The following is a 56733-nucleotide window of genomic DNA, read 5'->3' as shown; positions in this document are numbered from 1 at the left end:
ACACCGAGATGATCCCCAACGGCGGCGTCGCGGTCTCGAAGTCGCTCCCGGCCGACCTCACGAAGCAGCTCACCAAGCTCATGGCGGGCTACGCGGACTCCTCCGACGCGGCGAAGCAGGTCATGTTCGACCTCGTCGGCCTCTCTGGCTGGACCGACAAGACCGCACCGGACGAGATCACCCGCTACGGCGAGATCCTCGACCAGTTCTCGAACTGACCCGCTCCAACCGATCGACCCTCTCCAGGAATCCGGTGCATGAACACTGATCAGCATCGCGCGGAGGCCCGAGCCCAGCTCGCGGCCTCCGCGTCGTGGTCCATCCGTCTCGACGACGTCTCGGTCACCTACCCGAACGGCACGAAGGCGCTCCGCAACGTCTCACTCGACATAGCCGCCGGGGAGATGGTCTCCGTCGTTGGGCTCTCCGGCTCCGGCAAGTCGACGCTCATCCGCACGATCAACGGCCTCGTGCCGGCGACGAGCGGGACCGTCGCCGTCGGGCCGCACACCGTCACCGGTCTGCGCGGCAGGCAGCTCCGTCGGCTGCGCGGGCGCGTCGGCATGATCTTCCAGGGCTTCAACCTGGCCGACCGGACGAGCGTGTACCGCAACGTGCTCGTGGGCCGGTTCGCCAGCACCCCGACGTACCGGAACCTCCTCGGCCTGACCACCGCCACCGACCGGGAGCTCGCTCTGCGCTCACTCCAGTCGGTCGGCATGCTCGACAAGGTCTGGACCCGCGCGGCGCAACTCTCCGGTGGGCAGAAGCAGCGGGTCGCGATCGCCCGCGCCCTGACGCAGCAGCCGAGCGTCATGCTCGCCGACGAGCCCGTCGCGAGCCTCGACCCGCCGACCGCGCACACGGTGATGAACGACCTGCGCCGGGTGAACACCGAGACGGGCCTCACGGTGCTCGTGAACATCCACCTCATGGACCTCGCTCGCACCTACACGACCCGCATGATCGGGCTCCGCGACGGCGAACTCGTCTACGACGGCTCCGCAGCCGACGCGACCGAGGCGGACTTCGAACGGATCTACGGTCGCCCCATCCAGCCCGACGATCGGCTCGACCGATGACGGCGACCAGCACCGACCGGAAGCTGCCGCCTGGGACCGACTGGCAGCTGCCGCCCAGGCCGAGCACCCGGCTGCGGACCGCGCTCATCATCGGGGCCGTGGCCGCCTTCACGATCGCCACCTGCCTCCCGGCGATCGGCGGCGTACAGCTCGACTTCGGCGCGCTCATCTCCCACTGGGACAACGGCTCCGGTCTGCTCCTCCAGCTCTTCCAACCCGACTTCGCCTTCCTGCCACGGACGGTGCAACCGATGCTCGAGACGCTGCAGATGGCGCTCGTGGGTGCGGTGGCCGCTGCGCTGCTGTCCGTTCCGCTGACGCTGTGGGCGGCGGCCCCGACGAACCCGAACGGCCTGTCGCGTCGCATCCTGCGCGCGATCGTCAACGTCGTCCGAGCGGTGCCCGACCTCGTCTACGCGACCATCCTCGTCGCCATGGTCGGCGTCGGTGCGCTGCCCGGCCTCCTGACGCTCTTCCTCTTCGACCTCGGCATCATCGTCAAACTCGTCTCCGAGGCGATCGACTCCGCCGACCACCCGTACATCGAGGCCGGCAAGGCCGCCGGTGGGACGCAGACGCAGATCAACCGCGTCACCGTCCTCCCGCAGGTCTGGCCGCTGTTCGCGAACCAGTGGCTGTACACCCTGGAGCTCAACGTCCGCATCTCCGCCATCCTCGGCATCGTGGGCGCCGGCGGCATCGGTCGGCTGCTCGACGAGCGGCGGGCGTTCTACGCCTACGACGACGTCTCGGTCATCGTCCTCGAGATCCTCGTCGTGGTCGTCCTCATCGAGGTCGCGTCCAACCTGTTGCGGAGGCGACTCGTATGACCGCGACCGATCCGAGCACCGTGCTCCCCCGCCGTCCCTCGCGGCTCGTCCCGACCCTCGCGGCCGTCGCCGTCGGGATCGTCGTCATCGCCGCGACCGCCGGCTTGCCGATCGACTGGCGCGACCTCGGGACCGTCCCGGCGCAGCTCGTGCACTTCGGCGGGCTCATGTTCGAGAGCCCGAACTGGGAGAAGCTCCCGCGGGCCCTCACCGAGATGTGGCGGTCGATCTCGATGGCCTGGATCGGCGCGATCCTCTGCGTCCTCGTCTCGATCCCGCTCGGCATGCTCGCCGCCGGGTCGGTCGGTCCGGTCTGGCTGCGGCTGCCGCTGCGCGGGGTGTTCGCCGTCATCCGCGCGGTCCCGGAGGTGATCATCGCCCTCATCCTGCTCACGATCACCGGACTCACCCCGTTCACGGGCGCGCTGGCGCTCGGGATCGCCGGCGTCGGCACCCAGGGGAAATGGGTCTACGAGACGATCGAGTCCGTGCAGGAGGGCGCCTCGGAGGCCGTCCGCGCTGCCGGAGGCGGTACCGCCGAGGTGACGCGCTGGGCGCTCTGGCCCGCCGCCGCCCCGGCACTGCTGTCACTCGCGCTCTACCGGTTCGAGATCAACATCCGCACCTCGGCGGTCCTCGGGCTCGTCGGCGCAGGCGGGATCGGCAGCATGCTGGCGAACTACACCAACTATCGCCAGTGGGATACAGTCGGGATGCTGCTGATCGTGGTGGTCGTCGTGACCATGACGATGGACGCGATCTCGGGTGCCATCCGACGCAGGATCACCCGTGGCCCCGGCATCGCCCGCACCACCCGTACCGCCCTTCCCGCCCGCACGACGAGGAGCCGCAATGTGGACAGGGTCCGCTGACGCCCCGCCGACGGCCAGGATCGCGATGCTCGCGCCGTCGCTCCAACCCAGCGAACGCCGGGTGGCCGAGACGGTGGCCGAGGACATCGAGGCGAGCATCGAGCGCACCGCCCAGGAGGTCGCCGACCTCGCCGGTGTCGGCCGCGCCACGGTCATCCGCACCGCGCAGTCGCTCGGGTACGAGGGCTACCCGCAGCTGCGGGTCGCCCTCACCCGCGAGGTCGCGCTCGGGACACCGACCACCCGCGACGACGGCGACGACACGATGCTCGGCACCCTCCGCGGGGCCATCGACCACTTCGCCGGTCGCCTCGGCCAGACGACGTCGGCGATGACGGAGGAGACGCTCGAACGGTTCGTCCGCGTGCTCGACGAGGCGCCGAGACTGCTCATCGCGGCGAACGGCCTCTCCTCACCGCTCGGTTCCGATCTGGCGATGCGGCTCATCTCCGCAGGCCGGCCGGCCGAGTACCTGCCCGACTCGCTCGGGCAGCAGATCGCCGCCACCCACCTCGGCCCGGGCGCGGCGTGTCTGGTCCTGTCGGGCTCGGGCGCGAACCGGGCGTCCGTCGACGTGGCCGCGGCAGCTCGGGCGAGTGGCGCGACCGTCCTCGCGATCACCTCCTTCCCGCGCTCGGCCGTCGCCGAACTCGCGGATGTCGCGCTCGTGGTCGCTCCCATCGACGCGACCTTCCGGGACGAACTCGTGCACACCTCCCGGGCGGCCATCATGCTCGTGACGGAATCCGTGGTCGGCCTGCTCGTGGGCCGACGGGGCGATCGTGCGCAGCGCGCCCAGTCGGCGACGCTCGCGGTCATCAGTGGTTCACTGTCGGACGACGCCTCGGACTGACCCGGCTCGGGCCGACCGGCTCGGACCGGTGCCGGGATCCGCGAGAATGTTCCCCATGCCCCGTCATCGACTGCGTCGTCACCTGCTCGCCGCCGTGATCGCGGCCACCGGTTCCCTCCTCGTCCTCACCGGCTGCGCCGGCCCGGCCACGACGCCGACCGCGGACACCGACGCGACACTCCGCGTGGGCCTCGTCCTCGAGCCCTCGGACCTGAACATCCGCACGACCTCCGGCGTCGCACTCGAACAGGTCCTCATCGACAACGTCTACCAGGGGCTGGTCTCGCGCACGACGGACAACGAGATCGTCGACACCCTCGCCGAGCGCCACGAGGTCAGCGCCGACGGGCTCACCTACACCTTCGTCCTCCGCGACGGCGTGACCTTCCACGACGGTGCTCCGCTCACCACCGCCGACGTGGTCGACTCGCTCACGCAGGTCCAGCAGAACGAGGCGTTCGTCGACCACCTCGACCTGGAGCAGCTCCAGAGCATCACGGCGGTCGACGAGCGCACCGTCCGGCTGCAGCTCAGCTCCCCCGACTCCGACCTGCTGTGGGCACTGACGGGTCGTGCGGGGCTCGTCCTCCAGGCCGGGGCGGACAACGACCTGTCGACGACGGCGAACGGCACCGGGCCGTTCACGCTCACATCCTGGAAGCAGGGCGACAGCATCACCGTCGAGTGGAACGACGACTACTGGGGTGACGCTCCGAAGGTCCAGGAGGTCGTCTTCAGCTACATCCCCGACGCGTCCTCGGCCGTCAACGCGACCCTCGCGGGCGAGGTCGACGTGCAGATCGGTCTCGACGCGAACCTGCGGGACCAGGTCGAGCGTGCCGACGGCCTGACGATCGTCGAGGGGAAGACGACCGACAAGTACACCCTCGCCTTCAACAACCAGCGCGCGCCCCTGAACGACCCCCTCGTCCGCCAAGCCCTCCGGACGGCGATCGACCACGCCGCCATCGTCGAAGCGGTCGGTGGCGCCGCGGCCCTGCAGTACGGACCGATCCCGGAGCTCGACCCCGGCTACGAGGACCTCAGTGACGTCGTGAGCTACGACCCGGACGCGGCGAAGGCGCTCCTCGCGCAGGCCGGCCAGGAGGACCTCGCGCTCACGCTCACCGTCCCGAACCACTACGGCACCGCCGCGACCAACGTCCTGGTGTCGCAGTTCAAGGCCGTCGGCGTCACCCTGACGGTCGACAGCGTCGAGTTCCCCACGTGGTTGAACGACGTCTACACCAACCACGACTACGACCTCAGTCTCGTGAACCACGTCGAGGCACGCGACATCCAGCACTGGGCGGACCCGGACTACTACTTCGGCTACGACAACCCGACGGTGCAGTCGTTGGTCGCCGAGGCCAGGGCTGCGACCGACCCCGCGGTCGCGGACGAACGACTCCGCGAAGCCGCAGCGCTGGTCTCGAAGGACCACGCCGCAGACTGGCTCTACACCGGGATCACCCTCACCGTCGTGCGCGACGGCGTGACCGGTTTCCCCACCGACTTCGTCAGTGAGCACCTCGACCTCCGGGACGTCGCCGTCACCGACTGATCGGCGGCGGGGTGCTAGTCGCGCTCGGCGGCGCGCGTGGCGGAGGACACCAGGTCGTCCTTCGGCAGCGCCGTGCCGTCCGTGAGGGCCTGCGTCCAGGACGCCGTCGTCGCCACGGCGGCGAAGTTCGAATCGAGCAGCGCCATGAGGGTCGTGTGGACCGTCTTCGCGTCGACGGACCCGGCCGCGTTCTCGAGGTTGATGGCTCCGGTCGCATCGGAGAGCACCTCGACGTCGATGCCGAGTTCCTCGGCGCCCGCCGCGGACGCGATGACGCAGTTGTTCGTCATGTACCCGACGAGCGTGACGGTGTCCACGCCCTGCTCGCGCAGCCACGCCTCGAGCTCGGTCCCGGCGAAGACCGAACCGTACTGCTTCACGACGCCCTTCCAGGACGGCTGCACCCGGCGGGCGACCTCGGGATGCAGCTCGAAGGCGCTCGTTTCCGGGTCGAAGACCGGTGCACCGCTGCCCGATGAGTGCTGGACGACAGCGACCGGGATTCCTGCGGCCGTCGCCGCGTCGATGGCGGCCGCAATCCGCAGGATCGACTCCTCGCGCGGCGGGTACTGGATCGCGAGCGGACCCGCGAAGTACTCCTGCTGGACGTCGATCAGGATCAGGGCGCGACGGGTCGTGGTCACAGGGGAACTCCTCGGTTCGGTGATGGCATCGGCACGACGCCGGTTCCATCCTCCCTCGGAACCGATCGACGCGCGCCACCGATAGTCTCGGCGCATGGGGATCAGGGGTGCGGGGATGCGGTCGGTCGGGATTAGTGCGGGACTCGCCGTGATGGTGGTGCTGTCAGTGTCGGCGTGCGCGTCGTCCGCGACGCCGAACGCGTCGCCGACCTCCGATGCACCGAGCACCCCGGCGTCGGCCGACCTCCTGGCGTGCAACGACCTCGCGTCGCTCGACACCGTCGCCGGCGTCCTCGCTGCTGAACCGGCTGACGTCGTCGAGGCCGTGCAGCCGTCCGACGCCGTCGATCTGGCCGTGCTGACGGCGGCCGGCGGGCTCGCCTGCTCCTGGCGGGTGGGCACCGGACAACAGATGATCGGCGATGGTGCGGGCGACTGGGCCTACCTCTCGATCGAGATCCTGCCGGGCGCTGCCGACGACTGGGCCCCGCCCTACGCCGGCGACACACCGTCCGAGGACACGAGGACGATCGCCGGTGTCGAGGCGACCACCTCGTCGGGCGAGACCGGATGGCGCGTGTCCGCTCCCGTCGGCTCGGCCTGGGTCGAGCTGTCGATCACCGCCTCCGGGCTGACCTCCACCGGCAGCCGATTCGAGGGCACGCCGGCGGGCGAGGTCCTCGACAACCTCGCCTCGGCGGCGGAGACCACCTTCTCGACGGTGGAGCCCGCCTCCGATGCTCAGCTCGCCTGGCCTGCGCTCGCGCCACGCGAGGGCGACGCGAGCTGCGACGGCGGGCTGGACGAGGCCGGGATCGTCTCAGCGCTGCAGTACGGCGAGGCCACCACCACCTACACCGTCATCGACCCACGGGCCCAGCCGATCGGCGATCTGGAGGATGCGGCGAGCGCCCGCGTCGGTGCGTTCAGCTGCGAACTCTTCGCTGAGGGTTTCGGGTACACCGACATCCTGGTCGTGCGCGACGGCGCGGCGATCATCGACGAGCTGGCAGCCCAGCCCGACATGGCGGCGGCGCTCGAGCCGGTCATCCTCGAGGGCGCGGTCGACGGCGAGTCGGCGTTCGTCGCGCGCCGCATGGACGGTCCGCGGTCGCCGCTCTACCTCAGCGTCGGTGAGACGTTCTACGCCGTGAGTTCCGGCGACGGTGCACAGACGGTCGCGGAGGCGATCATCGCCCAGACGCGGTGACGGCCGGCAGAGCGGTCACTCGGTGTCGAAACCGCAGGTCTGGATGGTCCAGGCGATGAACGCCTGGTAGTCCGGGTCGGTCGCGGCGCTCTGCACGGCCTGTGACTCGGTGAACCTCGGGTCGAGCCCGACGTCGGAGACGAGGCTGTCGGCCGGGAACTCGGCGAGGATCGCGGCGGTCTCCTCAGCGGAGGTCGCGAAGACCTCGGCGCCGGCTGCGACCTCGGCGCTCACGCCGTCCAGGGGCAGGAGGTCGCGGATCGTCGTGACCTGCGCCTGCACGGCTTCGAGGTCCTCGCCGACGGTGCCCGACTTCGCGGTCGCCGCCGCGCGGTTGGCCGCGCAGAACGCCGTGTAGTCGGCGGGCCCGTCCGCGGCATCGGCGGTCGCCGTGGCGGTGGGGGTCGACGACGGCGCCGCGGAGTCGCGATCCCCGCTGGACGGTGCCGAGCATCCGGCGAGGAGTCCGGCGACGAGGAGGCCGGAGCCCCAGACGAGGGCGAGTCGGCTGCGGTGCGGTGCGGTCATGAACGAGGTCCCCTTCAACGATCTACGAGTCGGCGACATCCATGTTGCCGTACCCGTGGGCGGTCCGGAAAGCCCGCTGCGCGGTGCGGAGCGCCATCTCGTATCGTTGATCGACGTGAGCACCTCCCTTCCCACGACCTACCCGCTGTCCACCGATCGACTCGTCCTCCGCCCGCACGAACCGTCGGACGTGGCCTGGTTGCTCGCGGTCTACGGACGGCCGGACGTCGCCACCTACCTCCTCGACGAGCCGTGGACGGAGGAGGTCGCGCGGACGAAGAGCGCCGAGCGGCTCAAGCGCACCGGCCTGAGCAGCCCGTCGCGTGCGCTCGCGCTCATCGTCGAGCACGAGGGTGCGCCGGTGGGCGAGGTCCTGCTCTGGTACACCGACCACGAGCGGGGCGTCGCCGAGATCGGTTGGGTCCTCGACCCGGCACACGGCGGCAAGGGGTTCGCGAGCGAGGCCGTCGGCGCGGTCCTCGACCTCGCGTTCAGCACGCCGGGGATGCACCGGGTCGCCGCGCAGATGGACGGCCGGAACACCGCATCGGCGCGGCTCGCCGAGCGGGTCGGCATGCGGCGCGAGGCCCACCTCCGGCAGGACTGGTGGAACAAGGGCGAGTGGACCGACACGGTCGTCTTCGGCCTGCTGGCGAGCGATCGCGACTGACGCCCGTCAGCCGACCTTCCCGACGACCGCACCGCGGTCGTCGGACTCCGTCATCGAACCGATCCCGCGCCGGGGACGGCGTGCACGTCGGTGATGCCACGCTTCGCCAGCGAAGCCGGATCCGCCGCGGTCCGAGACGTCACGACGGTGACCGGCTCGCCCTGTTCACGCAGCTCGTGCCAACGCTCGAACACGACGCCACCCGGCGCGAGGTCGGCCCGAGCGATCGGGAGGTCGTGCTCGTCCACATCGACGACGACGCCGACCGTGCGTGCGAGCACCCGGTCCCTCGCGCTGCCGCGCGCATCCGCGACGAGCTCGGCGAAGCGACGGCCGAGCGGCTTGACCGCGTTGTCCACGTCGAGCAGGCCGAGCGAGTACTCGAGGTCCTTGTAGTCGCCGAGCGACCGAGACACGTCGTGCGAGCACCACCAGGTGATCCCGTACAGACTGGGCGAGGAGAGCGCGGCCTCCACCGTCCGGGCCGCGAACTCCGGCATCTCGGTGTCCGCCAGGTTCATCGACGGAGCACCGACCTCCTGCAGCCACACCTGACGCCCCGAGTCGGTCGCGAACGCCTTCGACAGCTCGATCATCCACTCGGCGTGGCGGACGGATTGCGTGGACAGCCCGCCGTAGCGCTTCGCCGTGCCGTTGAAGATCCAGGAGTGCACGGTCGTGATGTCGCCGAGCCGCGAGGCGTGCACCGGGAGGAACGGATGCCCGTCCCGATACCAGAGGTGATCGTTCTCGCTGTGGGTGAGCAGGTGCCGGGGATCAGGGTCGACCGGCGCCTCCAGGAGTCTGGTCAACCAGTGCGCGACCTGATCGCTGTCAGCGGGCATCGCGGCCGGGTTCGGCGGCTGGAACTGGTTGAGCTCGTTGCCGAGGGTCAGGCCGATGAGGTTCGGGCGGTCCCGCACGGCGTCGTAGACGGCGGACACGAGCGCGGCCTGCGCGTCGACGGCGGCTTCGTCGACGAACATGTTGCCGTCGTGCCAGTTGACGAGCCAGGCCGGGACGAAGTCGAACCCGGACATGTGCCCCTGGATGACGTCGACGGCGATGTCGAGTCCGAACTCGGCGGCGAGGTCGGCCACGAGCGCGATGTCGTCCAGTGCCTGACGCCGGATGAGCGTCCGGTTCGGTTGCAACACCGGCCAGAGCGGGAACACCCTGACGTGGTCGAGACCGAGACCGGCCAAGGCCTCGAAGTCACTGCGGACGACGTCGGCGTCGATGCCCATCCACTGGAACATCCAGTCCTTGGAGGGTGTGTAGTTCGCTCCGAAGCGCGGAGTGTGGTCGGTCACGGTGTCACTCGTCCTTCTCGATCGGGGTCTGGTCCGGGGCCGGCACCCGTGCGGTGGATTCCCGCACGATGAGTCGTCGCGCTGAGACGGTCTGCGAGGCGACCCGCTCGCCGTTCACGAGCCGCTCGAGCAGTTTCACCGCCGTCCTCGCGCTCTCCTCGACGGGAGCGTCGAGCGCGGTGATGCGGGGACGCACGAGGGTCGACACCCACGAGTCCTCCCAGGCGATGACGGAGAGCTGCTCGGGGACCCGGACGCCCAGCTCCGGCGCATGCGCGATGATCTCAGCGGCCATCGCCTCGCTGTCGACGAGCAGTGCCGTGGCCGGGCCGGAGCGCCGCAGCACGTCGGCGACGGGATCCTCGGCGGACGGTTCCCAGTGCAGCACCGTCGGCGTCATACCCCGACGTTCCGCAGCCTCCACGAAGCGACGGTCTCGTTCCCTGGAGTGGACGAGGCCCGGAGAATCGCTCACGCGGGAGATCGCGCGGTGACCGAGTGCGGCGAGATGCTCCAGCACCTCCTCGTAGGCCGCGTCGTCGTGCACCGTGACGGCCGGCACGAGATCGTCCACCGGCGCACCGAGGAGGACGGCCGGCGCACCCAGCTCGCGCACCTGCAGGATCCGGGGGTCGTCGTCGCGGACGTCGACGAGCAGGAACGCGTCCACCCGCTGCTCGCTCCACCACTCGCGGTAGACGCGCTCCTCGTCGGTGTCCCGCACGAGCGTGAGCGACAACGACCAACCGATGGCTGCGAGAGGCTCGGTGAGACCGGCGATCAGCCGCATGAAGAAGGGGTCGCGCTCGAACGTGTCGCCGGAACGCGTCACGACGAGGCCGAGACTGCGCCCGCCGCGGCCGCTGACCTTGCGACTGGCGTAGTTCGGCCGCCAGTGCAGTTCGTCGGCCGCGCGGCGGATGCGGTCCGCTGTGGCCGTGGACACGTTCGGTCGTCCGTTGAACACGTGCGACACCGCCGACGGGGAGACCCCCGCGCGGGCGGCGACGGCGGCAATGGTCGCGCGAGCCGGTTTCTTGTCGTTCATCGTGTCCGAGAGTAGGGGCTTGACCGGATCTTGTAAAGCGGTATACATTGACCGCACGTTGATGTGTACCGCTACACAAGCGCCACGCGGAGAACACGATCACGTCCCATCCCGACGCACCGCAGCTCTCAGGAGGTCTCATGACCGATGGCATCAGCAGACGCACGTTCCTCGGCACGGTGATCGGGGGCGGGGTGATGATCCCCCTGCTCACGGGATGCGGCCCCCTCGTTCCAGCGTCCGGCACCCCCGGGTCGATCTCGGTGCACACGCAGTTGAGCGGAGCCGTCTCGGGAGCGCAGGTCTTCTCCGACGTCGTGGCCGCCTACTCCCGAGCGACCGACCGCGCCGTCGCCCTCTTGAAGAACGGCTCCGACCTCCCCATCGTCTTCGAGACGAGCTCGCTCGCGGGCAAGGAGGCGGACATCGCCATGGTGAACCTGCAGGGACGCACGCTCTCCTGGACCCGGCTCGGCGCCACGATCCCGGTGGAGGATCTGCTGGACGACTGGGGCCTCCGCGACAAGATCATCCCGGAGGCCCTCGAGGAGTGGACCGACGAGGACGGACACCTCCGCGCGTTCCCCTTCACCCGGACCAACTGGCCGGTGTCGTTCAACACCGGCCTGCTCGCGGAGGCGGGCGTCGAGTTGCCGACGACGTCCGACGAGCTCATCCTCGTCGCCGACGCCCTGCGGTCGAAGGGCATCGGGCCGGTCACCGTCGGAGGATCGGACTGGAGCGGGCAGAAGCTGTTCCTGCAGATCCTGCAGGGCTTCCTCACAAAGGACGAGGCCACCCGAGCGTTCTCCACCGGCAAGCTCTCCGAGTTCCCCGGAGCCGTCGCCGGCGTCGAGCACTTCGTCGAACTGCGGGATGCCGGCGTGTTCGTCGACAACGTGCAGGGGTACACCTCCGACTCGGAACTCACGCAGTTCAACACCCGGAAGGCCGCGATCGTGCCGGCGATGTCGTCCGCCCTCGCCCTCGTCCCCGCGGAGCGTGCGGCCGAGGTGACCGTCGGCGGGTGGCCGACACCCTCGCAGGGAGGCGTCGTCGACCATCCGACCGTCATCCAGAGCTACAACGGACACGGCATCTGGATCAGCGCGAACGGCGCGGAGAAGCTCGAGCTGCTGAAGCCCTTCATCCAGAACCTCTACTCCCCCGAGGTCACGAGCGAGTTCATCCTCGGCTCCGGTCGCGACATGAACCGGATCACGGACGTCGTGAGCACCGACTTCCCCCTCGTCGCGCAGGCCTCGCAGCTCACCACCGATCAGGTGACCCCGGTCATGCTGCCCGATCTGCTCATCCCCGATGCGGTCTTCGAACCGATGATCCGGGTGACCGCGATGGCCTACGGCTCCGCGAGCGCCGACCAGATCATCGACCGGTTCGAGCAGGCCTACGACGCGGCCTGAGGGCCCGAAAGGACATCATGACCGTGCTCGAAGTCACCCCCACGACGGGACGACCCGTCTCCGCCCGACCACCTGGCGCTCGTCCGCGTCGCTCTCCGCTCCGGGAGCGCTTCCCCGGCCTCGCCCTCCCGGCCCTCATCTGGTACGCGGTCTTCATGATCGGGCCGGTCGTCGCGATCTTCGTGATCGCCTTCCTACGCTGGCCGGGGATGCTCGAAACCCCGTCGTTCGCGGGCCTGGACAACTTCAGCGTCGTCTTCGCGGACGCCACCTTCTGGGCCGCCCTCGGCAACTCCGCCGTCCAGATCGTCGTCGGACTCCCGATCATGATCGTGCTGGCCTTCCTCCTCGCCTTCTACGTCGTCCAGAAGCCCCGTGGGCACCGCGTCCTGCGGTACATCCTGTTCATCCCTGCGCTGATCTCGGCGCCGGCGACCGCCATGGTGTTCTACGCCATGCTCAACCCGGACGGACTCGTCAACGGCCTGCTCGCGCCGCTCGGCCTGGCGGGCAACGCCTGGCTGGCCGACCCGTCGACCGCGCTCGGCGCCATCATCGCCGTGGAGCTGTGGAGCGGCATCGGCTACTCGGCCGTGCTCATCGCCGCCCGTCTCGACGGCGTCGACGCGGAGATCGTGCAGGCGGCCCGTGTGGACGGCGCGAGCGACTGGCGCATCGCCTGGCGCATGTACTGGCCCATCGCCCGCGACTTCATCGGCGTGGTCACCATGCTCCAGTTCCTGTCGCTGCTGTTCAACTCGGCGCAGACGGTCCTCCTCCTCACCCAGGGCGGACCGGGCACCTCGACGATGACGCTGTCGTACCTCATCTACAGCAAGGCGTTCGTCGAGACGGACCTCGGCTACAGCCAGGCGGTCGGTGTGGTCCTGTTCGTCCTCGGGCTGCTCGGCATGTGGCTGATCCGCCGGACCCTGCGCGCCACCCACTGATCGGACCAAGGAGACTCTCATGGCATCACGCACCGTCCTCCCCCTCCGTGATCGGTTGGGGTCCCTCACGAGCGGCACCCTCGCCTGGCTGTACGCGGCGATCCTACTCATCCCCTTCTACTACTTCATCTCGTCGTCCTTCAAGACGAACGAGGAGATCTTCGAGTCGCCGCTGGCGCTGCCGACATCGTGGGACCTCTCGAACTTCGCCACCGCGTTCCGGCAGGCGGACCTCGGGCTCGCGATCGCGAACTCGGCGCTCACCACGGTCAGTGCACTCGTGCTCACCCTGCTGCTCGCCCTCCCCGCGGCGTTCGCGCTCGCACGGGCGCAGGGCCGGCTCGGGAAGGTCATCGAGAACGTCTTCAACCTCGGCTTCCTGATCCCCGCCTTCGCGGCGTTGTTCCCGACGTTCCTCCTCGCCGCCGCCGTCGGGCTGTTCCACACCCGCACCTTCGTCGTGCTGCTGCTCCCGGCCACCGCGCTCCCGCTGTCGATCGTGATCCTCACCGCGTTCATGCGGACCATCCCGCGCGAACTCGAGGAGGCCGCGTCCATGGACGGCGCATCCACCCTGCAGGTCCTGCGTCAGGTGTACCTCCCGATCTGCATCCCCGGCATCGCCACGGTGCTCCTGCTGAACTTCCTGTCGTTCTGGAACGCCTACCTCTATCCGCTGATCCTCATCGGCCCCGACACCGCCCAACGCACGATCCAGGTCGCGTTACCGACGCTCAAGGTCGACGCCGGCACCGACTACGGTGTCCTCATGGCCGGAACCCTGCTCACCCTGCTTCCGGTCTACCTCGTCTACACGGTCCTCCAGAAGCAGATGCAGAAGGCGTTGGTGTCGGGAGCGGTCAAGGGATGACGCGGTCGTCGGCCGAGCTGAGCCTGCGCGAGCGGGTCGGCCAGATCAACCAGCGTCTCAAGGGGTGGGAGGCCGTCGAATGGGTCGACGGCGCCCCGCGCGTCACCGACGTGCTCCGGCGCGAGGTCGACCGGTGGGGTGGGATCGGCGCGATCTACGGCGTCCTGCGTGCCGACCCGTGGTCGCAGGTGCGGTGGGAGAACGGCGTCCCGCCCGAACGGAGCGCCGAGGCCTACGCGGCGGTGCAGGAGGTGGTGCGAACCCGCGGATCCGGCCTCCCGACGCTCTTCGTCGAGGAGGTCCCGCACGGCCTCATGGCGCTCGGCGGCACCACGCTCCCGGTGAACCTCGCACTCGGTGCCGGGATGGACGTCGACCTCGTCGAAGGCCTCGGCGCCGAGGTGGCCGCCGAGGCCCGGGCGCGAGGCACGCACGTGGCGCTCGTCTCCGGGCTCGACGTGCTGCGGGATCCGCGCTGGGGTCGTGCGGAGGAGTGCTTCAGCGAGGATCCGGCGCTGGCGGCGCTGCTCGTGGAGGCGACCGTGCGGGGCATGCAGGGGCGGAACCCGCACGGGCAGCTCGCCCACGACCGCATCGCCGTGGTCGCGAAGCACCTCGCCGGGCAGGGTGCCGGCATCGGCGGCCGGAACGGATCCGGTGCTCCGATCGGACGCCGCGAGCTCGGTGAGATCCATCTACGGCCGGCGTACGTCGCTGCTCGGGCCGGCGTGTCCGGGTTCATGGCGGCGTACAACGACATCGACGGTGTCCCGTGCAGTGCCAACGCGGACCTCCTCACCGGGGTCCTCCGCGAGGACTGGGGATGGGAGGGGATCGTCATGGCCGACGGCACGGCGGTGGACCGGTTGCGCGACAGTACGCCCGATCCGGCGAGCGCCGCGGCACTCGCCATCACAGCGGGGGTCGATCTGAGTCTGTGGGACGAGGCCTTCACGCACGTGGAGGAGGCGGTCGGACGCGGACTCCTCGATCAGGCGCTCGTGACCCGTGCCGCCGACCGGGTCCTCGCGCTGAAGCGGCGTGTCGGCCTGCTCGAGGAAGCGCAGCCGGAACACGCCGTCGCAGGTCCGGCCGAAGGTCGCTCTCCGAGGGAGTTCCTCGAACTCGCTCACCGCGCGGCGGTGCAGTCCTGCGTCCTCGTGCAGGACGATGGCGTCCTCCCGCTCTCCGCGTCCGCGGTCGTCGCCGTGATCGGCCCGAACGCCGACGATCTCGAAGCCCAGCTCGGTGACTACACGCCGCCGCGGCGGGACGACGACCCGCAGGCCTCCACGGTGCGATCCGCACTCGAGGCACGGCACGGTACGGGCCACGTGCGATACGCGCAGGGTGCCTCGCACCGTTCCCGGCTTCCCGGTGACGCCGCGGAACAGGTGGACGCGGCGCTGTCCGGGGCGGACGCCGCGGTCGTCGTGTTGGGTGGGACGAGTCGACGACGCTACGACGACGAGTTCGCCGACAACGGCGCCGTCGACGGCCCCGCTCCCGACACCACCAACGGCGAGGGTGTCGACCTCGCGCGCCTCGCCCTACCCGAGTCGCAACTCGACCTCCTCCGTGCCGCTCGGGCAGCCGTCCCCGTCGTGATCGCGGTGCTGATCGACGGCCGCCCGCGCCCGCTCGAGCCACTCGTCGCGCTGGCCGACGCACTGATCGTCGCCCCGTTCCCCGGCCCGAACGGTGGTGCGGCGATCGTCGACGTCCTCGCGACCGGCGTCGGTGGCGGGTTGCTCCCGGCGACCTTCCCCTCGACCGACGGCGTGTGGCCCGTCGCGCACGACGAGCGTCGAGAGACGGCCCGCGGCTACGTCGACGCCCGCCATCCCGTGGGCGGACTGTTCGGCAGTGGCGCCTCCGCCGTGTCGGTCCGGCTGCGTCCCGTCGAAGCGACGCTCACCGCGGAGGCGCTGCGCGAGGGGGGCACGGTCACGCTGACCGCCGACCTCGTCAACGACACCGATCGGACGGTCTCCGTGCCGGTGCCGCTCTACGGCCGCCGCCATGAGCTCGGCCTCCGTCCGCGCCGGCGCAGTGTGCTCGCGGTCGAACGGGTCGAGGTCGCTGCCCGGTCGACGGCCGCGGTCGCGTTCACCCTCGGTCTCGATGGACTCGGGTCCTGGGCGGATGGTCGTCCGGTGCCGGCTCCCGCGGAGGTGGTCGCCTGGACGGACCCGAGCCACGACCCTCCGTCCGACGCCCTCGTCGTGCGGATCACCGATCAGGAAGGAGACACCGGATGGGGACACTGACCCCCTTCGCCCCGGACGCCCGCACCCGTGAGCTGCTCGCCGACGCGGCCGTGGAGGTGGGACGGGTCACCGACGGCCGCATCGGCGACCTGGTCGGCCGGGCGCTGCTCGCCACGCTCACCGAGACCGTCGGCGTCGATCCGGCGGGACGGGTGTTCGTCATCACGGGCGACATCCCGGCGATGTGGCTCCGCGACTCGACGACCCAGCTCACCCCGTATCTGCGGTTCGTCGAACGCAGTGGGCAATTGGCCGACCTCGTGGAGCAGGTGGTCCGCCGGCAGTTCGGGTTCATCGCCCACGACCCGTACGCGAACGCGTTCAACGACGGACCGACGGGTGCCCGCTACGATCCCGCGGACGTGTGCGAGGATCCCGAGGTCTGGGAGCAGAAGTACGAGGTCGACAGTCTCGCCTACCCGGTCACCCTCGCTCACGCGCTGTGGCGCCGGACCGGACGGACCGGATTCCTCCTCGACGCCCCGGCACCCGAGGTCCTGCGGACGGTCGTCGATCAGCTTCGCGCCGAGCAACAGCACGAGACGTCTCCGTACCGGTTCGAACGGATGACCACCATCCCCACCGAGACGCTGCCGCGTGGCGGCCGGGGTTCCGCGGTCGCGCACACCGGCATGACCTGGAGCGGATTCCGCCCGTCCGACGACGCATGCACGTTCGGGTTCAACATTCCGGCCAACCTCTTCGCCGCGGAAGCTCTCCTCTCGCTCGCCGAGATCGCGACCGAGGTGCTCGAGGACATGCCGTTGGCCGAGGATGCCCGCGCCCTGTCCGCCGAACTCGTCGCCGGCGTCCGGGCGCACGGGATCGTTCCCGGGCCGGACGGGGTCCCGATCTACGCCTACGAAGTCGACGGGCTCGGGGGCAGCCTCATCATGGACGACGCGAACACGCCGTCGTTGCTCTCGCTCCCCCTGATCGCACCGACCGTCCTCGACCCGGACGTGTGGGCGACCACACGTGACGTCGTGCTGAGTCCGGCGAACCCGTACTGGTTCGAGGGCTCGGTGTTGCGCGGCGTCGGCAGTCCGCACACCCGTGATCGGCGGGTCTGGCCCATCGCACTCGCCGTCGAAGGACTGGTGGGCACCCCGGCCGACCGTCGCCGTCTGCTGCGCATGATCGCCGACACGGATGCCGGAACGGGCCGCGTGCACGAGAGCATCGACGTCGATGATCCCGCCGTCTTCTCACGCCCCTGGTTCTCCTGGGCCGAGTCGATGTTCTGCGAACTCGCCCTCACGGTCGTGGACGACGAGCGATCGCGCCCGACGCGCTTCGCCTGACGCGGTTCGCCTGACGACTCAGCGGCGCTCCGGGTCGGTGATCAGCAGCGCGTTGTCCGTTGCGAGACGCTCCAGCACCTCGTCCGTCGTCGACCGCTTCGCCTCCTCGACATCGGTGTCGGTCAGCGCGACGGCCTGCCAGAAGGCGACCCGGCCGTTCGGCGTCTCGATGGGTTCGACCACCGGGTCGAGTCTGACGGCGAGCGTCGTGAGGGCACCGTCGGGGTCGTCGGTCACGCCGTTCGCGAGTCGGATGCGATCCCCCAACCACAGCTCCTGCGGTCCGCTGCGCACGTACTGCGCCAGCACGACGAGCGCACGGTACGGCCATTCAGGCGGGGTCTCCTCGGTCGGTGACCGGCGCACGCGCATGGTCAGCTCGTATCCGAAGCCACTGGTCGTCGGATCGTCGGAGTCCTTGCCCCACAGCTCCGTGAGCCCGTAGGTGACGTAGAACCAGTGGTCGGGCCCGGGGAGCGCCGAACACCCCTGCAGGGCGGACCCGAAGTGCAGGCCGGGCGAGTAGGCGACGTGGAATTCACGGGCCCCGGGGTGGTGCTGCGAGACCGCCTGCGTGACGGCGTCCCATCCCCGCTCGTCGAGGTCGTCGAGATCGGCTGGGCCGGCCGCCGCGGGATCGGGCGCGGCGGGCGGCGTCGGTGGCTGCTGGCGTTTGCGTCGGAAGAAGCCCATGCGACGAGTGTAGGCATCGGTCACTCGGACACGCCCATCGAGGTGGACGCGCGCGCCGACTGGCCCGTCGGATGAGGCGGATCACGGGTGCCGTCCATCGGTCGCGGCGGCGATACAGTGAATTTGCCCGACACCGGGCGGGACACCTGGGAGGCCCGATGCCACGTTGGATCGAAGGCACCGAGCGCCACCCGCGGCTCGGCCTGCTGAGCCGGAGTCAGGGACCGCTGGCGCTGGGGGTCGGGATCGTCACGGCGATCGTCGGCATCACCAGTCCGGCCGTCCTCCGTGTCACCGAACTCCAACTGGCGTGGGCCGTGATGGGACTCGCGCTCGTCGCCACGCTCGTGCTTCCGTGGGAGCGGATCGCCCGCCCGTGGGCGCTCACCCTGGTCAGCGCAGACCTCGCCGTCGTGGGACTCGTGAACCATGCGGTGTCCCCCGTCCTCGGCGCCTCGATCGTACTGCTCGCCTTCCCCGTGCTCTGGCTGTCCTACAGCTTCGGACGCCTCGGCGTCGTCCTCGCTCTCGTGGGGAGCGTGCTCGTCGTCTGGCTGCCCGGCCTGCTGTACGGCGAGGCTCCCGAGAGCACGCAGGACCGGAGCGAGCTCGTCGCGCTCACCCTGCTGCTCGTGCTGGTCATCCTCGCCGTCGGCCTGCAGTCGCAACGGTTCGAACGCGCTCAGGCGAGCGTGCGGGCCGAAGGCGAAGCGAAGGTCGAAGCCTTGGAGCGGCAGAACCGGCTGGCCGTGATGCTCCGCACCGTCGCCGACGAGGTGAACGTCGGACTGGTCTTCTTCGACGAACACGGCACCGAGATCCTCAACAACCGACTCGCCGTCGAACTCGCGACACTGGCCGGCTACGACGCGTCGACCGGGGGTGCCCGCTTCATCTGGGCGGCGGACGGTCTCACCCCGCTGGCGGTGGAGGACCAACCGGTCCTGCGGGTCCTCGACGGACAGGACGTCCGCGACTTCTTCTACTGGGTGGGGCCTCCCGGCAGGCAACGAGCCCTCGTCGCGAACGGTCGGCCGGTCAGTGGCGCGGACGGGGCACCGAACGGGGCGGTCCTCGTCGGACAGGACGTGACCGAGCTCACCGAAGCCGTCCGGATGCGCACCGAGTCACTGACGAGCCTGAGCCACGAACTGCGGACGCCCCTCACGAGCATCCTCGGCTATCTCGACATGCTCGACGACGACACGGACGTCGTAGCCCGGGTGCAAGCCCAGCTCGCCGTCGTCCGCCGGAGCGCCGATCATCTCGGGCGTCTGGCTGAACAGTTCCTCGCAGCGAGCGCACCCCACCTGGAGATCACCGACGAACCCGTCGACCTCAGCGCCATCGTGCTGGAGGCGGCCGACGAGCGACGACGGCTCGGCCTGCCCGACGGCGTGGAGCTGCGCACCGCTGCCGTGCCGACGCTGCAGCTCGTCGGCGATCGAGCACGCCTCCGGGAGTTGCTCTCGATCATGCTCGACAACGCGGTGACCTACACCCGCGCCGGCGAGATCTTCCTGAGCGTGCGCTCGGACGGCGTGGATGCGATCATCCGCGTCACCGACACGGGGATCGGCATCCCGGCGGACGAACTCACCCGGGTCTTCGAACGGTTCCACCGAGCCGGGAACGTGCGCGAGGAGACGATCCGCGGCTCGGGCCTCGGACTCACCATCGCCAGATCCATCGCGCACGCGCACCGCGGCACGATCGAGGCCTTCTCCACCGGAGACCCCGGAACGACCTTCATCGTCCGACTCCCGCTGGCCCGCCGGAACCGCTCGGCCGGCTGACACCGCCGACGAGGCGTCAGCGCGCCGGGGTCGTCGCTCTCGTCGGAGACAGCGATCAGGACCGGGACCCATGCACGTGCGCCGAACTCATCGCTGGCCACGTCCAGGCTGGTCGTCACGTCCGCGAAACGAGAGTCAAACCGGGAACCGGCGAGCAGCACGTGTCCGGCGCACCCCTGGGGGCACGGTCAGCGGAGGGGTGACCGCGCCAGTACCGCGGGGTCCTGACCCTCGCGGAGAGGAAGCAGGCTGTAGAGCACACGGTACGGGCCCTTCGCCGGTGTGTTGCTGTACTGCTCCGGGCGGGTAAGCAGGTCCCAGTTCCCGCCCTGCACCCCTTCCTGCGCTGCGTCCACGCGGACGACGGTCCGCCAGGATGCGGGCACCTCGTGCCAGTGGCGATGTCCCGCGAGCTCGTCAGGACTGTTCGGCTGGGCGTTGAGATACATGCTTCCCTCAGCCACGATCAGCACACCGCTGCCGGCGTCGTCGGTCAGCGTCGCCCAGCGGGTGTCGGCTTTGTTCCCGGTGTCCTGCGGTCGGCTGTATCTCGTGATCTGGTCCGCGACCCTCCCCGAGTATCGGCCGAAGAACGCAGAGCTGTGCCGGTCGGCGGTCGACTCCCATGGCCCCCGTCCGTACCACTCGAGGTTCGCGAGTTCGGGCCGGAGCCCGAAGGTGGTCCCGACGACCTGCGGATTGGGCGTGTCAGGCACGGGTTCGAACGTCGACAGCACGTCCACCTGCCCGTCGCCATGGATCGTGTAGACGATGGACTGCGGCGAGGTCGTGATGCGCTGGCTCGGACGGAACGGCACCGTGGTCGTGACGGTACCGTTCACGATGATGCGGACCGCGCCGGGCATGTGGGTCGTCTCGACCGAGCTGACGGCCCAGGCCTCGCCGACACCACGCCAGGGCAGCGACGGCTCCGGGTGGGTCTCCCTGAACTCCGGGATGGACAGCTCGGGGTCGTTCGGGGCACGCCAGTATTTCGGCATGAGGCCGCTCGCGAGCAGCTCCCGCTCGTCGTATCGCAGCGACGTCATCCGCCCCGTCGTGCGGTCGACGGTGACCGAGAAGGCGGTCCCGTGGACCTCGATCAAGCCATCGCTCTCCTGGAGTCGAGGCGCTGCTGCGTCCGACACAGCTGGCGGTTCCGGCGCAGCCCCCGGCACGGGGAGGGCGAACTGGGCTCGGGCGACGACGTGGCCTGCTGGCGCCCACCGAGTCGGTGCGTCGAGCTCGATCGAGAGCTCGAGTCGGTACTCGGCTCGGTGACGCCGCTCCGCCGGCAGTTCGCACGGCAGGATGACCTCCGTACGCTGCGACGGCCCGATCGACAGTGCAGTGCCGATGATCGTCCCGCTGCTGACGGCTCGACCGTCCTCGGTGACCGCCCACCGCAATCGGTGCTCGTCCAGGCTCGTGAACAGGTACTCGTTCGTGATCGCGACGACCCAGCTGTCAGGATCCAGGAGCGTCATGCTCACCGGCTGATGCGCCAGCTTGGCCTCCTGCAGCTTCGGCGTCGGCGTGCGGTCGGCGAGCACCAGCCCACTCATATGGGCTCCTTCCTCATTGGGATCGTCGCCCCAGTCGCCGCCGTAGGCGAGGAATTCCTCCCCCGGCCGCCCCGGCACGTCCCACCACAGTCCCTTGTCGGCCCAGTCCCAGAGGAAGCCCCCGAGCACCTGGCCGGGGTGTTGCCGGATCGCGTTCCAGGTCTCGTCGAGATAGCCGGAGGTGTTGCCCTGGCTGAACGCGTACTCGACGAGGAGGTACGGCCTCGGGTCTCGGGTCGCTCGCTCGATCAGCTGCGGGACCGGTGGGTAGAAGTCGCCGTCGAAGTCGGAGTGGTCCGATGGGACGATCGGCGAACCGGAGCCGGTCGAATCCTGATAGCTGACCGGCCGTGACGGGTCGTAGGCCTTGGCCCAGTCGTACATGGCCCGCAGATTCGAACCGACGCCCGATTCGTTGCCGATCGACCACGCGATCACGCAGGGATGGTTCTTGTCCCGGTCGACCATGTTCCGCATGCGCCAGAGCAGTGGTGCTCGGAGCTCGGGTCGATCTCCCGGGATGTTCGGCCGTCCGTCGCCGTCGACGCGGTTGATGTGGGTCTCGTTGTTCGCCTCGTCGAAGATGTAGAGCCCGTACTCGTCGGCGAGCTCGTACCACCGGGGGTCGTTCGGGTAGTGGGAAGTGCGGACGGCGTTGATGTTGTTCCGCTTCATCAGGGTGATGTCGGCGACCATGTCGTCCAGGCTGAGGGTGCGACCGGTCCGCGGGTTCCACTCGTGTCGGTTGACGCCTCGGATCGAGAGCGGCCGGCCGTTGATCAGGAACACGCCGTCGACGATCTCGACGCGTCGGAACCCCACGCGGGTGGACACGCGATCGACGACCGAACCGTCCGCATCCACCAGTTCCACGACGAGGGTGTACAGCTCCGGGTGCTCGGCCGTCCAGAGCCGAGGCGGCCGCACGGACTCCGCCAGCGTGGCGGACACTCCCCCTTCGGACGTCTCCGATGAAACGGATGCGGCGCGCGACCAGAGCTGTGGCGCGTCGACGTCCGTCCCGTCGAACAGCGTCCCCCGCGCCTGGAGGCGCTCTCCGTGAAGCTCGCCTGAACCGTCCTGTACCTCGACGTCCAGCTCGAGTGTCGCCTCGGACCAGTCGTCCGCGAGCGGAGTCCTGACCGTGAAGTCACGGACGAACACGGACGGCCTGGAGAGCAGGTTGACACTCCGGAAGATGCCGGAGAGTCGGACGTTGTCCTGGTTCTCCAGGTAGGACCCGGTCGACCATCGGTACACCTCGACGGCGAGCACGTTGGACCCCGCGCGCAGGTGCGGCGTCAGCTCGAACTCCCCGCGGGTGTAACTGTCCTCGCGATAGCCGAGGGGATGACCGTTGATCCAGACGGTGTACGCCGACTCCACGCCCTCGAATTGGAGGAACGTCCGCCGACCGTCCCAGTCCGCTGGGAGTTCGAAGCTCGTCCGGTACTGTCCGACCGGGTTGTAGCGGGTCGGGGCGTGCGGGTAGTCGCCGGTCGGAAGCGGCTGCTCGTGGTGGCCGTTCGCGCCGGTCCACGGCAGCACGGTGTTGACCCCGATCGGGAAGTCGTACCCGTGCACCTGCCAGCTCGCGGGGACGGGGAGGAGGTCCCAGTCCGAGTCGTCGACGTCCTCCCGCTCGAAGTCGGGCATCCGGGATGCGGGGTCCGGGGACCAGCGGAACCGCCAGTCACCGTCCAGGCTGAGCCTGAACGGCGAGGCGGAGCGGTCCGCCCGCACCGCACTCGCCAGGCTGTCATACGTGACCAGCGTGGCGTGTGCGGGTTCGGTCCCCCGCTCATACACGGCAGGGTCGTTCCATTCGGGTGTCGCGTTCATGGTCTCCTCGGATGCGATCCGGTGTTGCAACATCGATAGGGGTGGTCGGTTTCCGGCGTCAGCGCAGGCCGATCGTGAGCAGGAGATTCCCGTACAGACGTTCGTCTCCGGTCGCGATGACGACGCCGACGTCCGGGGATCGCACGCGGTCGTAGAACGCGAAGCGCTCGACCCGCTCGATCGGCACCTCGGAGCCCAGTGCCCGGGCGTAGTCGTCCTGCGCGGGGGCCTCGACGCCGGGCGGGGTCTGCATGACGGTCGCCGACTCGACGTTCACGACCGTGAGCACGGCGTCGAGCACCGTCGTGACGTCCAGCAGGCCGGGGCGAAGGTTGAGATGGATGAGTCGTGCGCCTGGACGGGTCCCGGTCAGGTAGGGGTAGTTGCCGTCGGCGATGAGGACCCCGGAGCCGTGGCCCGACGACGCGAGCGCTTCGAGCAGCGGCGGGTGGACGAGTGGGCCGGTGATCACGCGGACGCTCCAGCCGTCGCAGGGACCGTCGCGCCGTCTGCGGCGTAACCGTGCCATCCCGGGATCGTCCCGTCGACGTCCCACAGCTCGAGCCAGCTGTCGGCGCCCGGCCAGAGGAACACCTGACCCTTGATGAGTCGGTTGTTCCGTTCTGCTGACCGCAACTCCTCCAGCTCGGCAGGGGTCAGGGGGTCTTCGATCACGGCTTGCAGGTTGGCGACGAACTGCGACGCCTTCACCGAGAACGGGATCGGGATCTGACCGCGCTGCACCGCCCATTTGAGGCAGACGAGCGCCGGATGGACGCCGTGCGCGCGGGCGATCGATGCGACGACGGGGTGGTCCATGTCGGAGACGTCGGAGTCGATGCGGTCACGATCCGGTCGCGACGGCGACCCGAGGGGAGAGTAGCCCACCGGCTGGATGCCGTGGTCGAGGCAGAACCGGAACAGCTCGGGCTGCTGGAAGCACGGGTGCAGCTCCATCTCGTTCAGCGCGGGGCGGATCCGCGCATCGGAGATGATGGCCGTGAGCTTGGGGATGGTGACGTTCGAGGTCCCGAGGTGCCGGACGACCCCCTCGTCGACCAGGCTCTCGAGGGCATGCCAGAGCGCCATGAACTCCTCATGGAGGTAGGGGCGCGCGTGCTGGTCGCGGTCGGCCGCGTCCGCGAACGGTGCGTGGTGGTTCGGGAACGGCCAGTGCACGAAGACGGCGTCGAGGGTGTCGAGTCGGAGATCCCGGAGGGATCGTCGGACCGAGGCGATCGCGGCCGCCGGCTCGTGGGCGTCGTTCCACACCTTCGACATGACGAAGAGCTCCTCGCGCGGCACACCGCGGGCGATCTCCTCCTCGAGCACGGCACCGACCTGCGCCTCATTGCCGTACACCGAGGCGCAGTCGATCAGGCGGTATCCGGCTCGGATCGCTCCGCCGACCGCCGCCGCCACGTCGTCCGCGCCGTATCGGTCGGACCCGAACGTCCCCATTCCGATCGCCGGTATCGACGCCCCGCTGGCGAGTCGTCGGGTGGGCACGCTGTCGATCTTGATCATGTCTGTGTTCTCCGTTTCATTCGGTTCGAGCGTGGTCACCGGACGGTGCCACCGGAGCGTTCCGCAGCCGTGCACCATCGCCTCGGCGCGCCGCCACTAGATGTTGAGGCCGTGGAAGAAGTCGGTGCGGAGCACCGGGCCCGCGGGCGCCAGCTCGATCCGCACCACGGCGCCACCCGGACCCGTCAGCTCCGAGTCGGTCAGCACGACCTCGAGATGCTCGCGTGTGCGTGTCCACTCGGCGGGTTCCCGTGAGCCGAGGACCCGGACGTCGACGATCGGCCGGTCGAGGAGCCGATAGTCCGAGCCGAAACTGCGGATGCGCATCCGGCCGTCCTCCGGACGGACGAGTCCGATCCCGTAGACGTACTCGTGACCGACCTCGGTCATCCGCGTGAATCGGATGTCCTCGGCGGTGTACACGGCCGCCGCGGCGTCGGTGAACGAGCCGGCGGCGGGTGCGGTCGGCCCTTCCCCGAACACGACCCACGGACGTGAACCGTAGATCGCCTCTCCGTTCACGGCCAACCAGTCGCCGACCGCTTCCAACAACGCGACCTCCTCCTCGGGGATCGTCCCGTCGGGACGCGGACCGACGTTGAGCAGCAGGTTCCCGTTCTTCGAGACGACGTCGACGAGTTCCTGGACGAGCTCGGAGGCGTCCTTGTAGTCGTGCCCCTCCACCCAGCTCCATGAGGTCCGGGACACCGAGGTGTCGTTCTGCCACACCTCCGGTCGAATGCCGTCCATGGTGCCGCGCTCGATGTCGAGGACCGCGGATCCGGGCGCGAACGACTCCCACTTGTAGTTGATCACGACCTCACGTCCCCACTCGGCCGCCCGGTTGTAGTAGTACGCCGCCAGTCTCCGGAGGTAGGGCTCGAACGACGGAGTCTCGATGCCGGTGTCGAAGTACAGGATCTGCGGTCGGTAGGAGTCGATGATCTCGACCGTGCGCAGGAGCCAGTCCTCCAGGAAGCGCTCGGTCGGGTTCGTCTCCTGGCGCATCGCCGGTCCGTAGAGGTCGCTGTAGGCGGGGTCGCGGACGTCGGAGTCGAACGTCGTCCCGTCGTTCATGAAGAACCAGTGTTCGGCCCGGTGGCTCGACGCGCCCGTGACCAGCCACGACTGGTCGACCGCTTCGAGGAGGTCGCCCATCACGTCACGCTGCGGGCCGACCTCGGTCACCTTCCACCGCGAGCGGGCGGTGTCGTACATCGTGTAGCCGTCGTGGTGTTCGGCGACGGGCACCACGAACTGCGCGCCGGCGCGTTTGAACAGTGCAGCCCAGGCCTGCGGGTCGAAGCGCTCCATGCGGAAGTGCGGCAGGAAATCCTTGTATCCGAAGCGGTCGTGCGGGCCGTAGGTCTCCACATGGTGGTCGAAGGCGGGGGTGCCGCGTCGATACATGGTGCGCGAATACCACTCGTTGCCGAACGCCGGCACGGAGAAGGCACCCCAGTGCAGGAACACACCGAACTTGGCGTCGCGGTACCACTGCGGAGCACGGTAGTGCGACAGCGAATCCCAGGTGGCGTCGTACGGACCGGCGTCGATGACGGCATCCACCGCTGCGAGCGCTACACGGTTGTCCGAGACGTCGACCGGTGCCGGCAGGGAGGTGGGGTCGAGCGGTTCGAGGTTCATGGGTCTCCATTCGTGGTCGCGGCTCATCGGCCGCCGAAGGCGCCCGCGCCGATCGCGGCCACCAGTTGTCGTTGGGCGACGGCGACCACGACCACCACCGGGGCGATCGTCATCACACATGCCGCCATCAGCAGTTCCCATTGCGTGCCCGTCTGGGTCGTGAAGCCGGCGATGCCGATGGGGATCGTCCACTTGTCGGAGCTGTTGAGGATGATCAACGGCCACAGGAAGCTGTTCCAGCTGCCGAGGAAGCTGAAGATCGCGAGTACCGAGATGGCCGGTCGCACGAGGGGGACGATGACGCTGGTGAGGATCCGCCAGGTCGAGGCACCGTCGAGCCGGGCCGCCTCCTCCAGTTCCGTTGGGATCTGCAGCATGAACTGCCGGAGCAGGAAGGCGCCGAACGCGCCGAACAGGCCCGGGAGGATGAGCGCGATCCAGGTGTCGGCGAGCCGGACCTGGTCGAAGCCGAGGAAGAGCGGCACGACCGCGACCTCGGCCGGCAGGGTCAGCGTGATGATGAACAGCACGAAGACGGCGCTCCGACCGGGGAACCGCAGCCGGGCGAACGCGAACGCGGTCAGGGTCGCGACGATCAGGGTCAACAGGGTCGAGACGGCGGCCACGACCAGGCTGTTGGTGAGCAGCCGTCCGAAATCGACCTCGACCCACGCGTCCGCGAAGTTCGACCAGAGGACCTCGGAGCCGATGAACGTGATCCGCGCACCGAACACCTCGTTCGCGGGCTTCAACGCGGTGAAGAACGTCCAGATGAGCGGGAACGAGAACACGAGCGCGAACAGCCAAGCGATCGTCGAGTTGGCCACGAACCCGAGCGTGCGTCCCCGGTGACGCCGCCGAGCGCCTCGTACCGCGAGCTGCTGATCAGTCATAGTGCACCCATTTCTTCTGTCCCCAGAGTTGGAACATGGTGAAGATCGCGATGATCACGAACAGGACGGTCGCGATTGCCGACGCGTAGCCGAGCTGGTTGTTGGAGAACGCGGTCTGGTAGAGGTACAGCATGATCGTCATGGTGCTGTTGCCGGGTCCGCCGCCCGTGATCACGTAGGCCTGGGCGAACGTCGACCACGCGCCGATCACGGTCAACACCGTGGTGAAGAAGAGGGCTGGGCTGACGAGCGGGAGGGTGATCGAGAACAGGCGCCGGAACCGACCGGCGCCGTCGATGCGCGACGCGGCGATGACATCGGGGCTGATCGAGTCGAGCCCGGCTCCGAGCACGATCATGTTGTAGCCGAACGACTGCCAGAGCGACACGCCGATCACGACGGCGAGCGCCCAGTTGCCGTCGCTGAGCCATGGGATCGGCGCAAGCCCGACGGCTGCGAGCGCCTGGTTGACGGCCCCGTCCTGCTGGAACAGCAGACGGAACACCGCGGCGTTCGCCACCATCGGCGACAGGGCCGGGATTAGGAAGATCACGCGCAGCCAGTTCCGACCGGCGATGCGGGTCTGCAGCCACATCGCCATCGCCAACGAGATCGCGATGTTCGCCGGAACGTAGACGAGCACGAAGATCGCCGTGACGAGGACGCTGTTGAGGAACTGCGAATCACGGAACAGCCGGGCGTAGTTCTCCCAGCCAGTGAAATCCGTCCCACCGAGCACGGTCGAGTCGGAGAACCCGAGGATCAGCGACGCCAGTTGCGGGACGACGATGAAGACCACCAGCCCGATGAGCCCTGGGAGGACGAATACCCATCCCACCCAACGCGGGCCCCCGAGGGGCCGGCGGCGAGGCCGACCCCTCGGACGCTCCGGTCGGGTGACCGCGCCGTCGGTGACCTCACCCTCCGCGCTGTCGAGACGCACGAACGTCATTGCGCGAGGCCTGCCTTCACCTGTTCGAGCACCTCGGCGACCGTGCGTTGACCGGAGAACGCCTCCACCTCGTACTGCGTCAACAGGGTGTCGAGCTGGGACTGGTTCGCGGGCACCGGAGACGGCGTCGCATCACCGGTCATCTGCCGGATCACCTCGGTGAACTCCGGTGACCCGACATTGGCGGACCAGGCGTCGAGCGAGTCGAGCCGGGCCGGCACGGACGCCTGCGACTTCGTCACCTCGTCGAGACCCGCCTTGCTGGTCATGGCCGTGATGGCCTCGAACGCCTTCTGCTTGTCACCACACGTCTTCGTGATGCCGAAGCCCGAGCCGCCGATGAAGCCCTTCGACTGCCCGTTCGCACTCGGGATGACGGCGATGCCCACGTTGTCCTTACCGAGCGACTCCTGAGCGTGCTGCAGATCCCAGAGCCCCTGCATCTCCATTGCGGACTGGCCGGTGTTGAACGCGTCGATGTCGGGGAACGTTCCGCCGGCGGCCGCCTCGAGCGGCTTCGCGACCTTGTGCACGGTGGCGAGGTCGACGAGCAGTTGCAGCGCGTCGTGGAAGGCCGGGTCGTCGAGCAGCGGACCGTTCTCGTCCGCGTAGGGATGTCCGTCCGCCGCCATCAGCGTGCTGATGGGGTTGGACCCCTGGCCGATCGCGAATCCGTAGACGCCGTCCTTCGTCGTGGCCTTGGCCGCGGCGATGAAGTCGTCGGTGGTCCAGTCGTTCGACGGCTCGGCGACGCCGGCGTCCTTGAACATCTGCTTGTTGTAGAGGATCACGGTCGGACCGGCGTTGAACGGAAGGGCGTAGAGCTCACCGTCCACCCGGAGCTGCTCGAGCATCGCCGAACTGTAGGCCGACAGATCGAGCTTATTCTCCTTCGCCAGTTCGTCGAGCGGCTCCAGCCCCTCGACGTACGGGTTCACCCGCCCGTTCTGGAACGTGACCAGGCAGGGCGCGCTGCTGCTGCGCATCACCGTGGGCAGCTTCGTGTAGTAATCGCCGATCGGCGGTCCGGAGAAGCTCACCGACATCGAGGGGTCGGCGTGCACTCCTCCGGCGATGTAGTCGGCCCACTGCTGTTTGTCGGCCTTCCCACCGACCCAGGTGTACATGGTGAGCGTGTCGCCGTCGAGACCCGACGCCCCACCGTCGGCTCCTGAACATGCGGCGAGCCCGAGCACCAGGGCCCCGGCGGTCGTGGTGACGCCCACGCGCCTCCACCTCCGGGCACCGTTCGTCTGTGTCTGCATACAACTCCTCCTTGAGTGTTTGGGCGAAACGTTACGTTCTCCGTGAATGCTAAGAAAGCGAAATCCACGAGTCAAGCACAGGTGTCGACTTCGAAATCTTTCGTACGGCGGTATCATCAGGGCGATAGGCGTGAGAACATCCGCGTGGCCCATGGTCGAAACGATTCGTGCTGATCAACAAAGGTCGCACGAACAGACGGCCGAGCTGGCCTATGCTGAGCGGAAACGCCTCTCGCTCGGCGGTGCCCGAGCAAGAGTGGTGAGCGGCGACACCAGGAAAGGCTGGGCTGTGACGACCTACAAGGACATTCAGCGGGCCACGGGCCTCTCGCTCGCGACGATCTCGAAGTACTACAACGGGCGCAACGTCCTCGAAGCCAACCGGGACGCCATTCAGACGGCCGCGCGCGAGCTGGGGTTCCGGCCGAACCAGAACGCCCGATCGTTGCGCTCACGGCGATCGAGGACCGTCGGCGTCCTGCTTCCGGCGATCAACAACGACTTCCACCTCACGATTGTCGCCGGCGTCGAGGAAGCGCTCCGCCCGAGAGGGTTCAGCGTCATCGTGGCAGCCAGCCCTGATCCGGCCGACGACTCCGTCAACCTGCTCATGGATCGGATGGTCGACGGGATCATCGCGGTGACACCGCCACATGACGTTCCGGCTCTCCGCGCCGCCGCTTCGCAGGTCCCGGTCGTCATGGTGGACTGGCACATCGACGACGTGCATGCCGACGGCGTCTTCCTCGACAACATCGCGGCGGGCGCGCTCGGGGCGCGCCACCTGCTCGACCATGGTCACCGCCGCATCGGCTTCGTCGGCGGCGAATCGACGATCTCCTCGATGCGACTGCGCACGGAGGGCTTCGAGACGGCGCTGTTCACGCAAGGGATCCAGGCCGACCCGGCGCTCGAACGCTTCGTGCCGCTGACGGTCGACGCCGGATACCGAGCCACCCAGGAACTGCTCGCACGATACCCCCGTCCCACGGGGCTCTTCGCGGCGAACTACGAACTCACCCTCGGCGCGGTCACCGCGATCAACGATTCGGGTCTCCGCATCGGCCGCGACATCTCGGTGGTGGGGTTCGACAGCCGCGAACTGGCACAAGCGCTCGTCCCGAAACTGACGGTCATCGTGCAACCGACCCGCAAGATCGCCAAGCACGCCGCGCGCCTCATCGCAGACCACATCGAGGCCGGCGAACGCCCGGCCCCAACGGTCAAGTACCTTGAGGCGCACCTCATCCCTGGCTCCTCGGTGTCCCGCGTCGACGACTGAGCTGTACCTTCGTCTCCGACCTCGGTCCCGATGTCCGAGCTCGGGCCCGGTCTCCTGCCCGTAGGACGGGTTCAGGGAGTGCACGTGGGGGCGGCTGACGGCTCCGGTCGTTCCTCGGCTCACCACATCGAGCAGCCCCGCTCGGCATCGACACGTCGCCCGAGCCAATCCAGGCTCAGCCCCGTCGACCTCAGTGCCATCGTCCTGGAGGCGGCCGACGAGCGATGACGGATCGGCCTCCCCGACGGTGTGGATCTGCGCACGGCTGCCGTGCCGACGCTGCAGCTGGTCGGTGATCGAGCACGCCTCCGGGAGTTGCTCTCGATCATGCTCGACAACGCGGTGACCTTCACCCGCGTCACCGACACGGGGATCGGCATCCCGGCGGACGAACTCACCCGGGTCTTCGAACGGTTCCACCGAGCCGGGAACGTGCGCGAGGAGACGATCCGCGGCTCAGGCCTCGGACTCACCATCGCCAGATCCATCGCGCACGCGCACCGCGGCACGATCGAGGCCTTCGCCACCGGAGACCCCGGAACGACCTTCATCGTCCGACTCCCGCTGGCCCGCCGGAACCGCTCGGCCGGCTGACACCGCCGACGAGGCGTCTCAGTCGCCGAGGCAACCGGGTCGAGCAAGGGTCACCACCAGAAGGGCGCTTGCGTCACGTAGGGCGATTCGAGCCTGGCGACCTCGTCGTCCGTCAGCTGCACGTCCAGTGCGGCGGCGGCATCCGTGAGGTGTGCCGGTTTGGTGGCACCGATGATGGGAGCTGCGACCGTCGGGTTCCGCAGGACCCAGGCCAGTGCGACCTGCGCCATCGGGATGCCTCGCTCGACCGCGATCTCCTCGACGGCGTCGATGATCGGGCCGTCGGCGTCCGTGTCGAACGCCTTCGCCACCTCATCGATGTTCGAGCGGTCCGTGGCTGCACCGCGCGGACGGGCGAGCCGTCCTTTACCGTTCGGCGAGTACGGCGTGAGGCCGACGCCGGTGTCCGCACACATCGGGATCATCTCCCGTTCCTCTTCGCGTTTCAGCAGGTTGTACTGGTTCTCCATCGCGACGAAGGGTGTCAGCCCGTGGACCGCTGCGGCCGTCTGCAGCTTCGCGAACTGCCAGGCGTACATGGAGGAGGCGCCGAGGTAGCGCACCTTCCCCGCGCGGACGATGTCGTCGAGCGCTTGCATCGTCTCCTCGACCGGGGTCTCCTCGTCGAAGCGGTGGACGTAATACACGTCGATGTGGTCGGTCCCGAGTCGTCGCAACGAGGCGTCGACCTGTTCGAGGATGGCCGTTCGGGAGAGTCCCGATCCCCCGGGCCCGTCATGCATCGTCCCCGAGACCTTCGTCGCGAGGACGATGTCCTCACGGCGGCTGAACCGCGTGATCGCGCGTCCGACGTACTGCTCGCCGCTGCCCTGTTGGTAGACGTTCGCGGTGTCCCAGAACGTGATCCCCAGCTCGACCGCCTGCCGGAAGAACGGCGCTGACGCCGCTTCGTCCAGGGTCCAACGGTGGAGTCCGCGGTTCGGATCGCCGTAGGTCATGCAGCCGAGCGCGAGGCGGCTGACGCGGAGTCCGGTCGCTCCGAGGCGGGTGTACTCCATGCTTGGTGCTCCTTGCTTCAGTGTTGGGGCGAGGGGTGTTCGGAGGTGGCCGCCCAGCTGGCGAGGAGTTTGAGTGACTCTTCGCTCGGTGAGCCGGGTTCGGCGCTGTAGATCAAGAAGTTCAGGCCGGGCTGGTCCATCGGCTCCATCGCCTCGTAGATCATGCGGAGCTCGCCGACGACCGGATGATGGAACACCTTCTCGCCGGACGTGTGATGGCGGACGTTGTGCGCGCCCCAACGGACGCGGAACTCCTCGCTGCGCGTGGACAGCTCACCCACCAGGTCCTGCATGGCCCGATCGTGCGGGTTGCGCCCCGCCTCGGTGCGGAGGATCGCGACGTTGATGTCGGCCGAGGTCGACCAGCTCGGGTAGAACGCCTCCGCGAGGTCGCGGTGCAGGAACACGAACCGAGCCAGGTTCACCGGGCGCTCCGGGAGCGCGTAGAGGTCGGCGTACAGCGCGCGGAAGAGTGCGTTCTCGGCGAGCACGTCCATCCGGCCGTTCCGGACGAACGCCGGGCCTGCGGTGATGGAGTCGAGGGCGAGTTGCATACCGGGCCGCACGCCGGCCGGCGCAGACCGTCGGCGGGCCCTGATCGGCGATTCGTTCGCCGCCCGAGCGAGGTCCGTGAGGTGGGAACGCTCCGCGTCGTCCAACCGCAGTGCGGTGCCGATCGCGTCGAGGACCGCCTCCGACACCCCCGAGAGGTTCCCGCGCTCGAGACGCGAGTAGTACTCGACGCTCACTCCGGCGAGCATCGCGACCTCGGTGCGGCGCAGCCCCGGGACGCGTCGGTTCGTTCCGCCAGGCAGCTCCACCTGCTCGGGCGCGAGCCGGTCCCTGCGAGTCGTCAGGAACTCGCGCACCTCGTCTCGATTGTCCATGCCGACAACGATAGGACTCGGCCTCCGGTGCTGGGGTGTTCCCGCAGGACACCCATCCTCGGCCTTGTGGAGGCAGTCCGAGCAGGCGGGCAGCGTCTCACGTGCTCGCGCCGCCGTGAGACGTGCCGCCGTGAGACGTGCCCTGGCGGAGTATCCCTGCTTCGCCGCCGGTGGTGTGTGATCGAGGGATGCAGATCGACCACGGGAACGGGGCAGCACACCGCGTGTCATCGCCGACCTCGGACGATGGCCTCGCCGACCGTGAAGGCCGGACGCCGCGACAACGCCTGACGCTGCTGCTGGCTGCGCTCGGGTTCTTCCTGATCACCCTCGACATCCTCATCGTCACCATCGCGCTCACCAGCATCGCGCGAGACCTCGGCGGAACGACGGCATCGCTGCAGTGGGTGATCGACGCCTACACCGTGCTGTTCGCGGCCCTCCTGCTCCTCGCCGGCAACCTCTCGGAGCGGTTCGGCGCGAAGCGGGCGTTCGGCGTCGGCATCACCGTCTTCCTCGTCACGTCGATCGCGTGTGCGGTGGCCCCGTCGATCGGTGTCCTCATCGCCGCTCGAGCCCTGCAGGGCGCTGGTGCGGCGTTGATGCTGCCGGCGTCCATGGCGCTCATCCGTGAGGCGTTCCCGGGAGGTCGCGAGCGCGCTCGCGCCCTGGGTGTCTGGGCGGTCGGCGGCGCGGTCGCCACCGCACTCGGGCCGGTCCTCGGTGGCGCGTTGACGACGCTCGACTGGCGACTGGTGTTCGCGATCAACCTGCCCGTCTGCATCATGATGATCATCCTGCTCCGGACGGTCGCGTCATCCCCCTCACGGCCGGAGCCATTCGACTGGGCCGGACAGTTCGTCTGGCTCATCGCGGCGACGGCGCTGGTGTTCGGACTCATCGAGGGCGGGGCGGACGGGTTCGCCAGTCCCGTCGTGGTCGCCAGCCTCGGTGTCGCGCCGGTCGGTATCGTCGGCTTCCTCGTCATCCAGGCCAGGGGCGCGCACCCGATGATGCCGTTGGATCTGTTCCGATCGAGCGGTATGCGCATCGCCCTCGCCGTCGGATTCGCGTTCATGGTGAGCAACTTCGGGACGGTGTTCGTCCTGAGTCTGTTCCTGCAGCAGCAGCTCCGACTGCCTCCGCTACTCGCGGGACTCGTGTTCCTCCCGTCGGCCCTCTTCGCCGTCGTCGGCAACATCGTCAGTGGCACCGTCGCCAACCGGTTCGGGGTGCGCGTCCCGATCGTGTCGGGGTTGCTCCTCATGGTGGTCGGGCTCGTCGGCACCGTCGCCACCGCGAACCTGGGGTCGCCGATCTGGGTGGGCCTGTTCGCTTGCTTCACCGCCGCGGGAGGTTCCGTGGCGATGCCGCCGGTGACCTCCGTGGTCCTCGCGAGCGTGCCGGCATCGCGTGCCGGCACCGCAAGTGCGGTGTTCAACACCTTCCGCCAACTCGGCGGTGCGGTCGCCATCGCAGTCTTCGGCGCGCTCCTCACGGGCTCGACGGGCTTCGTCGCCGGGCTGCAACTCAGCCTCGTCATCGCCGCGGCGCTCATCCTTCTCACCGCGATCGCGAGCGTGTTCATCAGGCCGGCGGCCGGGTCGTCATGACGCCGCAGTCGACCAAACGCGATCAGTCAGTGTCGTCGTCAGCGCCCGGCGTGCGGCCGGGATCGATGCGCAGCCGCTCCTCGCTCCGCTCCACGTCCGCGAACCGCTGCCCCTCGACGACGAGGAGCACCTTCTTGGGAACCGTCTTGAGCCAGATCCTGCCGCCGCTCGCCAGTTCCCAGTACGGGTCGCCGGCCTGGGAGCCGGAGGACTGACCAAGGTGCCCGCTCAGCGCCGACTGCAACTCCTGAGCGGCACTCCGCAGCGCGCCGGGGTCGTCGCTCTTGTCGGAGACCGCGATCACGACCTGGGCGATCGCTTCATCTGCGACGAGCGAACGAACGGTCGGCAGGTTCACGGGATACCCGGAACGGTGCTGGACACCGCTCGACGTCTCCAGTTTGAGCTGCCACCCGAGACGCTCCGCAAGCGCCTTGAAATCGTCGCGACCCAGCGGCCATGACACCAATGCGAAGGCTTTGCTGACGGCATCGATCTGTGCGTTCGTGGCTCTGGCGAGTGCACCCATCAGCTCATCCTACGGCTGTCTCCGCACCGGATTCGGCGGCGGACGAGGAAGCGCCCCGAAAACCAGAACAGCCGCTGACCTGGGTGATCCAGGGCAACGGCCGGGTGAAGCTGATGGAGCCGCCCAAGGGAATCGAACCCTTGACCTTCTCATTACGAGTGAGATGCTCTGCCGACTGAGCTAGGGCGGCGCGTGCGCTGGTCGCCCGGCGCACGAGTATCCATGTTAGCGCAGCTTTTGGACCGTCGTGTACAGCTCGGCGAAAGAACGACGGATCCGCTCGGCGAGGGACCCTGGCGTCGGCGCATCGGCCCAGCAACGCCACGCGTGGCGCAGGCCGGCGAAGCCCACCATCGTCACCATCCAGCAGCGGTCGAACAGCGCCTCGGCGTCCTCCGCGAGCGTCGGGTCGTCGTTCAACACCCGGCGCTCGACGACCTTGTAGAGGCCCTCCTCGAAGCCGCGCATGCTCGCGATCCGCGCACCCAGCAGGTGCGGGTGGTCGCGCAGCACGTCCTTGCGGAGATGGTGGATCTCGACGTCCTCGTCGGCGTCACCGACAGTCCTGGCCAGGAGCTCCCCCAGATCGGTGAGCACGTCGGTGGCAGGCCCCGCGGTCAGGAAGGCGTGCAGGGCGTCGCCGTCAGGGATCAGCGGGATGTCGCCGATCAGCGCTTCCTCCTTCGTCCCGAAGTAGTTGAAGAAGGTCCGCGGCGAGACCTCCGCCCGACGACTCACCTCCTCGACCGTCACGTTCTCGAGCCCCTGCTCACTCGCAAGCGTCAGCACCGCGTGCTGGATCGCCCGACGCGTCGCGAGCCGCTTCCGCTCGCGGAGCCCGAGTTCAGCCGGCGCCGTCATGGTCATCAGGATCCCGCCGTCAACTGCACATCGGGTCCTTCGACGGCACCGTGCCGTCGATGAGGTACTGGTCGACTGCCTGGTTCACGCAGTCGCTGCCCTTGTTGTAGCCGGTGTGACCCTCACCCTTGTAGGTGATCAGCTGACCCTTGTCGAGCTGCTCCGCGAGGTTCTGCGCCCAGACGTACGGCGTGGCCGGGTCGTTCGTCGTCCCGACGACGAGGATCGGCGCAGCACCCTTCGCGTGGATCTCCCCACGCTCGGTCCGCGTCTGGTACGGCCAGTTGGCGCAGAACGTGTCGCCGTAGGCCATGTACTCGCCGATCACGGGAGCCGCCTCCTCCAGCTGCTTCGCCTCGTCGGCCATCTTCGTCTTGTCGTCGTCGTAGCTGTAGTCGAGGCAGTTGATCGCGTTGAAGGCCTCGGTCTGGTTGTCGGCGTACTTGCCGGACTCGTTGCGACCGTTGTAGCCGTCGGCGAACTGGAAGGCGATGTCGGTCCCGCCCTGCATGACCTCGTCGAACATCTGGCTGAGGTACGGCCAGGCATCGGCCTGGTACAGCGGGTAGATGATCGCCGTGAGCAGCGTGTTGCCGCCCAGCTCACGTCCGTCGTCGCCGGGGATCGGGTTCGCGTCGACCTCGTCGAGGAGCGTCTTGATCTCGGTCATCGCGCTGTCGACGGAGCCCTTGAACGGGCAGTCCTTGCCCGTCATGCAGTCCTCGAGGTAGGCGCGCAGAGCACTCTCGAAGCCCTTGGCCTGCTCCTTGACGACCTCGAAGTTCGACGTCGACGGGTCGATCGCGCCGTCGAGCACGAGGCGCCCGACGTTCTTCGGGAAGAGCTCCGCGTACGTCGCTCCGAGGAACGTGCCGTACGAGTACCCGAGGTAGTAGAGCTGCTTGTCGCCGACGGCGGCGCGCAGCATGTCGAGGTCCTTCGCGGCGCTCTGCGTGTCGACGAACTCGAGCATCTTGCCCGTCTCCTCCGCACACGCGTCGCCGAAGTCCTTCGCGGCCTTCTCGTTCGCGGCGATCCACTCGTCGGAACCGCGCTTCCCCGGCGTGACGTCGTACAGGTAGGCGTCCATCTCCGAGTCGGTCAGACATTTCACCGGCGTCGACTTCCCGACACCGCGGGGGTCGAAGCCGACGACGTCGAAGTTCTCCTGGAGGTCCTTGTCGACCGCGAAATCGAGGCTGTCGGCGACGAGGCTGTAACCGGAACCACCCGGGCCGCCGGGGTTCATGAAGAGCGAGCCGATCGGCTTGCCGTTCGTGGCCTGGTGCCGCACGAGCGCCAGGGAGAGTTCGCCGTCGGAGGGGTTGTCCCAGTCGATGGGCGCCTTCGCCGTGGCGCACTCGAAGCCGTCGGCACAGCCGCTGGTCTTCCAGTCGAGTTTCTGCTCGTAGAAGGGCTTCAGCTCGGCGTCGACGTCGCTCGTCGCCGGCGAGGAGGACGACGTCGTCGGCTCGGCGGCCTTCGGCGGCAGGAAGGCGGTTACGCACCCGCTCAGGGTGAGCGCCGCGACCGCGAGACCGGCCACCAGGGCGACCCGCGCCGTACGGCGCGCACCGGGACCCCTGCGACGGGGCGCACCGGTCGATCCCGTCGAGTCCGACGGCTGCTGCCTGGGCGAAGTCACAGAGGCTCCCTACCGGACCGCCGACACGAGCATGGCCTCCAAGGCCAGCGCCGGGGCGACGTTCCCTTCGATTCGTGTGCGGGCGACGGAGATCGCCTCCAAGGTTTCGATCGTAACCGCAGGCGTCGTCCGGCGAGCGGCTTCCTCGAGTTCCGGACGCAATTCACGGTTGATGATCGTGGCGTCGTGCCCCAGCTGCAGGAGCACGATGTCGCGGTACAGCGAGAGCAGGTCGACCATGATCCGGTCGAGGCCGTCGCGCAGGCTGCGGGTGGCGCGCCGCTTCTGGTCCTCCTCCATCGCCCGCACCTGCGAGCGGAGGGCCGGCGGGACCGATTGACCGGGCTCGACGCCGAGCGAGCGCAGGGTGCTCTCCCGCTCGGCCTCGTCGCGCAGCGAGGTGTACGCCTTCGCATCGTCGCCCGCCAGCTCGAGGAGGCGGCCAGCGGTGACGACCGCCTGGCCGGCGCTCCGGATGTCGAGCACGGCACGGAGCGTGGACTCACGGCGCTGCCGCGCGCCGGGGTCGGTCGCGAGGCGGTGGGCCATGCCGACGTGGCTCTGCGCCTCGCGGGCGGCGCGTTCGGCGAGCTCGGGCGCCACGCCGTCCCGCCGTTCCAGCAGCTCGGCGACGTCGTCGATGGTGGGGACGCCGAGGCGGACCGAGCGGACGCGCGACCGGATGGTGGGCAACAGGTCGGCCTCGCTCGGCGCGCACAGCACCCAGATCGTGCTACTCGGCGGTTCCTCGAGCGACTTCAGCAGCAGGTTGGAGGTGCGCTCGGTCATGCGGTCGGCGTCCTCGACGACCATGACGCGGAAGCGACCGACGGACGGCGCGCGGTAGGCGTTCCGGACGAGGTCGCGGACCTCGTCGATCGTGATGATCACGCGATCGGTGCTCAGCGCGGAGAGGTCGGGGTGGGTGCGCGCCTCCACCTGACGACGGGTGACGTCGTCGCCCCCGGGCTCGCGGCTGAGGAGCGCGGCGGCGAAGGCGTAGGCGAGGGTCGACCGGCCGGAACCGGGCGGCCCGGTGATGAGCCAGGCGTGGGTGAGGCCCTTGGGCGTGATCGGGTCCGACGCCGACTGGAGGAGCTCGATCGCGTCGCGTTGACCCGTCAAGTCGGTCCAGGAAGCCATGCGACTACGATACCGGGCGGTACCGACGTGAGCCGGCGGGGTCAGTGCCGGTCACCGAGCCGACCCACCGGTCACTGAGCTGCTCCACCGGTCACTGAGCTGCTCCACCGGTCATTGAGCTTGTCGAAGTGCCGACCCTTCACGCTCGCCCTTCGACAGGCTCAGGGACCGGAAGGGCATGCGCACGAAGACCGGAAGGGCGCGCGCTCCGGGACCGGAAGGGCGCGGGCTCAGGGACCGGGAAGGTGTGCGCTCAGAGGAGCGGCGCGATGCGGGCCTGGATGTCGGCTGCCAGTCGCTCGGGCGGGAGCGCGGCGTCGACGACGAGGAACCGCTCGGGCTCCGCGGCCGCGAGGGCGAGGAACGACTCCCGCACCCGGGTGTGGAAGTCCTGCGCCTCGGCCTCGAGCCGGTCGAACCGCTTGTTGGCGTTGTCGAGACGGCCGCGGGCGACGGCGACGTCCAAGTCGAGCAAGACGGTCACGTCGGGCAGGAGGTCCTCGGCGGCCCAGAGCGAGATGTCGCGGATCTGCTGGGCGTCGAGCACGCGTCCGCTGCCCTGATAGGCGACCGACGAGTCCAGGTACCGGTCCTGCAGGACGACCTCGCCCCTCGCGAGAGCTGGGCGCACGACGGTGGTGATGTGGTGTGCGCGGTCCGCCGCGTAGAGCAGGGCCTCGGCACGTGGGCTGATGTCGCCTCGGTGATGCAACACGATCTCGCGGATCTCGACACCGAGCTCACTCCCGCCCGGCTCGCGGGTCCGGACGACCGTCCGCCCCTGCTGCTCGAACCAGTCGCTCAGGAGTCGCGCTTGCGTCGACTTCCCGACGCCGTCGCCGCCCTCGAGGGTGATGAACAGGCCCCGAGGGCGTCCTCCCTCGCTCACGTGACGGCGTCGGCCTTCGCCGCAGCCGCCTTGTTCGCGGCGCGCGTCGCGGCAGCCTTCTTCGCCGCTTCCGAACGGGCGGTCGACGTGGCCGTCGCGGACTTCGTGGCCGTCGCCTTGGCGGTCCCCGTCTTCGCGGCGGCGGTCTTCTTGGCCGGAGCCTTCTTCGCGGGTGCCTTCTTCGCGGGAGCCTTGCGACCGGCCTTCGGCTTCGCCGGGCCCTTCGCACGCTTGTCCGCCAGGAGCTGGACCGCTCGCTCGAAGTCGACGTCCTCGACCTGCTCGCCGCGAGGGATCGTCGCGTTGGTCACGCCGTCCGTCACGTACGCGCCGAAGCGGCCGTCCTTGATCTTGATCGGCTTCCCGCTCTCGGGGTCGGCCTCGAACTCCTTGAGGGCGCTCGACGCCTTCCTGGCTCCGTACTTGGGCTGGGCGAACAGCTCGACGGCACCGGCGAGGTCGACCGCGAAGATGTCGTCCTCGGAGGTGAGCGACCGGGTGTCGGTCCCCTTCTTGAGGTAGGGACCGTAGCGACCGTTCTGCGCGAGGATCTCCTCGCCCGACTCGGGGTCGGCGCCGACGACACGCGGCAGGTCGAGGAGCTTGAGCGCGGTCTCCAGGTCGATGGTCGCGAGGTCCATCGACTTGAAGAGCGATGCGGTGCGCGGCTTCTCGGCCGCCGCCTTCTTCTTGGCGGGAGCCTTCTTCTTGGCACCCGCTGCGAGCTCGGTCACCTCGCCGGTCGCCGTGTCGACGGAGAGCTCCGCCTCGGGCTCCGGGTCGACCTCGGTGATGTACGGGCCGAAGCGTCCGTCCTTCGCGACGATCTCCTTACCGGTCGTCGGGTTCACGCCGATGACGCGATCGCCGACGACGGGTGCGTCGATGAGCTCGTGCGCCTTCGCGGGCGTCAGTTCATCGGGCGCGAGGTCCTCGGGCAGGTTGACTCGACGCGGTGTCGGGGCTTCCTCTCCCTCGGCCGGCGGCGGACCGTCGGGCGTGACCTCGAGGTACGGGCCGTACTTGCCGATGCGGAGCGTGACCCCGTCGTCGATGACGATCGAGTTGATGCGGCGGGCGTCGATGTCGCCGAGGTTGTCGATGACCTGACGCAGGCCGCGACCCGAGTCGTCGCCGAAGTAGAAGCCCTTGAGCCAGTCGACGCGGTCGACCGAGCCGCCGGCGATCCGGTCGAGGTCGTTCTCCATCTCAGCGGTGAAGTCGTACTCGACGAGCTCCTCGAAGTACTCCTCCAGGAGACGGACGACGCTGAACGCCACCCAGCTGGGGATGAGCGCCTGGCCGCGCTGCGTCACGTAGCCGCGGTCGATGATCGTGGAGATGATCGATGCGAAGGTGGACGGTCGGCCGATGCCGAGCTCCTCGAGTCGCTTCACCAGGCTGGCCTCGGTGTAGCGCGGGGGCGGCGAGGTCTCGTGCCCCTTCGCCTCCGGGTCCTCGATGCCGAGCTGCTGGCCTTCGGTGAGGGGCGGCAACTTCGCCTCGGACGCGTCGTCCTGCGAGTTGCGGTCCTCGTCCTGGCCTTCTTCGTAGGCGGCGAGGAAGCCGCGGAAGGTGATGACGGTGCCGGACGCGGTGAACTCGGCGCGGCCCACGTCGGTCTTCGACTCGAGCGTGATCGTCGCGGTCGAGCCCTTCGCGTCGGCCATCTGGCTTGCGACGGTGCGCTTCCAGATCAGGTCGTACAGCTTGAAGTCGTTGCCGCGGAGGGTCGATGCGAGCGAGGACGGCGTGCGGAACGTGTCGCCCGAGGGACGGATCGCCTCGTGCGCCTCCTGCGCGTTCTTGCTCTTGCCGCTGTAGAGGCGCGGCTTGTCGGGCACCGTCTCGGCGCCGTAGAGCGCAGCAGCCTGCTTCCGAGCCGCGTCGATCGCCTGCTTGCTCAACGACGGCGAGTCGGTACGCATGTACGTGATGTAGCCGTTCTCGTACAACGACTGCGCGACACTCATCGTCTGGCGAGCGGAGAACCGGAGCTTGCGACCGGCCTCCTGCTGGAGCGTGGAGGTCGTGAAGGGAGCCGCCGGACGGCGGGAGTACGGCTTGGACTCGACGGAGAGGACGGTCGCCTTCGATTGCTCGAGTGCTGCGGCGAGCGCCGTGGCCCGCTGTTCGTCGAGCGGGACGGCACTGCCCTTGAGCTGTCCGAGGTCGTCGAAGTCGCGGCCGGTGGCGACGCGGTCGCCGTCGAGCCGAACGAGCCGTGCGGTGAAGGGCGCTCCGGTGGCGCCGGCTTCGGGGAGGAAGCGGGCGATGACGTCCCAGTAGGAGGCGGCGCGGAAGGCGAGGCGCTCGCGCTCCCGGTCGACGACGAGTCGGGTGGCGGCGGACTGCACGCGTCCGGCGCTCAGTCCGGGGCCGACCTTGCGCCAGAGCACGGGTGAGATCTCGTACCCGTAGAGACGGTCGAGGATCCGGCGGGTCTCCTGGGCGTCGACGAGGTCGGTGTCGAGGGGCCGCGTCTTGTCCTTCGCGGCGAGGATGGCGTCCTTGGTGATCTCGTGGAAGACCATGCGACTGACGGGGACCTTGGGCTGCAGGACCTGCAGGAGGTGCCACGCGATGGCTTCGCCTTCGCGGTCCTCATCAGTCGCGAGGAGGAGTTCGTCAGCGTTCTTGAGTGCGCGCTTGAGGTCCGCGACGGTCTTCTTCTTCGCGTCGGAGACGACGTAGTACGGCTCGAAGCCGTTGTCGACGTCGACCGAGAACTTGCCGAGCGAGCCCTTCTTGAGCTCGGCGGGAAGGTTCTTCGGCTCGATGAGGTCGCGGATGTGACCGACCGAGGACAGCACCTCGTAGTCGTCACCGAGATATCCGGCGATCGACTTCATCTTGGTCGGTGACTCTACGATCACGAGTTTCTTGCCTGCCACGAGGCTCCTTCCATCAGGCACACCATACACACGTGCACAGCAGGCTTGTCCAATCGTGGGGCGGCCACGCGCGTGTCCAACCCCTTGCGTTCTGCGGCGTTCGGAGCAGAATGTCTGCCATGAGTACCCAGACGAGTTACACCGTGAAGTTGACCGACGGTCCACTGGAGGGCAAGACGATCAGCGCCCGACTCAGCGACCATGGATCACCGACGCCCACCGTCGACGTGCCGAGCGGCACCGCCGGCAAGGTCTACCGGTACGCCCGGACGACCGGCGAGGAGTACGACGACTCCGGAGCCCCGAGCGCCGTCGACTACCGCTTCCTGGAGGCGGTCTTCACGACCGACTCCGGTCAGGGCTGACCGATCGCACCGCTACCTCTTAATAGGTGGCGGTCACGGACACCCCGACGACGGCGCTGGAGGCCTCCGGAGGAGGCCCGGCTCTCGCGGCGACCGTGATGGCGCCGAAGGCCGTGTCGACAGTGGCGTCGACGAGGACGGTGACGCCCTCCACACTGCAGGTGCCGAGCGACGCCGCATTGCGCGCCGCGACTATGCGAGCAGTTTCGCAGGGGAAGCCTGGGAGACGACCGGACGCGGTGTCGGCTGCCGCCAACGCGGCTGCGTCGGCCGCGTTGGCCGCTCGCTGATGAGCGGCGAACAGCGTCACCACGGGCAGGGTCGCCAGGAGGACGGCGACCAGCGCTCCGAGGATGCCTGCCGCCAGAACCGACCCGGCTCCGGTCTCGTCGCGCAGGGCACGCGCCGCGCGGAGGGTGATCCGACGCGGCTGCACGCTCATCGGCCGCCACCCATGGCGCATGAGGATGCCCACACCGGGACGACGCCGGCGAGGCCGGATCCGCCCACCGCGTCGACGCGCACGCAGATGAGGTCGCCCTCCACACCGCTCGTCATGGTCGCCCCAGGAAGAACGCGCGCGACCCGACCCGCCGCGGTCCCGGCATCGTCGCCTCGCCCCAGACTCCGGGCGGCGTCCGCAGCCGCGTCGGTCGCGCGAAGCTGGGTCAGCCCGACCTGCACCGCGGAGAGCCCCATCGCCAGCACGAGGACGACGGCAGGCACGACCACCGCGAACTCCGCCGTCACCGCGCCGTCCTCCGAACGGCATGGCGGTACCTTCGGCCGCACGGCTCAACCGTTCGCCGTCAGGGCTCGTCGGATGAGGTCGGTGAGGATGCCCCGCACCTCGTCTCCGCGGAGGATGGCGACCAGGAGCCCGGCGAACCCGACGGCCGCCATCGTGGCCACCGCGTACTCCGCCGTGGCGGACCCCCGTTCGTCCTGCAGGACGCGCCGCACCTCGCGCCTGACTCTGTGCTCGACTCGACGACCGATCGTGATCATGATGTTCCTTCCCCGCACCGGAGTGCTGCGCTCGTGGCACGAACACCTCCATGTTCGGCGACCGCGTTCAGCGACGCGCGAGCGGAGCCGACGTCGGCGACGGGCCGCGTCGACCGGCCGGTTGTGGAGCGATCTCGCCTTGCACCCGACCGCTATTCATGCTTGAGTAATAGTCATGGATGAACAGCTGGCGACGCGCGACTCGCAACTCCTCCGGGGCGTGTTGCCGATGCTCATCCTGTCCACCGTGCACCGCGGTGAGACCTACGGGTACGAGCTGGTCGAACGCCTCCGCGCCCTCGGCCTGGCCGATCTGGCGACCGGCGTCGTGTATCCGGTCCTCAGCCGGTTCGAACGCGACGGACTGGTGACCGCGCGTCGGGTCGCCTCCTCGGGCGGCCCAGCACGGAAGTACTACGCGATCACCGAACGAGGAGACGCGGCGAGGCTCGACGCCATCGCCCGCTGGAGGGCGATGACCGACATCGCCGAACGAGGAATCGACCCTGAAGGAGCATCAGCATGATCGACCAGAAGCGCCCGACAGCGGACGACCTGCTCGCCGAGCGCGCTGCACGCGGACTGAGCTTCGCTGACCGCTGGCGACGCGACTCATACCTCCAGCGCCTCGACTGGCACCTGGAGGCCGTGGTCACGGGGCGGGAACGCCGCTCGATCATCCGTTCACTCCGAGACGAACTCTCGGTCGATCGGCGACCGATGACGATCGCTCTGGCCGACCTCGGCTCGCCACGCGCCCTGGCCGCCCGCTACGCCGACGACCCGGCCCGGTTGCGACCGACCTGGTCGATCGGGGTCATCTGGGGCGGCGTCGCGATCCTCGCCTACTGGTTCTCGTTCGCCCTGTTCACCCTCGGGATGCTCGCGGTGGTCGAGCAGTCGACACTCGATGAAGCGCACGCACGGTTCTTCTTCGTCGACGTGCTCGCCTTCGCCAACGAGGACGGCATCGGCGTCGGATGGTCCGGCGACGTCGCGTGGATCCTCGTGCCGATCGTGATCATCACCGTCGCCGTGCTCGTCGGAGCACGCTGCTGGCGGGCACTGCCACGCTCCCGCGGCTGACGCGGCAACGCCGCTGCAGCAAGGCGGGTCGGCGTCGAACAGTCGGTCAGAAGCCGAGCGTCGTCGACGTGACGACGCTGAGGAGGAGCGGAGCAACACCGACGAGGAGGAAGGCCGGCAGCACACAGACCCCGAGCGGGATCATGAGGCGGGTCGCGAGGATCGCTGCAGCCCGCTCGCCATCGGACCGTGCCTGATCACGCTGCTGTTCCGCCTCGCCGCGGAGCAGCTCACCGGCGGGAATCCCGGCCCTGGCAGAGAGCGCGAGGACGCCCGCGATCGTGGCACCGTCGTAGGGGACGGCGAACCGCTCGCACGCCTCCTCGACGATCGACCGGGCCGCCGGCGCCGCTCCCCCACCCGCCATCGCCACAGCGACGAGGTCGAGCGACAACCCCGGCGCGGGGTCGCGCCTGGCCGCCCGTGCACTGAGCGCCGAACTCCAGCGCGCACCGACGATGAGGAACACCACACCGGCCGCAAGACAACAGAGCCCGGGAGGTGTCGCGAAGAGCGTCCGCAGCGTGTCGAAGCCGAGGGCCATCCCGAGGAGGACGGCGACGAGCGGCAACCAGAGCACCAGCCTCGCCGTCGCGGACGGTCCGGCGAGCGCCGTGCCGACGTCGCGACCGATGCGGTCCAACTCGCGCAGCGACCCGGCGAGGTCGCGCAGACAGACGCCGAGCGGCGCGCCGCTGATGGCAGCGACCTGCCAAGCGGCGGCCAGGCCCGCCCAGGCCGTGCGCGCGCCGGCACCCGTCTCCTGATCAGCGATGGCGGCGATCGCCGCCGGCAGGTCGCCGCCGTGCGCTGCAGCATCGGCCACCGCTGACAGCACCGCCGCGTCGGCCCGATGATCGTTCGTCGGGCCGGCTTCGTCGTCCGGTCCATCCGCCGCGAGGCCGACGGACACCGTTGCTGATCGCGTTCGCGCATCGGCGTCGGCTTCCAGGGCGAGATGCCTCCAGGCGCTGCCGGGCGCGACACCGGCGCCCAGCAGCACGGCCAGACGACGGGTGGTGCGCGCCACGCGGGCGGGACCGTCGTCATCGGGCGGAGCCGCGCCGGGAAGCGCCGCGAGCACCCGCCGCAGGACCCGCAGCCGGGTCACGGCAACTCCTCGACGGAGAGGCGTTCGTGTTCGTCGATCAGGAGGCGACCGACCGCCACCACCTGCCGTCCGACCGGGAGCCGTGCCAGGTGCACGACGAGTCCGATCGCGCTCGTCGCCTGACGGGCGACGGCCTCCTGACTCATGCCGGCGAGCGCCCCGAGCGCTTCCAAACGGGCGGGCACGTCGGTCACGGAGTTCGCGTGGAGGGTGCCTGCACCGCCGTCGTGCCCGGTGTTGAGCGCCGACAGCAGCTCGCGCACCTCGGGCCCCCGGCACTCGCCGAGGACGAGCCGGTCGGGACGCATGCGGAGCGCCTCGCGCAGGAGGCGTTCGAGGTCAATACCGCCGGCCCCCTCCAGGTTGGCCTGGCGCGACTGGAGAGCGACGACATGCGGGTGGAGGATCCGCAGCTCCGCGACGTCCTCGATCACGACGAGCCGCTCGGCTGGCGAGGCGAGGCCGAGCAGGGCGCCGAGGAGGGTCGTCTTCCCGGAGCCGCCTGCACCGGTGATGAGGATGTTCGTGCGGGCTGCGACGGCGTCGCGCAGCAGCTCGGCGACCGACGCCGGGAACATCCCGGAGGCCTGCAGCGCATCGAACCCCAGCGCTTCGTCCCGTGGCACCCGGATGGACAGGAGCGTCCCTCGCGTCGACACCGGCGGGAGGACCACGTGGACCCGCACCCCGTCCTGCAGACGCACGTCGACGCACGGCGTCGCCTCGTCGACGTGCCGCCCGCCCCTCGCCACCAGACGCACCGCGAGCGCGCGGATGGTCGCCTCATCGGAGCGCCATCCCGCCTCCCGGACGAGCCCGGCACCGTGGTCGAGCCAGAGGCCGGACGAGCCGTTGACGAAGAGGTCGGTGACCCCAGGATCGGCGAGGTAGGGCGCGAGCGCGCCGAAGTCGGCGAGCGCCGTGACACCGCGCGACTCGCCTGCTCGCGCGGGCTCGGCGTCGACCGCCGCCTCCGGCGGATCGGGCGGGGCGGCCTCGGGCGGGACGGAGACGACGAATCGATCGGACATGCGGCGAGCGTAGAAGCCCAGGCTCGAACCCCGAGGCGCGGAGGCACGGACCTCGCAAACTCACGAGACCGGCTTCGCTTGTGGAGCGTCGTCGGCGACCCTCAGTGCACCTCAGCGACCGATCGTCGAGGCGCGGATGACGAGGTCCGCGGCGATCACCGGGGCGGGTGCCACCGTCCGGCCCTCGATCCGGGCGAGGAGTTGCTCGGCGCCTGCGCGACCGAGCGCCTCACCGGGCAACCGCACACTCGTCAACGGCGGGTCGCTCACGACCGACGACGCCAGGTCGTCGAACCCCACCACGGCAAGCTCACCCGGCACCGGCATGCCCATCGCCCGCGCCGACTGCAGCACCCCGTACGCATGCGTGTCGGTCGCGCAGACCAACGCGGTCACCCCGGCGTCGCGCCACCGCGGCCAGCTGTCGACGAACGCCGCGGCCGCCGCTTCGAGGTCGATGATGCTCTCCGCGCGATCGTCCGCGTGCACGCGCATCCCGCGCACGGCGGCCTCGCGCTCGAGCAGCAGTCGACGCAGGAGGAACGTGTCCGTCGCGGTGCGCCCACCGAGGTACCCGAGTTGCCGGTGACCCAGGACGTGGAGGTGGTCGAGGAGTGCTCGGACACCGCCGAGGAGGTCGAAGTCGACGGACACGGCACGTCGGTCGGCGACGACGGCACCGGACGCGGCCTCCGCCGTCGTCGTCGGGAGGCGGGGTGCGTCGAGCAACACGAGCGCGGTGTCGAGCCTGAGCTCCTCGAGGAAGGCCTCGCTCGGCGCGTCGACCACGAGCCCGGCCGGTCGGAGGGCCGCCAATCGGCCGAGCGCCGCCGCCGTGGGCACGTCGCCCTCCCCGGTCACCGACACGAGCAGCTGGTACGCGTCGCCGAGGCCAGCCCTGAGTCCTCGGATCACCGCACCGAAGTAGGGGTTCGAGGCATCCGGCGTCACGAAGACGACCAGGTTGCTCGACCCGCTCGCGAGCGCCCGCGCGGCGTGGTCGGCGACGTAGCCGAGCTCGGCGATCGCCTGACGCACCCGTTCGGCGTTCTGCGCCGACACGTGACCGGCGTCCTTGCCGTTGGCGACGAGCGACACGGTCGCGACCGACGTCCCGGCCCGCTCCGCCACCATCGCCGCCGTCACGCGACGGGCGGCGCGTGGCTGGGGATCGTTCGGTTCGAGGGGCACCCGTCGATCGTATCGGGGCCGCGGAACCCTGGGCCGAACGACCCGGTTTGGCGAACCTAAAGCGCTTGACGTAGGCTGCTCCCGGCAGACCTGAAGCGCTTTACGTGCCCTGCCGCCCGCTTCCCCAGCACCCCAACGATGTGGAGAACCATGCCCCGCAAGATCATCCTCGACTGCGACCCAGGCCACGACGACGCGATCGCCATCCTCCTGGCGCACGGCAACCCCGAGATCGAGCTGCTCGCCGTCACGACCGTCGTCGGCAACCAGACGCTCCCGAAGGTCACCCGGAACGCCCTCGCCGTCGCCCGCATCGCCGGGATCACCGACGTGCCGTTCGCCGCCGGCGCCGACCGCCCGCTCGTGCGCCCACTCGAGAACGCACCGGACATCCACGGCGAATCGGGCATGGACGGCCCCGTCCTCCCCGAACCGGCGATCGCCCTCGACGACCGGCACGCCATCGACCTCATCATCGACCTCGTCATGTCGCACGAACCGGGCGAGATCACCCTCGTCCCGACCGGCGGCCTGACGAACATCGCCCTCGCAGCCCGCAAGGAGCCGCGCATCGTGGAGCGCGTCAAGGAGGTCGTCCTCATGGGCGGCGGCTACCACGTCGGCAACTGGTCGGCGGTGGCCGAGTTCAACATCAAGATCGACCCTGAGGCCGCGCACATCGTCTTCAACGAGAGCTGGCCCGTCGTCATGGTCGGCCTCGACCTCACGCACCAGGCCCTCGCCACCCCGGAGGTCGTCGAGCGGATCGCCACGATCGGCACCGGCCCGGCACGCTTCGTCGAGGAGCTGCTCGAGTTCTTCGGCACCACCTACAAGGACGCGCAGGGCTTCGACAGCCCGCCCGTGCACGACCCGTGCGCCGTCGCCTACGTGATCGACCCGACGATCGTGCGGACCGTCAAGGTGCCGATCGACATCGAACTCACGGGCACGCTCACCCTCGGCATGACGGTCGCCGACTTCCGCAGCCCGGCTCCGGACGACTGCAGCACCTGGGCCGCGACCGAGCTCGACCACGCACGCTTCTGGGGCCTCGTCACCGACGCCCTCGAGAACATCGGGGAGATCGAGCTGTGAGCGACCTCCTGAACTCCACGAAGCCCGCCGTCCGCGTCGGCGCCCTCATGACGGCGTTGCTCGCCGCCTGCGTCGCGTTCCAGTTGAACGCCAGCATGCTGAGCCCCGCGCTCGTCAGCATGGCGCGCGAACTGCAGACCGACGACGCCACCATCGGCCTGTCGCAGACCATGTTCTTCACCACGGCGGCGTTGTTCTCCGTCTTCCTCCCCCGCCTCAGCGACATCGTCGGCCGGAAGCGCGTCCTGACCGCGATGCTCGTCATCATGCTCGTCGGCACCGTCGTCGCGGCCCTCGCCGTGAACGTCGAGATGCTGTTCGTCGGCCGCATCATCCAGGGCGTGTCCGGGCCGGTCGTGCCCATCACCCTGCTGATGCTGCGCGCCGAGGTCACCGACCCGAAGCGGTACGGCGCCATGATGGGCCTCATCACCGCGGTCAACGGCGGCATCGCCGGGATCGACGCCCTCGCCGGCGGATGGCTCGTCACGAACCACGGCTTCCGGTCCGTCTTCTGGACCATGGCCGTCGTCGCAGCCGTCGCGATCGTCTTCGTCGTCCTGTGGGCTGCGAACTCGCAGCCCTCGAAGGGCACGAGGATGGACTGGTGGGGCGTGCTCCCACTCGTCGTGTCGATCGCCGCACTGCTCACCGCGTTCAACGAGGCCGGAAAGCTCGCGGCGGCGAACTGGTTGCTCGTCGGCGGGTTCATCGTCGTCGCCCTCGTCGCATTCGCGATCTTCTGGACCGTCGAGAACCGCGTCGCCGAGCCACTGGTCGCCACGAAGTACCTCCGCCAACGCAGCACCTGGGCACTCCTGCTCACGACGTTGCTCACGATGACCGGGGTCTTCGCCGTCGCCAACGGCCTCGTCACCTCGATCGCGCAGAACGCCGACGCGGGCTTCAGCATGGAGGCCGACCTCGCCTCGCTCGCGTTCCTGACGCCGTACGCCCTCGTCGGCTGGCTCGTCGGCCCGTTCGCCGGTCGTCTCGCGCCAACGCTCGGCTACCTGAACGTGCTCCGCATCGGTCTCATCGGCAGCATCGTCTCGATCGTCATCATGGCGCTCGTCGGCGTGCACTCGCTCCCCGTCCTCATCGCGACGACCGTCCTGATCGGTGCGACCTACGCGGGCATCGGCAACATCATGCTGAACGGGCTCGGCATCGTCCTGTCGCCGAAGGAGAACCCGGGCTTCCTGCCCGGACTGAACGCGGGCGCCTTCAACCTGGGCGCCGGCCTCAGCTTCGTCGTCCTCCCCGCCGTCCAGATCGCCGTCGCACCCGCCGGAGGGACGTCGACGGCCGGGTACACGAGTGCCATGCTGGTCGGCGCGGGCATCACCGCGGTCGCCCTGCTGGTGTCGTTCCTCATCCCCAAGCCCACCGGCGCCGAGGTCCGTCCGGCCGAGACCGCCTCGGCAGCCTAGGAGGGTCACCATGCAGAGTCCACGCATCGTCGTCGTCGGGTCCTTGAACGCGGACCTCGTCGTCCGCACGGCACGATTCCCGCAGCCCGGGGAGACGCTGACGGGATCCGAACTCGCCGTCATCCCCGGCGGCAAGGGCGCCAACCAGGCGGTCGCCGCGGGCAGACTCGGCGGCGACGTCACCATGGTCGGCGCGGTCGGCGACGACGCGCACGGGTCCCTCCTGCTCGAGTCGCTCTCGAGCTCGGGAGTGGACGTCACCCGGATCGCCCGACGTGACGACGTCGCGACGGGCACCGCGGTGATCACCGTCGACGACGCCGGGGAGAACACGATCATCGTGTCGCCCGGGGCGAACGGCACCCTCACGCCCGGCCGGATCGGCGAGGCGTGGACGGCGCTCGACGGTGCCGGCGTCGTCTGCCTGTGCCTCGAGGTACCCATCGACACCGTGCTCGAGACGGCCCGGCGGGGCGCCGCGGCCGGCGCGCTCGTGCTCCTCAATCTCTCCCCCTACGGTCCGGTGCCGGAGGAGCTCCTCCAGGCGACCGGCGTCCTCCTCGTGAACGAGCACGAGGCCGCCGATCTCGCCGGGGTCGACCCGGAGGAGGCCGGGTGGGAGGCGACCGCAACGGCGCTGCGCAGCCACGGCATCCGACGAGCCGTCGTCACGACCGGGGCCGCGGGCAGTGTCGTGATCGACGGCGAGGCCGCCCCGACACCGGTTCCGTCGCCGACGGTGGACGCCGTCGACACCACCGGCTGCGGCGACGCGTTCATGGGCGCCCTCGCGCTGCGACTCGCTGCCGGCGACGAGCTCGTCGACGCGGCTCGATTCGCCTCGACCGTCGGCAGCTACGCGGCGACCGGGGCCGGCGCCCAGGCGTCGTACCCCGATCAGGAGCAGCTCGCGTCGTTCCTCGAGCAGCGATGAGACACGGGGTCCCGCGTGAACCGACGCGGGACCCCGTGTCGCCTCAGCCGGCGGCGATCACCCAGAGGTAGAGCACCGCGGCAGCAGCGATCGCCCAGCTCGTGAAGCTGCCGACGAGGAACTCCTCCGCCTTGCCGCCGACCCCGCGATCCTCGGAGATCTCGGGGAAGCGCACGATGCCTTTCGCAGCGACGAGGGCGGCGATCACCGTGCCGGTGCCGCTCAGTGCGAGGACGACGATGAAGACGCGTTCGAGCGGGCCGATGAGTCGGCCACCGAGCAGCTGTGTCGTCGGACGCCGCGGCGTGGCGCTCTGCTCGACGCTTCCCAACTCGCGTCCGCGGATCGTGACCGTCCAGGCGGAGGCGGGTGCCGCGGTCGGTTGCGGCTCGTCGTCCTCACGCGCGCGGCGCAGTGACGCCCGCACGATGAGGTTGCTGCTCCGCGTGAGGAAGACGAGCGTCGACCCGGCTGCGACGGCGAGAGCCAGGGGCACCTCCTGCAGCACGCCGAGGTCGAAGCCCGCGTAGACCTGTGCAGCGGGGCTGTCGGCCAGCCCGCCAGCACCGAACACGAGCGTGGATGCGACGACGAGGAGCCCGAGTAGGAGCACGGGCCAGAACCCGCGCGGTCGTGACGTGTCCGAGGACGGCATGGTCACGATCCATCCGAGGGAGACGAGGCCGGTCAGCGTCGGCCACCACCAGTCGAGCCCGAGGCCCAGCACGGCGAACAGCCAGACCACCACCAGCCCGATCACCGGAGACCAGCGCGGGCCGCGGACCACACCACGACAGAGGTCGGCGACCCCGATCATGAGCAGCAGGACGGCCGCGATCATCGGGTCGGTGCTCCGGCGAGCAGGTCGAGGGCCGAGACGAGCGCGGCACCGCCCGATCGTTGCAGGTTCTGCGACACCGCGGACTGCGAGATGCCGGCTTCGGCAGCCATCGACTCCTGCGATCGGCCGAGGAGCGCGCCCGCGGCGAGCTGACGCTGTCGGGGGTTCCGCATCTGATCGATCGTGTGGTCGCGCAGGGTGAGGAGTGCGTTCACGATGGCGTCTCCGTCCTGGGGCGCTTCGCCCTCGAACCACGATCGCAGGTACGGCTGACGTTTGTCCTCTCGCCGATGCGCCTCGTCGATGGCGGCTCGGGCCCGCCACCAGGCGGAACCGTCCTGGATGCGGGCCTCCTGCCCGGCGTCGATGTCCGTGACCTCGCCCCAGCCGAGACCGAACCGGCAATCGACCCCCGCAGGGAACAGCAGTCGCGCGAGGGTCGTGGCCCGCAGTGCGGTCGCGACGTCCGCGTAGACGACCTGGAACTCGTCGCCGACCGTCGGGCGCAGCGGCTGCTCGGCGGGCCAGGTGGCCTCCACCTGGAGGAAGACGTCCTGGATCGCGCGCTGAGCACCGGTGCGATCGACGAGACGGCGGGAACCGACGATGTCGACGACGACGGCCAGGAAGAGATCGGTCATCTCAGAAGCATAGAGCTGATAGTAGTGAAACTATAAGCAATATCCGAATACTCGTCGGTGGCCGCCGACCGCAAGCGCCGGAAACAGAAGAAGGCGGCACCCATTGGGGGGAATGGGTGCCGCCTCTACAGTGCCGGATTGGGGGGAATCGCTGGCACTGCATGCACGAATGTATATTCGGCCGGGTCCAAGTGTACGCCAGCGGACGGGGAATACAAGCATTCAGACGACCCCAGATCGAGTGGTTTCCCTACCATGCCCAGATCATTCACAGACTGGGCCGGTGGATTTGTTCGGATGAGTGACAAATCCGCAACCGAGAACGCGCTACGCTCGTGCATGGCACGGACTCGACCCGCCTGGGCAGGTCGGGTCAGGAACGCGGATTCGCAAGGGAGCGAGACACACACGATGAGCACTCAGATCGACAGCCTGCTGCACGAAGACCGACGATTCCCACCGTCGGAGGAGTTCGCCGCGCAGGCGATCGCCAGCGCCGAGCTCTACGAGCGGGCGTCGAGTGACCGGCTCGCCTTCTGGGCCGAGCAGTCCCGCGAGCTGCTCACGTGGAGCAAGCCGTTCACGAAGACCCTCGACTGGTCGAACCCTCCCTTCGCGACCTGGTTCGACGACGGCGAGCTGAACGTCGCCTACAACTGCCTCGACCGGCACGTCGAGGCCGGCAACGGCGACCGCGTCGCCCTCCACTGGGAGGGCGAGCCCGGTGACACCCGCACGATCACCTACGCCGAGCTCACGGCGGAGGTCAAGCGCGCGGCCAACCTGTTCACCAGCCTCGGCGTCGAAGCCGGCGACCGGGTCGCCATCTACCTGCCGATGATCCCGGAGGCGATCGTCTCGATGCTCGCCGTCGCGCGCATCGGCGCGGTCCACTCGGTCGTCTTCGGCGGGTTCAGCGCGGACAGCCTGCGCTCCCGCATCGACGACGCGGAGGCCAAGCTCGTCATCACCGCCGACGGCGGCTACCGCAAGGGCAAGGTCTCCGCGCTCAAGCCCGCCGTCGACGCGGCGCTCGCGAGCCGCGGCGAGCTGCCCGAGCAGGCGACCGTGGATCACGTGCTCGTCGTCCGTCGTGGCGAGAACGAGGTCGACTGGACGGCCGGACGCGACCTCTGGTGGCACGAGGCCATCGCCGACGCCGATCCCGAGCACGACGCGCAGCCGTTCCCCGCAGAGCAGCCGCTCTTCATCCTGTACACCTCCGGCACCACCGGGAAGCCGAAGGGCATCCTGCACACCTCGGGTGGCTACCTGACGCAGACGGCGTTCACCCACAAGAACGTCTTCGACCTCCACCCCGAGACCGACGTGTACTGGTGCACGGCCGACATCGGTTGGATCACGGGCCACAGCTACGTCACCTACGGCCCCCTCGCGAACGGCGCGACGCAGGTCCTCTACGAGGGCACACCGGACGCCCCGCACCCGGGACGCTGGTGGGAGATCATCGAGAAGTACGGCGTCAGCATCTTCTACACGGCTCCGACGGCGATCCGCTCCTTCATGAAGCTCGGTCGGAAGATCCCGAAGCAGTTCGACCTGTCGTCGCTCCGCCTGCTCGGCTCGGTGGGCGAGCCCATCAACCCCGAAGCGTGGATGTGGTACCGCAAGATCATCGGCAACAAGGTCGCGCCGATCGTCGACACCTGGTGGCAGACGGAGACCGGCGCGATCATGGTGTCGGCCCTCCCGGGTGTGACGTCGACGAAGCCCGGCAGCGCGCAGGTCCCGATCCCCGGCATCGCCATCGACGTGGTCGACGACGCCGGTGACGCAGTCGGTGCCGGCGGTGGCGGACTCCTCGTCGTGACCGAGCCCTGGCCGTCGATGCTCCGCGGCATCTGGGGCGACCCCGAGCGGTTCAAGGAGACCTACTGGGAGAAGTTCTGGGACGTCGAGGGCGGCCCCTTCTACTTCGCCGGCGACGGCGCACGGCTCGACTCGGACCGCGACGTCTGGCTGCTCGGCCGTGTCGACGACGTCATGAACGTCTCCGGGCACCGACTCTCGACCGCAGAGATCGAGTCGGCGCTCGTCGCCAACGAGATGGTGGCCGAGTCCGCCGTGGTCGGTGCGGCCGACGAGACCACCGGGCAGGCGGTCGTCGCCTTCGTCATCATCAAGGAGTCCCACCTCGAGCAGGCGTCCGGACTCGCGGACATCACCGGCGCGCTCCGCAGCTGGGTCGGCGAACAGATCGGTCCGATCGCCCGCCCCCGCGAGGTCTACCTCGTGAACGAACTGCCGAAGACGCGCTCGGGCAAGATCATGCGCCGTCTCCTGCGCGACGTGGCCGAGGGCCGCGAGGTGGGCGACACGACGACGCTCGCCGACACCACGGTCATGCAGATCATCACCGACAAGATGGTGAAGAACACGTAGGTCGATGCTCCAAGCACGAGAGCCGGACGGAATCAGTCATTCCGTCCGGCTCTCGTGCATGTGGCGCGGGATGCGCTACGCGAACTCGACGATGAGCTCCACCTCGACGGGCGAGTCGAGCGGGAGCACGGCGACGCCGACGGCAGAGCGGGCGTGCACGCCGAGGTCGCCGAAGATGTCGCCGAGCACCTCTGACGCACCGTTGATGACGCCGGGCTGGCCGGTGAACGCCGGGTCGGAGGCGACGAAGCCGACGACCTTCACGATGCGGGTGACGCGGTCGAGCGAACCGATCTGGCTCTCCACCGCGGCGAGCGCGTTGAGGGCGCACGTCCGGGCGTAGGTCTTGGCGTCGGCGGGCGAGACGAGTCCGTCGCCCTCGCCGACCTTGCCGGTGGCGGGGAGCTTGCCGTCGGTCATGGGCAGCTGGCCCGAGGTGAAGACGTGCTCACCGGAGACCACCGCGGGGATGTAGGCCGCGACGGGCGGGACGACGGTGGGCAGGGTGATACCGAGCTCGGCGAGTCGGGCGGCGATCTGGGACATGGGGGTTCCTCCGGGGCGTCGGGTCAGTCGGCGATGGGGCGCTTCAGGTAGGCGACGAGCCCACCTTCCGGACCGG

At 69.3% G+C, this 56733-nt stretch carries 53 protein-coding genes and 1 tRNA gene (1 of these 54 only partly in view); 24 read left to right on the top strand and 30 right to left on the bottom strand.

Going from position 1 to position 56733, the window contains the following annotated elements; genetic code table 11:
* The 6 genes in view from phnD to A4X17_RS05625 are tightly spaced (at most 55 nt apart) and all read left to right on the top strand, a layout consistent with a single transcriptional unit that may run on beyond the window.
* Positions 1-218 carry the end of a phosphate/phosphite/phosphonate ABC transporter substrate-binding protein gene (phnD, locus tag A4X17_RS05650; RefSeq protein WP_064294688.1) on the top strand. Its footprint begins 793 nt before the window's first position, so the window shows 218 of its 1011 coding nt (coding positions 794-1011); the start codon falls outside the window, past its left edge; it ends in the stop codon at positions 216-218.
* A gap of 39 nt (positions 219-257) precedes the next feature.
* Positions 258-1082, top strand: a complete 825-nt coding sequence (gene phnC / locus A4X17_RS05645) for a phosphonate ABC transporter ATP-binding protein (RefSeq protein WP_064294687.1) — start codon at positions 258-260, stop codon at positions 1080-1082.
* The gene (phnE, locus tag A4X17_RS05640; RefSeq protein ID WP_064294686.1) at positions 1079-1912 is read left to right on the top strand and encodes a phosphonate ABC transporter, permease protein PhnE; all 834 of its coding nucleotides are present in this window, start codon (positions 1079-1081) and stop codon (positions 1910-1912) included. Before phnC ends, phnE (A4X17_RS05640) begins: the two co-directional genes overlap by 4 nt.
* On the top strand, positions 1909-2784 hold the full coding sequence (gene phnE, locus A4X17_RS05635) for a phosphonate ABC transporter, permease protein PhnE (RefSeq protein WP_082915950.1): 876 nt from the start codon (positions 1909-1911) through the stop codon (positions 2782-2784). The genes phnE (A4X17_RS05640) and phnE (A4X17_RS05635) overlap by 4 nt, the downstream gene beginning before the upstream one ends.
* Positions 2765-3637: a MurR/RpiR family transcriptional regulator gene (locus A4X17_RS05630; protein ID WP_064294685.1), complete on the top strand. Its 873-nt coding sequence runs from the start codon at positions 2765-2767 to the stop codon at positions 3635-3637. The genes phnE (A4X17_RS05635) and A4X17_RS05630 overlap by 20 nt, the downstream gene beginning before the upstream one ends.
* A 55-nt stretch (positions 3638-3692) precedes the next feature.
* Complete coding sequence (locus A4X17_RS05625; protein WP_157583348.1) at positions 3693-5201, top strand: ABC transporter substrate-binding protein; 1509 nt, start codon at positions 3693-3695, stop codon at positions 5199-5201.
* Between the two features lie 14 nt (positions 5202-5215).
* Here A4X17_RS05625 and A4X17_RS05620 read toward each other — a convergent pair whose 3' ends face one another.
* Positions 5216-5845, bottom strand: a complete 630-nt coding sequence (locus A4X17_RS05620) for an isochorismatase family protein (protein ID WP_064294683.1) — start codon at positions 5843-5845, stop codon at positions 5216-5218.
* Positions 5846-5939: 94 nt separating this feature from the next.
* Between A4X17_RS05620 and A4X17_RS05615 the strand changes: the two genes are divergently transcribed.
* Positions 5940-7055: a hypothetical protein gene (locus tag A4X17_RS05615; RefSeq protein ID WP_157583346.1), complete on the top strand. Its 1116-nt coding sequence runs from the start codon at positions 5940-5942 to the stop codon at positions 7053-7055.
* Positions 7056-7070: 15 nt separating this feature from the next.
* Here the strand turns inward: A4X17_RS05615 and A4X17_RS05610 are convergent, their stop codons facing one another.
* Positions 7071-7583 carry a hypothetical protein gene (locus A4X17_RS05610; protein WP_082915949.1) on the bottom strand — a complete coding sequence of 171 codons (513 nt, stop codon included), beginning with the start codon at positions 7581-7583 and terminating at the stop codon, positions 7071-7073.
* 115 nt (positions 7584-7698) lie between these two features.
* Between A4X17_RS05610 and A4X17_RS05605 the strand changes: the two genes are divergently transcribed.
* Positions 7699-8253 carry a GNAT family N-acetyltransferase gene (locus A4X17_RS05605; RefSeq protein WP_064294753.1) on the top strand — a complete coding sequence of 185 codons (555 nt, stop codon included), beginning with the start codon at positions 7699-7701 and terminating at the stop codon, positions 8251-8253.
* A 50-nt stretch (positions 8254-8303) separates the two neighbouring features.
* On the opposite strand, the gene A4X17_RS05600 is transcribed toward A4X17_RS05605, so the two are convergent.
* Together A4X17_RS05600 and A4X17_RS05595 are read right to left on the bottom strand one after the other, a co-directional pair.
* Positions 8304-9566 (bottom strand): glycosyl hydrolase, encoded by a 1263-nt coding sequence (locus A4X17_RS05600; protein WP_231884296.1) that lies wholly within the window; start codon positions 9564-9566, stop codon positions 8304-8306.
* A gap of 4 nt (positions 9567-9570) precedes the next feature.
* Positions 9571-10614 carry a LacI family DNA-binding transcriptional regulator gene (locus A4X17_RS05595; RefSeq protein WP_064294680.1) on the bottom strand — a complete coding sequence of 348 codons (1044 nt, stop codon included), beginning with the start codon at positions 10612-10614 and terminating at the stop codon, positions 9571-9573.
* A 140-nt stretch (positions 10615-10754) separates the two neighbouring features.
* Here A4X17_RS05595 and A4X17_RS05590 point away from each other — a divergent pair, with 140 nt between their 5' ends.
* From A4X17_RS05590 to A4X17_RS05570, 5 genes are read left to right on the top strand one after another with little or no spacing between them, the layout of a single operon-like run.
* Positions 10755-12038 carry an ABC transporter substrate-binding protein gene (locus tag A4X17_RS05590; RefSeq protein ID WP_064294679.1) on the top strand — a complete coding sequence of 428 codons (1284 nt, stop codon included), beginning with the start codon at positions 10755-10757 and terminating at the stop codon, positions 12036-12038.
* Between the two features lie 17 nt (positions 12039-12055).
* Positions 12056-12988: a carbohydrate ABC transporter permease gene (locus A4X17_RS05585; RefSeq protein WP_064294678.1), complete on the top strand. Its 933-nt coding sequence runs from the start codon at positions 12056-12058 to the stop codon at positions 12986-12988.
* 19 nt (positions 12989-13007) lie between these two features.
* A complete protein-coding gene (locus A4X17_RS05580) occupies positions 13008-13859 on the top strand; it encodes a carbohydrate ABC transporter permease (RefSeq protein WP_064294677.1) in 852 nt (283 codons plus the stop codon).
* Entirely contained in the window at positions 13856-16129 is a 2274-nt protein-coding gene (locus tag A4X17_RS05575; RefSeq protein ID WP_064294676.1) for a glycoside hydrolase family 3 N-terminal domain-containing protein, read from the top strand. Before A4X17_RS05580 ends, A4X17_RS05575 begins: the two co-directional genes overlap by 4 nt.
* Complete coding sequence (locus tag A4X17_RS05570; protein WP_082915947.1) at positions 16117-17433, top strand: glycoside hydrolase family 125 protein; 1317 nt, start codon at positions 16117-16119, stop codon at positions 17431-17433. The genes A4X17_RS05575 and A4X17_RS05570 overlap by 13 nt, the downstream gene beginning before the upstream one ends.
* 18 nt (positions 17434-17451) lie before the next feature.
* Here A4X17_RS05570 and A4X17_RS05565 read toward each other — a convergent pair whose 3' ends face one another.
* Positions 17452-18126 (bottom strand): suppressor of fused domain protein, encoded by a 675-nt coding sequence (locus A4X17_RS05565; protein ID WP_082915946.1) that lies wholly within the window; start codon positions 18124-18126, stop codon positions 17452-17454.
* 158 nt (positions 18127-18284) lie between these two features.
* On the opposite strand from A4X17_RS05565, the gene A4X17_RS05560 reads away from it, so the two are divergent.
* A complete protein-coding gene (locus tag A4X17_RS05560; protein ID WP_064294675.1) occupies positions 18285-19922 on the top strand; it encodes a PAS domain-containing sensor histidine kinase in 1638 nt (545 codons plus the stop codon).
* A gap of 188 nt (positions 19923-20110) precedes the next feature.
* On the opposite strand, the gene A4X17_RS05555 is transcribed toward A4X17_RS05560, so the two are convergent.
* The 7 genes from A4X17_RS05555 to A4X17_RS05525 all read right to left on the bottom strand — a co-directional run bounded on the left by A4X17_RS05555 (position 20111) and on the right by A4X17_RS05525 (position 29613).
* Positions 20111-23329, bottom strand: coding sequence for a glycoside hydrolase family 2 TIM barrel-domain containing protein (locus A4X17_RS05555; protein WP_197479023.1), 3219 nt, complete (start codon positions 23327-23329; stop codon positions 20111-20113).
* A 58-nt stretch (positions 23330-23387) separates the two neighbouring features.
* On the bottom strand, positions 23388-23801 hold the full coding sequence (locus A4X17_RS05550; RefSeq protein WP_064294673.1) for an RbsD/FucU family protein: 414 nt from the start codon (positions 23799-23801) through the stop codon (positions 23388-23390).
* A complete protein-coding gene (locus A4X17_RS05545; protein ID WP_064294750.1) occupies positions 23798-24856 on the bottom strand; it encodes an aldo/keto reductase in 1059 nt (352 codons plus the stop codon). Before A4X17_RS05545 ends, A4X17_RS05550 begins: the two co-directional genes overlap by 4 nt.
* Positions 24857-24952: 96 nt before the next feature.
* A complete protein-coding gene (locus A4X17_RS05540; protein ID WP_064294672.1) occupies positions 24953-26503 on the bottom strand; it encodes an alpha-L-fucosidase in 1551 nt (516 codons plus the stop codon).
* A gap of 23 nt (positions 26504-26526) precedes the next feature.
* Positions 26527-27396: a carbohydrate ABC transporter permease gene (locus A4X17_RS05535; RefSeq protein WP_064294671.1), complete on the bottom strand. Its 870-nt coding sequence runs from the start codon at positions 27394-27396 to the stop codon at positions 26527-26529.
* The gene (locus A4X17_RS05530) at positions 27389-28234 is read right to left on the bottom strand and encodes a carbohydrate ABC transporter permease (RefSeq protein ID WP_231884295.1); all 846 of its coding nucleotides are present in this window, start codon (positions 28232-28234) and stop codon (positions 27389-27391) included. The genes A4X17_RS05535 and A4X17_RS05530 overlap by 8 nt, the downstream gene beginning before the upstream one ends.
* A 110-nt stretch (positions 28235-28344) precedes the next feature.
* A complete protein-coding gene (locus A4X17_RS05525) occupies positions 28345-29613 on the bottom strand; it encodes an ABC transporter substrate-binding protein (RefSeq protein WP_064294669.1) in 1269 nt (422 codons plus the stop codon).
* A 289-nt stretch (positions 29614-29902) separates the two neighbouring features.
* Here A4X17_RS05525 and A4X17_RS05520 point away from each other — a divergent pair, with 289 nt between their 5' ends.
* Positions 29903-30895, top strand: a complete 993-nt coding sequence (locus A4X17_RS05520; protein WP_064294668.1) for a LacI family DNA-binding transcriptional regulator — start codon at positions 29903-29905, stop codon at positions 30893-30895.
* A 249-nt stretch (positions 30896-31144) separates the two neighbouring features.
* Positions 31145-31489 (top strand): ATP-binding protein, encoded by a 345-nt coding sequence (locus A4X17_RS05515; RefSeq protein ID WP_064294667.1) that lies wholly within the window; start codon positions 31145-31147, stop codon positions 31487-31489.
* 50 nt (positions 31490-31539) lie between these two features.
* On the opposite strand, the gene A4X17_RS05510 is transcribed toward A4X17_RS05515, so the two are convergent.
* Positions 31540-32508: an aldo/keto reductase gene (locus A4X17_RS05510; RefSeq protein ID WP_064294666.1), complete on the bottom strand. Its 969-nt coding sequence runs from the start codon at positions 32506-32508 to the stop codon at positions 31540-31542.
* A 17-nt stretch (positions 32509-32525) separates the two neighbouring features.
* Complete coding sequence (locus A4X17_RS05505; RefSeq protein ID WP_064294665.1) at positions 32526-33395, bottom strand: helix-turn-helix transcriptional regulator; 870 nt, start codon at positions 33393-33395, stop codon at positions 32526-32528.
* 188 nt (positions 33396-33583) lie between these two features.
* Between A4X17_RS05505 and A4X17_RS05500 the strand changes: the two genes are divergently transcribed.
* The gene (locus tag A4X17_RS05500; RefSeq protein ID WP_082915944.1) at positions 33584-35008 is read left to right on the top strand and encodes an MFS transporter; all 1425 of its coding nucleotides are present in this window, start codon (positions 33584-33586) and stop codon (positions 35006-35008) included.
* Positions 35009-35030: 22 nt separating this feature from the next.
* Here A4X17_RS05500 and A4X17_RS05495 read toward each other — a convergent pair whose 3' ends face one another.
* The 7 genes from A4X17_RS05495 to topA form a co-directional block, all read right to left on the bottom strand.
* On the bottom strand, positions 35031-35537 hold the full coding sequence (locus A4X17_RS05495; protein WP_064294664.1) for a DUF6301 family protein: 507 nt from the start codon (positions 35535-35537) through the stop codon (positions 35031-35033).
* Between the two features lie 114 nt (positions 35538-35651).
* Positions 35652-35727: transfer RNA gene (locus A4X17_RS05490), tRNA-Thr, on the bottom strand.
* A 35-nt stretch (positions 35728-35762) separates the two neighbouring features.
* Positions 35763-36398 carry a TetR/AcrR family transcriptional regulator gene (locus A4X17_RS05485; protein ID WP_175117477.1) on the bottom strand — a complete coding sequence of 212 codons (636 nt, stop codon included), beginning with the start codon at positions 36396-36398 and terminating at the stop codon, positions 35763-35765.
* Positions 36399-36417: 19 nt separating this feature from the next.
* Positions 36418-38043 (bottom strand): alpha/beta hydrolase, encoded by a 1626-nt coding sequence (locus tag A4X17_RS05480; protein WP_082915943.1) that lies wholly within the window; start codon positions 38041-38043, stop codon positions 36418-36420.
* A gap of 9 nt (positions 38044-38052) precedes the next feature.
* Positions 38053-39186: a DNA polymerase III subunit delta' gene (locus A4X17_RS05475; protein WP_064294662.1), complete on the bottom strand. Its 1134-nt coding sequence runs from the start codon at positions 39184-39186 to the stop codon at positions 38053-38055.
* A 253-nt stretch (positions 39187-39439) separates the two neighbouring features.
* The gene (tmk, locus tag A4X17_RS05470; protein WP_064294661.1) at positions 39440-40075 is read right to left on the bottom strand and encodes a dTMP kinase; all 636 of its coding nucleotides are present in this window, start codon (positions 40073-40075) and stop codon (positions 39440-39442) included.
* Complete coding sequence (gene topA, locus A4X17_RS05465; protein WP_255376689.1) at positions 40072-42969, bottom strand: type I DNA topoisomerase; 2898 nt, start codon at positions 42967-42969, stop codon at positions 40072-40074. The genes tmk and topA overlap by 4 nt, the downstream gene beginning before the upstream one ends.
* A 119-nt stretch (positions 42970-43088) precedes the next feature.
* Here topA and A4X17_RS05460 point away from each other — a divergent pair, with 119 nt between their 5' ends.
* Positions 43089-43334, top strand: a complete 246-nt coding sequence (locus tag A4X17_RS05460) for a hypothetical protein (protein ID WP_064294660.1) — start codon at positions 43089-43091, stop codon at positions 43332-43334.
* Positions 43335-43353: 19 nt separating this feature from the next.
* On the opposite strand, the gene A4X17_RS19165 is transcribed toward A4X17_RS05460, so the two are convergent.
* Genes A4X17_RS19165 through A4X17_RS05445 form a run of 3 tightly spaced genes read right to left on the bottom strand, consistent with a single transcriptional unit; the run spans position 43354 to position 44342 of the window.
* Entirely contained in the window at positions 43354-43776 is a 423-nt protein-coding gene (locus tag A4X17_RS19165) for an Rv3654c family TadE-like protein (RefSeq protein WP_064294659.1), read from the bottom strand.
* Positions 43773-44084 carry a TadE family type IV pilus minor pilin gene (locus A4X17_RS19160; RefSeq protein ID WP_175484332.1) on the bottom strand — a complete coding sequence of 104 codons (312 nt, stop codon included), beginning with the start codon at positions 44082-44084 and terminating at the stop codon, positions 43773-43775. The genes A4X17_RS19165 and A4X17_RS19160 overlap by 4 nt, the downstream gene beginning before the upstream one ends.
* 45 nt (positions 44085-44129) lie before the next feature.
* Positions 44130-44342 (bottom strand): DUF4244 domain-containing protein, encoded by a 213-nt coding sequence (locus tag A4X17_RS05445; RefSeq protein WP_082915940.1) that lies wholly within the window; start codon positions 44340-44342, stop codon positions 44130-44132.
* A 175-nt stretch (positions 44343-44517) separates the two neighbouring features.
* Between A4X17_RS05445 and A4X17_RS05440 the strand changes: the two genes are divergently transcribed.
* Together A4X17_RS05440 and A4X17_RS05435 are read left to right on the top strand one after the other, a co-directional pair.
* A complete protein-coding gene (locus A4X17_RS05440) occupies positions 44518-44868 on the top strand; it encodes a PadR family transcriptional regulator (protein WP_064294657.1) in 351 nt (116 codons plus the stop codon).
* The gene (locus A4X17_RS05435) at positions 44865-45428 is read left to right on the top strand and encodes a hypothetical protein (RefSeq protein WP_231884294.1); all 564 of its coding nucleotides are present in this window, start codon (positions 44865-44867) and stop codon (positions 45426-45428) included. Before A4X17_RS05440 ends, A4X17_RS05435 begins: the two co-directional genes overlap by 4 nt.
* A gap of 46 nt (positions 45429-45474) precedes the next feature.
* Here A4X17_RS05435 and A4X17_RS05430 read toward each other — a convergent pair whose 3' ends face one another.
* The 3 genes from A4X17_RS05430 to A4X17_RS05420 all read right to left on the bottom strand — a co-directional run bounded on the left by A4X17_RS05430 (position 45475) and on the right by A4X17_RS05420 (position 48761).
* Positions 45475-46539: a type II secretion system F family protein gene (locus A4X17_RS05430; RefSeq protein ID WP_082915939.1), complete on the bottom strand. Its 1065-nt coding sequence runs from the start codon at positions 46537-46539 to the stop codon at positions 45475-45477.
* Positions 46536-47570, bottom strand: coding sequence for a TadA family conjugal transfer-associated ATPase (locus A4X17_RS05425; RefSeq protein WP_082915938.1), 1035 nt, complete (start codon positions 47568-47570; stop codon positions 46536-46538). The genes A4X17_RS05430 and A4X17_RS05425 overlap by 4 nt, the downstream gene beginning before the upstream one ends.
* A gap of 111 nt (positions 47571-47681) precedes the next feature.
* Positions 47682-48761 carry a LacI family DNA-binding transcriptional regulator gene (locus A4X17_RS05420; protein WP_369808446.1) on the bottom strand — a complete coding sequence of 360 codons (1080 nt, stop codon included), beginning with the start codon at positions 48759-48761 and terminating at the stop codon, positions 47682-47684.
* A 150-nt stretch (positions 48762-48911) separates the two neighbouring features.
* Between A4X17_RS05420 and A4X17_RS05415 the strand changes: the two genes are divergently transcribed.
* Genes A4X17_RS05415 through A4X17_RS05405 form a run of 3 tightly spaced genes read left to right on the top strand, consistent with a single transcriptional unit; the run spans position 48912 to position 52226 of the window.
* Positions 48912-49859: a nucleoside hydrolase gene (locus A4X17_RS05415; RefSeq protein WP_064294656.1), complete on the top strand. Its 948-nt coding sequence runs from the start codon at positions 48912-48914 to the stop codon at positions 49857-49859.
* On the top strand, positions 49856-51292 hold the full coding sequence (locus tag A4X17_RS05410) for an MFS transporter (protein ID WP_064294655.1): 1437 nt from the start codon (positions 49856-49858) through the stop codon (positions 51290-51292). The genes A4X17_RS05415 and A4X17_RS05410 overlap by 4 nt, the downstream gene beginning before the upstream one ends.
* Before the next feature lie 10 nt (positions 51293-51302).
* Positions 51303-52226: a ribokinase gene (locus A4X17_RS05405; RefSeq protein ID WP_064294654.1), complete on the top strand. Its 924-nt coding sequence runs from the start codon at positions 51303-51305 to the stop codon at positions 52224-52226.
* A gap of 43 nt (positions 52227-52269) precedes the next feature.
* Here A4X17_RS05405 and A4X17_RS05400 read toward each other — a convergent pair whose 3' ends face one another.
* A complete protein-coding gene (locus tag A4X17_RS05400) occupies positions 52270-53067 on the bottom strand; it encodes a hypothetical protein (protein WP_064294653.1) in 798 nt (265 codons plus the stop codon).
* Positions 53064-53708: a SatD family protein gene (locus tag A4X17_RS05395; RefSeq protein ID WP_064294652.1), complete on the bottom strand. Its 645-nt coding sequence runs from the start codon at positions 53706-53708 to the stop codon at positions 53064-53066. Before A4X17_RS05395 ends, A4X17_RS05400 begins: the two co-directional genes overlap by 4 nt.
* Before the next feature lie 411 nt (positions 53709-54119).
* Between A4X17_RS05395 and acs the strand changes: the two genes are divergently transcribed.
* Positions 54120-56111 (top strand): acetate--CoA ligase, encoded by a 1992-nt coding sequence (gene acs / locus A4X17_RS05390; protein WP_064294651.1) that lies wholly within the window; start codon positions 54120-54122, stop codon positions 56109-56111.
* Positions 56112-56186: 75 nt separating this feature from the next.
* On the opposite strand, the gene A4X17_RS05385 is transcribed toward acs, so the two are convergent.
* Complete coding sequence (locus A4X17_RS05385) at positions 56187-56657, bottom strand: RidA family protein (RefSeq protein WP_064294650.1); 471 nt, start codon at positions 56655-56657, stop codon at positions 56187-56189.
* Positions 56658-56733 lie beyond the last annotated feature (76 nt).

Origin of the sequence: Plantibacter sp. H53, assembly GCF_001650455.1 — a bacterium.
GTDB classification, from domain to species: Bacteria; Actinomycetota; Actinomycetes; order Actinomycetales; family Microbacteriaceae; genus Plantibacter; species Plantibacter flavus_A.
Note: the sequence above shows the minus strand (reverse complement) of the source record. Positions and strands in the feature narration are given on the sequence as shown.

Bases quoted from the DNA above. Each gene is read 5' to 3' on its own strand.
- A4X17_RS05485 (WP_175117477.1), bottom strand. From the start codon at position 36,398: ATGACGGCGCCGGCTGAACTCGGGCTCCGCGAGCGGAAGCGGCTCGCG.
- A4X17_RS05495 (WP_064294664.1), bottom strand. From the start codon at position 35,537: ATGGGTGCACTCGCCAGAGCCACGAACGCACAGATCGATGCCGTCAGC.
- A4X17_RS05540 (WP_064294672.1), bottom strand. From the start codon at position 26,503: ATGAACCTCGAACCGCTCGACCCCACCTCCCTGCCGGCACCGGTCGAC.
- A4X17_RS05435 (WP_231884294.1), top strand. From the start codon at position 44,865: ATGATCGACCAGAAGCGCCCGACAGCGGACGACCTGCTCGCCGAGCGC.
- A4X17_RS05505 (WP_064294665.1), bottom strand. From the start codon at position 33,395: ATGGACAATCGAGACGAGGTGCGCGAGTTCCTGACGACTCGCAGGGAC.
- phnE (WP_064294686.1), top strand. From the start codon at position 1,079: ATGACGGCGACCAGCACCGACCGGAAGCTGCCGCCTGGGACCGACTGG.
- A4X17_RS05400 (WP_064294653.1), bottom strand. From the start codon at position 53,067: ATGATCGCGGCCGTCCTGCTGCTCATGATCGGGGTCGCCGACCTCTGT.
- A4X17_RS05525 (WP_064294669.1), bottom strand. From the start codon at position 29,613: ATGCAGACACAGACGAACGGTGCCCGGAGGTGGAGGCGCGTGGGCGTC.
- A4X17_RS05415 (WP_064294656.1), top strand. From the start codon at position 48,912: ATGCCCCGCAAGATCATCCTCGACTGCGACCCAGGCCACGACGACGCG.
- A4X17_RS05385 (WP_064294650.1), bottom strand. From the start codon at position 56,657: ATGTCCCAGATCGCCGCCCGACTCGCCGAGCTCGGTATCACCCTGCCC.
- A4X17_RS05585 (WP_064294678.1), top strand. From the start codon at position 12,056: ATGACCGTGCTCGAAGTCACCCCCACGACGGGACGACCCGTCTCCGCC.
- A4X17_RS05460 (WP_064294660.1), top strand. From the start codon at position 43,089: ATGAGTACCCAGACGAGTTACACCGTGAAGTTGACCGACGGTCCACTG.
- A4X17_RS05510 (WP_064294666.1), bottom strand. From the start codon at position 32,508: ATGGAGTACACCCGCCTCGGAGCGACCGGACTCCGCGTCAGCCGCCTC.
- A4X17_RS05625 (WP_157583348.1), top strand. From the start codon at position 3,693: ATGCCCCGTCATCGACTGCGTCGTCACCTGCTCGCCGCCGTGATCGCG.
- A4X17_RS05595 (WP_064294680.1), bottom strand. From the start codon at position 10,614: ATGAACGACAAGAAACCGGCTCGCGCGACCATTGCCGCCGTCGCCGCC.
- A4X17_RS05445 (WP_082915940.1), bottom strand. From the start codon at position 44,342: ATGATCACGATCGGTCGTCGAGTCGAGCACAGAGTCAGGCGCGAGGTG.
- A4X17_RS05575 (WP_064294676.1), top strand. From the start codon at position 13,856: ATGACGCGGTCGTCGGCCGAGCTGAGCCTGCGCGAGCGGGTCGGCCAG.
- phnC (WP_064294687.1), top strand. From the start codon at position 258: ATGAACACTGATCAGCATCGCGCGGAGGCCCGAGCCCAGCTCGCGGCC.
- A4X17_RS05565 (WP_082915946.1), bottom strand. From the start codon at position 18,126: ATGGGCTTCTTCCGACGCAAACGCCAGCAGCCACCGACGCCGCCCGCC.
- A4X17_RS05405 (WP_064294654.1), top strand. From the start codon at position 51,303: ATGCAGAGTCCACGCATCGTCGTCGTCGGGTCCTTGAACGCGGACCTC.
- A4X17_RS05500 (WP_082915944.1), top strand. From the start codon at position 33,584: ATGCAGATCGACCACGGGAACGGGGCAGCACACCGCGTGTCATCGCCG.
- A4X17_RS05560 (WP_064294675.1), top strand. From the start codon at position 18,285: ATGCCACGTTGGATCGAAGGCACCGAGCGCCACCCGCGGCTCGGCCTG.
- A4X17_RS05425 (WP_082915938.1), bottom strand. From the start codon at position 47,570: ATGTCCGATCGATTCGTCGTCTCCGTCCCGCCCGAGGCCGCCCCGCCC.
- A4X17_RS05440 (WP_064294657.1), top strand. From the start codon at position 44,518: ATGGATGAACAGCTGGCGACGCGCGACTCGCAACTCCTCCGGGGCGTG.
- A4X17_RS05610 (WP_082915949.1), bottom strand. From the start codon at position 7,583: ATGACCGCACCGCACCGCAGCCGACTCGCCCTCGTCTGGGGCTCCGGC.
- acs (WP_064294651.1), top strand. From the start codon at position 54,120: ATGAGCACTCAGATCGACAGCCTGCTGCACGAAGACCGACGATTCCCA.
- A4X17_RS05555 (WP_197479023.1), bottom strand. From the start codon at position 23,329: ATGAACGCGACACCCGAATGGAACGACCCTGCCGTGTATGAGCGGGGG.
- A4X17_RS05475 (WP_064294662.1), bottom strand. From the start codon at position 39,186: ATGGCTTCCTGGACCGACTTGACGGGTCAACGCGACGCGATCGAGCTC.
- A4X17_RS05615 (WP_157583346.1), top strand. From the start codon at position 5,940: ATGGGGATCAGGGGTGCGGGGATGCGGTCGGTCGGGATTAGTGCGGGA.
- A4X17_RS05580 (WP_064294677.1), top strand. From the start codon at position 13,008: ATGGCATCACGCACCGTCCTCCCCCTCCGTGATCGGTTGGGGTCCCTC.
- A4X17_RS05535 (WP_064294671.1), bottom strand. From the start codon at position 27,396: ATGACTGATCAGCAGCTCGCGGTACGAGGCGCTCGGCGGCGTCACCGG.
- phnE (WP_082915950.1), top strand. From the start codon at position 1,909: ATGACCGCGACCGATCCGAGCACCGTGCTCCCCCGCCGTCCCTCGCGG.
- A4X17_RS05545 (WP_064294750.1), bottom strand. From the start codon at position 24,856: ATGATCAAGATCGACAGCGTGCCCACCCGACGACTCGCCAGCGGGGCG.
- A4X17_RS19165 (WP_064294659.1), bottom strand. From the start codon at position 43,776: ATGAGCGTGCAGCCGCGTCGGATCACCCTCCGCGCGGCGCGTGCCCTG.
- A4X17_RS05395 (WP_064294652.1), bottom strand. From the start codon at position 53,708: ATGACCGATCTCTTCCTGGCCGTCGTCGTCGACATCGTCGGTTCCCGC.
- A4X17_RS05570 (WP_082915947.1), top strand. From the start codon at position 16,117: ATGGGGACACTGACCCCCTTCGCCCCGGACGCCCGCACCCGTGAGCTG.
- A4X17_RS05590 (WP_064294679.1), top strand. From the start codon at position 10,755: ATGACCGATGGCATCAGCAGACGCACGTTCCTCGGCACGGTGATCGGG.
- A4X17_RS05630 (WP_064294685.1), top strand. From the start codon at position 2,765: ATGTGGACAGGGTCCGCTGACGCCCCGCCGACGGCCAGGATCGCGATG.